Genomic DNA, 57,671 nt, shown 5'->3' on the forward strand with positions numbered 1-57,671 from the left:
GATGACAATGTGGAGTCAAATTGCTCCATGATTGAAAATATTCCTCCAAAAGGAGTGAGCTTCTCGGATTTTATTTGCATTTTTGCCATGCCTGATGAGGTTTTGTTTGATTATTTTTTTGCAACACTAAGTTAAGTGAATCCTCTGACATGGCAAAATCCTGAGCAACTTTTTGTTGCTCAGGTACTTAAAAAAAATATTTTATAATAGTGTTGCGGAATTAAGGTTCTTCTCTTTTCCCGATATATAATTTCTCGTTGAAATAAATAGCATCCACATTGCCTTGCAGCAACGTTTTGAATCTTTGTGTGGTCAGATCGAACTCTGCTACCCCGTCCGTACAGAGCAGGTATACCTTCCCGTTTTTGTTTCCGGTGATACGCAGCACTGTATTGCTGAACAAACTGTTCGGATCGTTTTTATTAAGTTTGAAACTTTTGATATCGTTACCGTTATACCGGTTCAGTCCTTCACGCGTGCCAATCCATATAATCCCCCGTTCATCAATATAAAGGCTATTGACAGAAAATTGGGAGAGTCCGTCGTCCGTGGTCAAGTGGCTAAAAGTGATGTTTTGACCTTGTGTGCGGACTCCAGCTACGCTTAAAAATAGCAGAAATAAAAGAATTACTTTTCTCACTAATTTATTTTTTAAGGTGTTTACATCTATGCAAATATATTGTTTTTATTCGATTTCAGTGAATCTTATTAGAAGAAAGTAACTATAAAACACCGGAAGAGAATTCTATTTAACAGAATTACTCTTCTGGTTTCTAACCTAACTAACCTCTTGTTATAGTGTTTGTGCCTGTTTCGTTTTTATCAGTTCAGATTATTACCACACTACATACTGATTGAAAAAACGAGTACTTTCAGCAATCCATGAGTCCATGTTCTCATAAGCTGCAAAGTGTCCTGATGTAGGGTAACATATCCAGCGTTTAGGTGTACGGATGTGATTGTATGCTGCAAAATTTGTATGTGGTGGTGTAATGTTGTCCTGAAGTCCGAATCCCATTAATACTGGGCATTTGATCCATCCGGTCAGATTCTTCAAGTCAAAGTAAGTTAGTAATGAGAATATTTTATCTTTGTCAATATTCTGCCGGGCAGCTCCTTCGAATACCAAGTTGGCAGGCCAGTGAACCAAACGGAAATAATCGGGATAGTCTGACAGAAAGGGTACGATAGGCGCAGCTGCGGAAATACGATGGTCGAGTGACGCTGCTGCTAGTGTGAGCGCTCCACCTTGCGAAATACCTGTAGCAAAAAGGTTTTGTCCGTCAAAGCATGGCTGAGCAAAAATAAAATCAATACTGCGGACTGTATCAGCAAAAGCACCTCTGTAATAGTAATGTTTGGGTGAATCCAGTCCGAAAGCAATCCACTCACCAAAGCGGTTATAAGGTTTGTTGAGGCCTTGTCCACGGGGTGGAATGACCAAGATACACCAACCGGGATAGTCGTCGGGACTGGGAATCCAGGTGACGGCATCATAACCTTGATAAACCACTACGGCCGGATGACTCTGACCATCTGTTGGGACTGCCCAATACCCCCGTAAGATTTCTCCTTCAAGCGAGCGCATTTCTACTTCGTAAACATCACGCTCTGGCTTCGAAGATTCAGGTAGACGTGTCATTTTATAGGCAGGGTGTACACGTTTAAGTTCGGTGATGGTTTTATTCCAAAATCTTTTTAAGTTAGGGGGACCATCCGGTTTGGATAAAATCTGTTCGGCTTCGTATCCAAAGAAGAAATGTTTCAGAGTGTCGGTGCCGGCAATGAAACAAACCTGGTAAAATCCGGGAGTGAGATTCGTGAGAGTGACTGATGCACGACTGCGAAAGCCTCCACCGGGAGCTATCGAATCTGTTCCGAAAGAGTAGGTTATAAAGGTAGACGATACAGCATTGCCGAAATCTGTTGCAATGTCCATGCGTATCCTATCCGAAAAACCTGACTGTGCAGATGTCAATTCCAGCATGAAGCGTACTGGATGTTCGTTATCGAACATCCAGTTTTGCTCAACAGGAATATTGAGATTTATGGTCTTCTGTGTATAACTTCTTATTGAGTATCCGGTCAGGAGTATAATGACGTATATCCACTTTTGCATCCTGTTAATCATTGTAATTACTCTTTGATATAAAACGTAATCAGCACTCCTTTATGATCGCTTGGCCACTGATTGTTTACGGGCGGAATGATTGGATCTTTGGTTTGTTCTTCTATTCTTTGTCCGCGTACAATAGAGCCTGTTGGACCTACTATCTGGGCACTTTTTATTTGTAGATTTTTATTTGGATAATAGTAAACGAAATCAATTCGTTCGCGTTCATCTGCCTCCGGTGCCCATGAGAGATTCTCTGGAATGACTGATTTATTGTCTGCTGGAAAAGTGAATCCTGGACATTTCACCGGATCGGGATGAATTACCCGGTAGGCATCTTTATATCCCCGTTGAACCAACAATTTGGAAGTTCCCCAATTGACGATACATCCGCGATGATCGAATAGATCTTTTGTATCGGCCTGCCAATCCAGATAAGAAGGCTCATTCAGATCTCCGGCAAAAAACACGAGTGCTCCTTGCTCTAGCTCTTTGGCAGCGTTGTTGATAAAAGCTTGGGCGGATTCTATACGGTCTGATTCTTCGCAGACAGCAAGTATCTTGTTTACATCAGTGATAGGAGCCGGAAGTTTATCCCAATTAACGCTACCGTCATTGTATCCCCGGGGATAGTAACAGGTGTAGTAACGATACTCTGAATGTGCCGGGTAAACGGCCACTCGTTTCCCATTGACATCCAGAATCGCTTTGAACATCCATTTGTTGATGCGTTCTGTCTCTTTGAACGGATATTTTGATATGACCGCTCTTCCGTCTATTCGTGCATCGTAATAGATGAGTCCCTTATCTTTAAGCCCTTGCATTAGTTTAGGCATCACGGGATCGTCTTGTGGACCTTTATATAATTCGCAAAATGTAGCAATGTCTGGCTGTAGGGTAGCAATCTGTTCTATCAGATATTCCGGAGCATGCTCCACCTTGGTACACTCCACCCATAAGTTGAGTTGAAGGAACTTAATCTCTGTTTTCTTTCCTGTTTCTTCTTCCGGTACAGATACTTCCGTATCGGTTTTAGAACATGCAGTGATAACAGGAAGTATGGCAATAATAATAGTTAATAACCACTTTTGCATAATCTGTATTTTTTAGATTTGATTACCAGCCCGGATTCTGACAGTTAGTTCCTGAAGCATTCTGTAACCGGATTGCTTCGTCACCCGGTATTGGATATAATAGGAATTTTTCACTATATGCTTTTCGGTTATTATCTACTACAAAACGGGAGTAACTTCCATCTGAGTTTGCTTTCATTCCGGTGATTACTTTATCTGTTTGATCCAGTATCTTCCAACGGCGTACATCAAAGAAGCGGTGTTCTTCAAAAGCAAGTTCTACGCGTCTTTCGTTCCTGATTCGCAGACGAAACTGATCACAGGATAATCCGTAAGGAATGCCTGGCATACCTACTCTGGAACGTACTGCATTGACTGCGTCTACCGCATCATTGGGTACAGTTCCGGTAGTGGATGCTTCATTAGCTGCCTCTGCATAATTCAAATATAATTCAGCCAGGCGGAACTCTTTGAAGTAGCCATCCAGATTGCCGGAACGTCCGGATTTATAATGCGAGAACTTACGTGTATAATAGCCGGTACAGGTGTAACGTGCATTACTGGGATCAAGTGCACAGTTTCCTCCTGTCTTGGTTGAGAGTAGTGCACCGGTTTCCAGGTTTAGTTTGGAACCATCATAATAAATAGAAGCTTTAAGACGCGGATCACGGTTCTCATACGGTTTGGCTTGATTGTAGAGACCTTGAACAGCCGAATTCAAGTTAGGCTGCAGATGATTGGCATCTAGATAAGGGCTCTCTAAATTGAGCAGAGGATAAGATTCTGTCATGTCACCGTTCACAACTTCATAGGCATCAAGTAGCTCTTGCGACGGACACGCACCGGCATCTGTCTGGCCGTCGGTAGTTGGCAGGCCAGCATAATTCCACATATACATTTGTCCAACTTCCATAATGGTTTCTTTGTCATTAACTACCGGCAAGTCAGTGCGCGAATAGAAATACACATCATAAGGAGAATAACCAGCTGTAGCATTCGGCTGTTTCTTATAAAGTTCATAATTGTTCGCCAGACAGTCATCCAGAGACTTTTTAGTAATTTCTGCGGCTTCTGTCCAAGTGATTGTTCCGTCATTGTACAGAGGACTGGCTGCATAGAGTGATATCTGTGAACGGATGGCTGCACAGATGGCTTTTGTCATAACGTGACGGTAGTTCTCCTTATCTAAGGAACGCCATCCCCATTCTTCAACAGTGGGAATATCAATAGCAGCCTGACAATCAGCTAATATTTGGCGGGCACACTCGCCAAATGTACCTCTTTTAACCTTGGTATAATCGTAGTCGGGAGTTGTTATGATGGGAACACCTCCATAACGTTTCACCAATTGAAGATAATAGAAAGCGCGTAATGTAAGTACCTGTGCCTTGAAACTGTTACGTATATCTTCCGAGTAGACACTGGCAGTAGGGATATTGGCAAGAAAGATGTTGCAGGCACGAATCCCTTGATAATAATAATTGTAGTTTTCCGGATTTCCTTCGATGCCCTCCAGCGGATTGCTGAAGGGAGATAATTGTCCTTCATTCCATTTGCGGGTAACTCCGTTCTGTAGTTCCCAGGAATCTTTGGCTTCATCCGTACAACCAGCTAGCATGGTATAGTTATAGTTCATTCCGTAATTCAGAATCCATCCATAACATTGATTCATATAAGTATACGTTTTACGGTTCGTGGTAAACAAATCGCTGTAATCCGTACGGCCGTCCGGATGATCTTCAATTTCAGTACATCCTATGAATGAGGATAATATGAGTAAGGAGAATACTCCTGATATGATTTTATTTATTTTCATAACTTCAGTCTTTAGAAATTCAGGTTAAGTCCTATGTTAAATGTTCTGTAAATGGGGTATACAGAGTAGGAATATTGTTCCGGGTCCAGATTATCGAACTTGAGAGATGAGGTGGTCAACAAATTGGCTCCGCTGATATAGAATCTCATTTTCTCCAGTTTCAGCTTACTGCTCCAACGTTTAGGAAGTGTATAACCTAATACTACATTCTTCAATCTCATATAGTTATTTTTGGAATAGAAGAATTCATTCGATTGGAGACTTGAAGAGCTTCCTGTGGTCAAAGCCGGATAGCTGATTTTTTCATTTGCCGCATAGCGATCTGCTGTCCAGGCATTACGGTGCAGGTCTGTGTACACTCCTTGGTAAGCATTATCGAAGATACCGCATCCACTGTAATAGGCTGCTGTACCTGATACACCTTGTAACTGAACATACAAGTCAAAGTTTTTGTATTCCAGTTGAATAGAACCACCATAAGAAAGTGTAGGTAGTGTCTGGGCTTTGTCCATCGGTGCCTGGTCACGCTCATCTATATTTCCGTCGTTATTTAAGTCTTTGTAAATGAAATCACCTGGGCGCGGAGAAGCACCAGAGAATCGCAGACCGCTTTTATCTATTTCCTCCTGGCTATTATAGTAGCCGTTTCCGTTGGAATAGTCAATCAGATATCCGAACTGTTGTCCTGCAGAATAGCCGGTTTTACGATATGGATAGTAATATCCGCTGGCGGTACGGTTCAACTCTTTTATGTCAGTTACTTCATTTTTATTGTATCCCATATTCCCTCTGATAGTCATTCTTAATCCACATTTCAGATTCTTGATATAAGATAGTTCAAGATCAAATCCTTTGTTGTTCATCTTACCCAGATTTTCAAATGGCAGATTTTCACTGGCGATACCTTGTGCAGAAGATACACTGTTATTTTGGATAGCCATTTGGGTCTGTTTCACGTTCCAATAATCAAATGTGATACCTAGTGAGTTGAATAAGGTAACATCTATTCCGTAATTTTGCTGGAAAGATTCTTCATAATGGATATACGGATTACCTTGCATACCTTCTACAGTATGAAAGCCATAGTAGTTGCTTAGTAAGTAACCTGCATCTTTATAACGTACATCTGTAGCATACAGGAAACGGGTGTCAGATATCTGGTCATTGCCCAGCCAGCCGGCAGATGCGCGTATTTTGAGGAAGGACAACCAATCTGTGTCTTTCAGGAAACTTTCGTTGGATACCACCCAAGCGGCAGATACTGTCGGGAAGAATTTAAAACGGTTACCCGGTTTGAACTGTTCTGTGCCATCATAGGTAAAGTCTCCCTGTATATAGTACCGTGAATCATAGCCGTATTTCACATGTCCCATTAATGACAAACGATCGTATGGGAGATCACCGTTTTTCATCATATTCTCATTGAAATAGCTGACAAATGCATCTACTTCATGTTTGCCTCCAAAAATACGATTATAGTTGATGAACCCTTGGAAGTTGATAAAGTAGCGCATATTAGCGGTCTTACTTAAACTTAGAGGAAGAGTGGTGTGAGTACCGAAAAGTCCGCTGCCATTGGCTGCATAACGTGCGTAGTCAGTAGAACCATAGATTGTTCCGTCATAGTTTGCTTCATAACCTACTATTCCTTTTACGCTCAATCCTTTAGTGAGGAATCCCAGATCCAGATTCATTCCATAAGCGACGTTCAGATTGATACCTGTTTGATGGCTATATCCGGAGCGGTTGATAAGTCCGTAAGTAGGATATTCATTGTATTCTGCAGTAATCACTTTTCCGTCTTCGGTGATAGGTCCAGGTACGGTGGGGGCCATCTGATAGATCGAATTCATGATATCTCCTGTCCCGTTGTATCCTTGATTTATCCGGTCGATAGTGACATTTGTGTTAAGGAAACAGTTTAGATAACGATGCAGAGTGACGTCCACATTAGCTAAAATGTTGAAGCGATGCAATTTGAGTGCAGGATTATAATTATCATTCTTCTCTGCATCAATCAGGCTGTTTTGGTGAAGATAACCGGCATTAACAAGGTATTTAACCCGGTTGTTACCTCCGCTGATATTTACGTTGTAACGTTGCATACTGGCTGCATCATTCATGAAAGTGTCATACCAGTCGTGTCCCGGCATAGTTCCATCTGTAAACCCGGCTATTTCATATAAAGAATAGAGTGGAGTGCCACCGTCATTGAGTAAGGCCTGGTTACGCATTTGTGCGTATTCACCGGTACTTACTATTTTAGGACGCTGGGTAGCCTGTTGTATGGAGAAGTCCATGTTCACATTTACTTTAGTACGTCCTATTTCGCCTCTTTTTGTAGTAATAAGAATTACTCCGGAAGAAGCTCGCGGACCATATAATGCTTTAGCTGCGGCATCTTTCAGAATACTGACAGATTCTACAGTGTTGGCATCGAGTGTATTCATATCGAATAATGGAGCCGGAATTCCATCGAGTACAACCAAAGGTGAATTACCGTTTATGGAATTCAGACCACGTATATACATCGTTGTTGCATCATCGGCTGGTGTGCTGGTGGATTGGATAGAAGTCAATCCTGCCAAGCGTCCGGTCAGCGTAGCTGAAAATCCGCTATTAGGTGTTTTAACTAACTCTTCTCCCTGAACGGTAGAGATTGCTCCTGTATAACCTCCTTTTCTCTCTTTCTGCAGCATGGCTACTTCGAGAGATGTATCCTGACCGGCGATGTCTGATATCAGACAAAACTCTACCGGTTTATTCAGAGTGAATTTCATTGTCTGGTTCCGATATCCCGGAATCTTACAAATGACCATACTGGCTCCCGACGGAATCTCCATGATGAATTTTCCGTCTTTATCACTGCTTGTGGTGTATTCGGGATTGTCCGGGACAGAAATGATTGCGCCGTCTAAAGGTTCGTTGCTCTCATTCCGCACCACACCGGATATAACTTCTTGCACTTGTGCCCGGCATACTTCATTGCCTGTGAACAGGCATACGATGCACAAAAGTGTGATTATTCTGTTTTTCATATACATTCTGTTTTATGATTACCATCCTGCATTTTGCCACGTCTGTCCTGTCGTGCCTTCCAATACGGCTGCTTCATTGGCAGGGATAGGATATACGTGCCATTTCTTTTCATAACTCATTTTGCTCGGTTTGCTGCCGTCTGTTCCTAGATTGATTCTTTCATAAGAGAATGAGTTTCCATTTTTGGTGATTCTCATACCTGTGGTAAACTTCTCATTTTCCATATTCTCATTGGCGGGTGTCCAACGGCGGATATCGAAATATCTGTCTTCTTCACAAGCCAGCTCTATCTGGCGTTCGTGGCGTACCAATAAACGAGCTTCGTTCTTGTCGTTTGTCGACAGATCAACCGAAGGATCAAAACCTGCGCGATGACGGATTTCATTGATCCATTCCAGGCCTTCGGTAAGGTGTCCGCTTTCAATAGCGGCTTCGGCGGCATTCAGATAAATTTTGCCTAATCGGTAAAAACGGAAACGGCCATCATATCCAGCCACTCCGGCTGCCTTACAGTTACCGTTTACCATTCTTTTTCTCCAATAATAACCGGTACGTGTATTCGTATTTCCACTTGTACGGATTTCGCTATTTCCTCCCACGTACGTTTCTACTACTGCCGGTTCCTTTCCTAACAGCACAGGACTGTTATTATAAAAAATTGTAGCCTGGAAACGAGGATCACGTCCCTTATAAGGGTTGGCTGGGTCATAACCGCTATTAGGGTTATAATTAGGTGACAGATGCTTCTCATCGTTATAAGGTTTCGATAAATCCAGTACAGGCTTTCCTGTTGCTAGCATATCATAGGCGTCTACTAATTCTTGGGAAGGAACAATAGTTAATTGAGCGTTTCCCAATACCGGAGCTCCGATAACGTCATACAAAGGATTGGTGTATGGGTCGGGCCAATAGCCTTCGGTACTTTGCCAGATTGTTTCTTTATCACTGGGATCTGTTCCGATATAGTTATTGAGCGTAAAGTACTCCATATAAGCATTGTTATAGTACTTTTCAGTATCCGCACATTTAGTATACAATTCATATCCATTGGCTTTCAGCTGTTCCAGACAGTCTTTGTTGATTGTGTAAGCCCATTCCCAAAGATCTTTGCCGCCATTGTTGTAAGTGCTGGCTGCGAATAGACATGCTTCGGAACGGATAGCCATTGCGATACCTTTGGTCATTCTGATCTTCTCGTTGAGTGTTGTCAGTCGCCAAGGGAGGTTGCTGGATTGCAAAGCTATTTCGCAATCATCTACAATGAATCGGGCACAGTCTTCGAAAGTAGGACGTGATAGAGTTGAATAATCATAGTCTAAACCGTATGGCTCTTTCTCAATAGGCACAGGACCATACCATTTCAGTAACTCCATATAGAAATAAGCACGGAGTACATGAGCCTCTGCTACCCAACGGTCACGGTCGCTTTCTCTTGGTATGGCGGCGGTGGCTGCCCGTTGGAGGAATGTGTTGATAATACGGATTTGCCCCCAGTATAACTGCCAGTATCCTCCTTCTGAGTAGGTGTCACCCATATCTCTGCGAACGTCGAGATAGAAGTCGGTGGTGGTACAGTTGCCGGATGCGGCATGTGCAAAGCCGGCACCGGAACCATCCGTGCAATCCCACGCTTCATCACTAAGTGCTACGGGATAGTTGCTCCAGAAATGATATCGTAAACTCTTTTTAGGCAGATAGTCAAAGCAAGTACTGAAATAAGCTTTAGTCAGATCGGGATCTTGGAATACTTCGTCCAGTGATAATCTTCCGTCGGGAGCTACATCCAACGCTTCATTACAAGAACTGAATGTGAGCAAGGAAGCAAACATGCATATATAAATCAATCTTTTTTTCATATCGGTTTTGTTTTAGCCGTTAAAATGTAATATTTAAACCTACATTGTACGTACGCATTGTTGGATAGGCTGCCGGACTGTTTTGTTCGGGATCGAAGCTGTCAGTCTTCAGGTGAGTCCATGTATACAAGTTGTTACCACTTAAATAGAAACGTACATTGGAAGCACCGATTTTCTTGCTGATGCTTTCCGGTAATGTATATCCTACTTCTGCATTTTTCAGACGTATATATGAGGCATCCATGATAAAGAAGTCGTTGGGCTGCAAGCTCGGGCCGCCACTGCTGGACAGACGAGGATACGTAATCTTTTCGTGATTATTATAGCGTTCTTCGCTCCAACGTTCCATGTGCATCTTGTAAAAGTTGCCGCTGCTTTCATAAATACCGGCTCCTGAATAAGTCTTGCTGTATTGGCCTACTCCCTGCAACATGATAGAAACATCGAATCCTTTCCAGTTGGCAGATAAAGAGAAACCGTAGTTGATGCGAGGCAATAGGGAGGAATAGCCAATGGGAGCCTTGTCACGGTCATTGATGACACCGTCTCCGTTGAGATCTTTATAAATAAAGTCTCCGGGTTCCGGTGTTCCTACACCTTCATAAGTCAGTCCGCTCTTGGCAATACTCTCGTCGCTATAGAAGAATCCTGTGCCGTCACGCCCTTTTTCAGGATCATAGCTGTGGTCGATGATATATCCCCAGTTTTGTCCTAATGAGAAGCCGGTGGTGCGGGTGCGATAAGCATAATCCTTACCTAATAGTGGCTCGTCATATTCCAATACTTTGTTTTTGGCATAACTGAAGTTTGCATTAGCAGAAACAGATAGCCCGTTTTTGAATTGTTTCTGATATCCGAGGACCATTTCGAATCCCTGATTCTTTACTTCACCATCGTTCATCAGTGGAAGAGCGGATGAGGGAAGACCTTGAATCATAGGAGTAGTCTGCGGGATAATCAGAATATTTTTTCTTTTTTCAACAAAGTAGTCAAATGAGAAGGAAAGATCATGATACAAGGATATGTCTATACCATAATTCTGTTTTTCAGCTGTTTCCCATGTGATGCTTTTGTTTCCTATGTAGTTTTCGGCTATCTTGTAACCTTGTCCCCAACCGGAACCATTGGAAGCATATCCCAAGCTTGGGGATAACCAATGATCTCCTTTACTGTCGGTGACTACGGAATATTGACTGATATTATCCAGATAAAGGAAACGGGCTGAACCGAAGGCGTCGTTACCAACTTTTCCCCAAGAAGCTCTTAACTTCAGATTGGTCAAAACCGGATTATCCTGAAGGAAGCCCTCATTAGTAATCAGCCAACCGAAAGAGGCAGCCGGGAAGAGACCAAATCGTTTGTCCGGTGAAAATTGTTCAGAGCCGTTATAACCTACGTTGACCTCTGCAAAATAACGTCTGTCATAGTCATAAGTTGCACGTCCGGCAATACCGATGACGTTGTAAGGAAGCAGTAGGTCACCGGATGTTTCTTTGGATTCTTTGATGTCCCGTTGAGCTAGAAACATAGCAGTGACATTATGCTTTCCGGCGAAGGTCTGGTTATAGTTGATTTGTCCCTGTAAGTTCATAACCCAATAAGATTCGGAAGACTTTGTGAGTTCAATCGGGCCGTCTTCGTCCTCCAGGCTAGGATGGCGATTGATAAACAAATGCTCTCCTGAAGCTAATGTCTGATACGTATACCAGGTATAGGAACGTTTTCCGATTGTTTTCCCAAATCCTTTGGAGTCGAAAGATACCTGGCCTTTGACAGAGAGCCCTTTAGTGATAAATCCCAAATCTATTTCTACTCCTCCGATAACATTGATTCCCGATCTGGTTTCCAGTTGATAGCCCGAACGGTTGATTAGCGGATATGCACTCAATGAATTGTTGGCGGGATCTTCTACGGATAATCCGGCACCAATAGGGAAAGTACGTATAGCATCAGTAGCGTATGCACCTTCCGGGGTGAGATACATGGAAGTAGGGCGTGAGGTCAAAGCGCTGTTGAATACACTTGACATACTTGCGGAAGTTCCGTTGATCCGTTCCAGATAAGAGGAAGCGTTTAAGTTAATCTTTACCGACTTATTGACTTTGTAGTCGATATTTGAGCGGAAGTTGTAGCGGTCTAATGAAGACTGGGCATTGTATCCCAACTTGGATTTAGGTTCTACGTTGAACATACCTCCCTGATGCAGATAGCCTGCACTTACAAAGTATTGAAGTTTGTCCGAACCTCCCGAAACGTTCATGTTGGCTCTGGTCATGGGAGCATAATCTCTGAACAAGATATCTTGCCAGTTATTATTCGGATAAAAATCCGGGTCTACAGGATTACCTGTTTTCCATGAGTCGAACTTATCAATGTCCGGCCCGAGGAATTCAGCGGAATTTCCGTCGTTCACGAGTGCTTCATTGCGAAGTCTGACCCAGTCCCATGAATCCAGACGTTCGGGCTTGAAAGCGATTTCCTGCATGCTGAATTCTACATTGGCACTGATACGGGCAGTTCCTTTTTCACCTCTACGAGTGGTAATCATTATCACTCCGTTGGCACCACGTACTCCGAATACTGCTGTTGCGGAAGCATCTTTCAATACGGAGATATTAGCAATCTCGTTCGGGTCGATAGATCGCATATCGTCTACAGCTACTCCATCTACCATAATTAATGGGTTTGTTCCGTTTGTAGTGGCAGCACCACGCAGGAACATGGTGACTTCGTCACGTCCCGGTTCACCGGAGGTCTGGATAGTTGTCAATCCTGGGAGTTTTCCGGATAAAGCGGAACTTAGGTTGGGCGATGAGGATTTCATCAAATCTTTTCGATCAATGGAAGCTACGGAACCGATGACAGAAACCTTTTTCTGGGTACCGTAAGCTACCACTACAACTTCCTCCAGGTTCGCTACGTCCGGATGCATGATGATACGCATGTCTTTTTTAGCAGGAATGTCCTGCTTTTGATAACCTACATAACTGATTTCCAGTATAGCGTTGGGGGCAACCGATAAAGAGAAACGACCGTCTATGTCTGTAATAGTACCATTCGTTGCTGCTCCTTTTTCTATGACGGAAGCTCCGATCAGGCTTTCACCGGACTCGTCTACGACGACTCCAGAGGCTGTTATTTTAGACTGTTGCTGTGTCAGGGTAGCATCTCCGATATCCGATGCATTTCCTGTAACGGGAATACAGATTCCCAACCCAAGCAACAGGCACATTTTGTATAGCCAATAACTTTTTTTCATAACTATAACGTTTAAGATTGTTTTCTGTCTAATTAAATGAACTCAACATTTTATCCTTGTCGTATCCTATGTATTCATAGCGTTCTATCCGGACACCTTGATTCTTTGCGGTAATACATGGGCTTGTGCCATTCCATGGGCTATCCATCCACCATTCTTCTACTAGTAGCTTCCTTTGAGTTGAAGAGCTGTCGGTAAATGAGAACTGAACTTTTGAGGCATCTACAGCTCCACCGGAATAACCTAGTACGGAATAAGTACCTGCCAGATTACGCAGATCAACATAAGTGAGCGGACAACCGGATGCATTTAGTGATGTGATGGATTTGCACCGGTTTATATCCAGATATGCTAATCCCGGATTGTTGCTCACATCTATAGAGGTTATCATATACTGATCGCCAGAAATGAATTTGGTTAATCCTGCATTCTTGGCACTGAAAGTCTGAATTCCTTTCTCATCTACCGGACCTGCCGTGTAGCTGGTACTGATTGCGTATTTACTAAGATCGATTTCTCCCAGATTATTTCCATCCAGAATGAGGTTTTTGTATCCGCAGAAGTATTGTAGTCCTTCCAGATTAGTGATTCCCTTATTGCTAAGATCAAGGGTCGTGTTATTCTTGAAGTATTCAGTATTCAGAGCAGCCACTGTCAGAACTTTATCTCCATCGAATACATCCGGAACCAATGCTTTGAGTGCGTTTCGTAGATTGATATCAGGAATTTCTCCATACTTTTTCATTGTCTTCTGATATTTTCCGTAACTGTAATAGTAGTTGTTGTTTCCATCGGGATAGTCGTGCATCCAGTCGTACCCTTCCACTGTCACTCCATTATTGATGGCATCTACGATAGAACCGCTATTGCTGTAGTATGAGTCCATCCACCAGGATTCCATTTTCAGGAGTCGTTCTTTACTTGCGTCATCGCTGAAAGTAAATTTGAAGTCTGTGCTGTTGTAGTTCAGACATCCGCCATAGATACTGTGGTAATTGCGTACATCCAGATATACCAGTTTACAGTTTAGAGCAGAGAACTTCTCAATGTTATAACAATAATACAGGTCGACAGATTCTAGTTTGGTACTTCCATCTATGTTGAGAGATACCAATGTCGTGTTCGGCTGTTCCGAAGTGGCTAGTTCCAGTTTGGTCAGACCAGTGTTTTGTGCAGTCAGTTCAGACAGTCTGGATAGTACTTCTGCAGGAATTTCACTGATATCATTATTGTTGCAGATCAGTTTCCGAATGTTGCTGAAATATTCGAGTCCCTCCAGAGAAGTGATATTTTTATCGCTGATATTTAGTGTGCCATCAGTGAAAGTGACATATTTAGCACTGGAAGATATCTTTTCTCCTTTAAATATATCAGGGAAAAGAGCAGACAAGGCATTACGCAGGTTTTCGTCGGGCATAACTCCAACAGTACTGTTGATGACGCCTAATGTTCGCATTTTGCTACCGCGTACCAATACAAGTCCATAAGAATCTTTGGTGGCCGTAGAGGGGTAAAGTACCGTGATATGATCGGATTGTACTTCTCTGGTTTCCATGTAGATGGGCTGTTCGGTTCCTCCTGAAAGGGGAGAAAGAGCCAGTACATCACAGTCGATAAAGCCATTTCCCTGAATGGTAATCTCTGTGCCCAGGGATTCTTCCGAAATATCCGGAAGCACTACATTGGTTACTCCTAGGTCTGTGCCTAACTTTTCGTCTTCACATCCCAAAAGGAATACCATTCCAAGCATTAATAAAATGTAGAAATGTGTTTTCATAAATACTATTTGTTTAATGAATAAATAGAGTACATAGTTATTCTTGTTTTAAGACGATCACAGAATGAGCCGGAAGTAAACATAGAATTTTATCGTTCACTTTGAGAGGCTGGGCGTCCGGAGCCAACATTTGGTCTGTGGTAGGTAAACCGTCTTTGATATAACGGTAAACCTGATAATTCCCTTTGGTTTGCGTATGTTGGTTGATGAGGCTTATTGCTTTCTCCTGGTCCATTCCATTGGCGAAAACATATACCCATTTGCCATTTGTGTTTCGAACAGCAGTTCCTGCATACCATTCTTCCGGTGTTGCTATCGGATAGATTTCAGCTCCCGGGCGTATGAAACGTGTCAACAGAGAATAGGCATAGTACTGTGGGCGTACCTCGTAATCACTTTTGATATCGTTGTAGTATGGTTCCGAAGCGTATGTTTTCTTTACATACTTCCATAAACCCAGTTGCTGCATTGCTCCGTAGTCTGCATCCTTACCATAGTATTGGTCTATCAGGCTCCAATAGCTAACACCGCTTGCTCCTGCATTGAGTAGATTGATGGCTATGCGTGTCATGAGTACTCCTCGTTCATACAAGTCGATATCTTTTTGTCTGGTGGCACCTACGCATTGATTACCTCCGAATTCACCGATGAAATGGGCTTTTCCAACTGAAGAGGCCAATTGAGAGTTTTGTTTTTCCCAATCCAGAATTGTGGAGTTCGGAGTTTCGTAGCCGAAGATATAGGTGTGGGAGTTGAATACGTCAGCAACGTTCGCCAGTCCTTTCGTGCAGGCTGCCAGATATTTATGCGTTCCTGTACCTCCGTCTGAATTGTCAGAAAGGCTGAAATGTACTTTATTTCTTATTCCATCCTCTTTGAAACGTCTGTCGAGTACTTTACACATTTCAATATAGTCGGCGGTGGGAGCAGCTTTACCTTTGATGATATATGACCAATCTGGTTCGTTGATCGGAGTAATCTCTTTGACGCACGTGTATTTTTTGTTGTTGAGCAGGTGTTGTACAAGTGCGGAAAAGTTCTCGCTCCATTCTTCATAGTTAGTCGGGGCTACTACCCAGTTACCATAATTCCCTTCGGCCAGGAAATGTCCCGGAGGGGCTCCCCAAAGTACAAGGGTGACTTCCATTTTCTGTTCTTGTGCCATATCCAATACTTTGTAGAGTGATTGCATTTCTACAGAGTTGAAAGTGAAATTATGCCAGTCGATTTTGGATGCATCCGGATTGTCATTCTTTGGCTCATACCATTGTGGCATCACCATCACCCGTAAGCTTTGCAGTCCCATTTCTTTGACACGTTTCACAACGATGCGATCCCAGTCTTCAGCTTTAGCTCCATCATTGCGGGTCACATTTTGTGAGAGAAAGTGGGGATCTAGTTCTGCACCTATAGCACGGAGCTTTACACCGGTTTTCTTTCCTACAGAAAGTTTCTGTATGGCAGTTGTTGAACTTTGGTATTTGATTATCAGACAACTTTGCGGGTTATCCAGTGTCAGCGTGAAGCCGTTAGCCAGTTCTTTACCGGTTTTCTTTATAGCTTCTCCTGTATCTTTATTGGTGAGTATATAAGTGTGGTCAGGGTGTAGCCCTGATAAATTGACAGTATAGCTCTTGTCCGGATTGTCTTTGCGGCGGAAAGCTACGATGTATCCGCTGTCATCCGACGGACGATAAAGTTGGTATGCTAGCCAGATATTTTCCGAAGTAATGTTGTTTATTCCACTCAACGGATAGTAATCTTCATAGAAATAGGGGCGGAGTTCTTTGAACTCTGCCTGGCGGTCGCGCATATCATAGATGGATTGTCCGGCTTCGGTTATTTTCCAGTTGTAGATAATAGAGGTTCCGAGGCTGGAACGGAAAGTGAATTTATCGGCACTCACAGTTCCTGTACCATGCAGGGGAAGGTATAAGTTCAATCCGTAAGTATGGCATTGATAGCCGATTGGTTCTCCATAACTGTAATCTGTTCTCCACATCGGTGCACTGCGTGAGATACTTTCGAGGTCAATACGGCGTCCGCCACTGGCACAATTATCAACCAGCAAGCCCGGAAAGCGGTTCAGCAGATATTCCCAGAAAGAATAAAGTCCTTCAATGTATCGGATTTCGCAGATACCTTGTCTGCCAGGTTCATCATTGGCAGCCCAGAAACCTTCCGGCTCTATATTGAAATCCTGGCGGTAGTAGTCTATGCCATTTTCTTCGAGGAAGTCTCCGATATATTTACTCATCCATCGACATGCCTCCGGATTTCCGAGATTGAATAGATAAGAGTCGTGCTCACCATCTTTTGTCCAGTCTTCCTGTTTGGCTTTTCCTCTGGCATCCAACATCCATTGAGGGTGTTGCAGTGCCCAAGCTGAGCCTTTCATAACACGCTCCGGTTCAAACCATACCATGAACTTGGAACCAACTCTATGCACTTCGTCGGCGATGGGGCGTAATCCTTCGGGGAAACGAATAGAGTCGACGGTCCAGTTTCCTACGGTGTTCGCCCAATTCTTATGATTGGCTACATCTGCAGAGTGATTGTACCATCCGGCATCCAGCCAGAATACTTCGGGTACTAATTTGAATTGTTCATACCGTTTCACCATAGCAATGGCATAATCTGTAGTCAGGCAGGTATATTCATTACAGGGAGTAGGATCACCGTAGTTGAAACTGGTCGATATTGGATATACGGTCGGTTTACCACCTACTTTCCAAGTGTGGTGGGCTTGCACGAAACGGCGGAACTGGTTGTGTCCTTTCATCCGGTCGGAACCGTTCCAGAATGACAGGCATACACTGGAAGTGCGGATGCTCTCTTCCGGATACAGATAGGTTTTCAAACGTTCAATTCCGGAGGTAAGCGCTACGCTTTGCTGGTCTGCACAGCGCACATCGGCAAACCAGGTTCCTGTCCATCCGATGGCTACGATAACTCCTTGATTAGCCGGAGATTCAATATTGAAGAATGGCATACGCATTTGTGAAGAGCGTCCACCTTCCGGTCTCATATAAAGATTATCACCCGGAGACAAGATTGTAAGTTGCTGGCTGAAATCTGATTTGGATGCATGGCTGCCTTCGGAATGATGAAGGTTGAATGCTCCCGGATGCTGGTAGCGGAATGTGATATCAGACACTTTTATGTTGGCAATCTCCGGCGTATTTTTCTTTCCCTGGTTGGTGAAACGGAGTACCCATTCCACCGTATTGAAGTCGGTAAAGCCTTTCACTTCACATTCGACTTTTAATCCTCCGGATGGTTCACGATAAGTATAAAGGTATTTCAGAACCTTGGGATCGTCACTTTTCTGACGCGTAGCCGTATAAGACCAGCTTTTGATAAATTCCTGTGAAGGTTTACCTCCATATTCGAAAGAGAAAGGAGGGACCACACCGCGGGCAAAGTGGGTGGTTATCCATTGGCTGGTGTTTACCGGGCGGTCGCTCATGCGGGCTACCGTCTGTCCTGTTCCATTATGAGGGAACAGAAGCAGAATGAATAGATAATATAGTATTCTTTTTTTCATTCTTTATTCGGTTTTTCGTTGGTAACTTTATATTTTAGTAATAAGGAACTATGTGGCTTTTCGAGGATCAGTGGCAACTGACTGGTCAGTTCTTTTCCCTGATAGATTTTGCTCTGTCGGCTATCCATGTCTGTCACTGTATAGTATTTTTCCGGATCCACTCCTGAAAGTCTGACGGTGATTTTTTTGTCTTTGGAGGCGGTTCTGCGGAAAGCAACGATAATACCACTGTCGTCCGACGGACGATGCATTTGATAGGCTAGCCAGATATTATCCCGCGTCATGTCTTCTGTACCCGTCAGTGGGTAATAATCTTCGTAATAGTAAGGTCTGATTTCGTGGAATTCTTTCAGACAACGTTGCATTTCGTAAACGGAGGCATTTTTATCGGTTATTTTCCAGTTATAAATCAAAGCTGTGCTGACGCTTGAGCGGAAAGAATACGGATCGGTCTGTAAACTACCTGTTCCATGTAAAGGTAGGAAGAAATTCAGGCCATACGTGTGACATTGGTAGCCGTCCGGATCGTCGTAATGATAATAATCACTCCTCCATAGTGGTGCGCTTCGGCCGATTGTTTCCCAGTCAATACGTCGTCCCCCACTGGCACAGTTGTCTATGAGCAGGTTCGGGAATCGGCTCAGCAGATAATCCCAGAAGTAGTATAGTCCTTCGATGTGTCGTATCTCTTTCATTCCTGTACGTCCGGGCTCATCGTTGGCTGCCCAGTAGATATCCGGCTGCATATTGAAATCCTGACGGTAATAGTCTATGCCGTTTTCTTCGAGCATATCGCCTATATATTTACTCATCCAGTGGCAGGCTTCCGGATTTCCCAGATCGAACAGTAGGTAGGTGTCATTGTTGTGTTCGGGAATGTCGAGCATCCAGTCGGGGTGTTCTACTGCCCATTGGGTACCACGGATGACACGCTCGGGTTCGAACCAGACCATGAATTTAGCTCCTACTTTGTGTATTTCGTCGGCTACAGGACGAAGTCCTTTGGGGAAGCGCAATGTATCTACAGTCCAGTTACCGGCTGTGTTGGCCCAGGTCTTGCCATGTTCGAAGTCTGCAGCATCGGTGTTCCATCCGGCATCCAGCCAGAATACTTCGGGTTTCAATCCGAACTGTATGTAACGTTTCACCATGGCAATGGCATAATCGGCTGTCAGGCATGAGTATTCCGTACAAGGTGCGGGGTCCCGATAGTTGAATCCGCTGGAAAGAGGATATTCGGCAAATTTTCCGTTGATTTTCCGTGACTTGTGTGCCAGGACAAAACGGCGGAATTTATTGTGTCCTGCCATCCGGTCGATATTTTCCCAAAACATCAGACTGATACTTGGGGTACGAATTGTTTCCTGTGGACGTAAGTATAATTTCATGGTTTTCATTCCCGAAGCCATGGATATTGTACGATTATCTTGTACGCATACATCTGCATACCAGGTGCCCGACCAGCCTACTCCTAATATGACTCCCTGTCCGGCAGGTGATTCAATGTTGAAGAAAGGAAGATAGTCCCCTTCTGAAGAGCGTCCTCCTTGTGGAGACATCTGTTTGGTTTCACCCGTTGCCAGAGTAACCGAACGTGGATGGAAATCATATTTGGAGATATGGTTTCCGTCTGCATAGTGTAACTTGAATTCTCCTTTAGAAGCGTATTGCATGGCAAGGTCCACTACTTTCACTTGTTCCAGAGTGGGAGAGTTGCTCGTACCTTTGTTGGTGAAGTTCAATACCCATTCGGCAGCCTGATAACTGGGATAGCCTTTTACGGTACATTCTACTTTCAGTCCGTTGGTAGGATTGTAGTAGGTAAAGAGATACTTTATCACATCCGCTTCTTCGGATTCTATCTTTTGCTGGGAATAGTCCCATTGGCGGATAAATTCTGCGGAAGGTTTCCCGTCACATATAAACGAGAACGGAGGTGTTTTTCCTTTAGCGAATTGTTTCTGAATCCATTTTTCGATTTCAGGAATGTGTTTGGAGATTTTAGCCGTCGTCTGACCCACGGCTATGATGCTCCACACACTCATAATCAGTAATGAGAACAGGAATTTCGATTCGATTTTCTTGAAATGTTTCATTAGAATATAGGTTTATGTGGTTTTTATTTTTCTCATTATTCCGATCAGATAGCACCATACAATGGCAAGTACTATGATTGCAGATAACTGACTGTGGAATGAATCGGTAATTACTCCTAAAATAGGCGGGAGGACGGCACCGCCAGATACACCGACGATAAGAAGTGCAGATACTTCGTTCGCTTTCTCGGGAACACGTTTCAAAGACAGAGAGAAGATGATGGAAAACAGATTGGCATATCCTATCCCGAAAACTGCTACACATCCGAGGATAAACCAGAGATTAGTGCTAATGGTCATCAGTATCAATCCTGCGAGAGCTATCCAGACGCTATAAATATAGAATTTACTTTCTGAATATTTCATCAGTAGGATACCACCCAAAAAGGCTCCTACAGTGCGGGCGAAGAAATACACACTATTTCCCATTCCTGCATCTGTCAGTGGTAGATCACAACGTTCCATCAGGAATTTAGGGAAAGTCATATTGATACCTACGTCTACACCTACCAGCACGAGAATACCGATAAAGAAAGCAAGAATGTATTTGTCTTTGAATAATTCAAGAGTGACTTTGAAAGAAATGTTCTTCCGTTCCTGTTGTTTTTCTTGTATAGGGGTAAGCCATAGCCATATCAAAGCGAGCAGTGACAGTCCGGCATAAACGGGGAATATCATTTTCCATCCGAAAAAACTACCAGTCACCCAAGCTGCCAGGATAGGACCCAGGAATGAACTGACTGCTTTGACAAATTGTCCTAGGGTTAATGTACCTGTCAACTTATCGTTTGCAACGACATCCGTTACTAATGGGTTGAGTGAAACTTGCAATAGAGTGTTACCGATACCTATCAAGGCAAATGCGATTAATATGGCGGTAAAGTCATATGCAACGAGTGGAAGGCACATAGCTAATACATGGAATGCGAAGCTAAGTAATACGGTTTTCTTGCGTCCGATGCGATTCATTAACATTCCGGTGGGAATAGAAAGCACCAGGAACCACAAGAAACAGGATAGAGAGATGAGATTAACCATCGTATCGGTGAGATGGCTGAAATCATTCTTCACATAGCTCGTGGTTATTCCGACAATGTCAACAAATCCCATAACGAAGAATCCGAACATGACGGAGAGCATTTTTACTATGGATATTTCTTTTTTCATTCGTGTACTTTTGATGATAAATTACTTGGTTGGTGGGCATATATATCCAGCACGGCGGATATATATGGCTAACATGGTGAATATATATGCCCAATACGGTGTATATATATCCCCACTAAATGGGGGGTATATACTTCTATTTTTGTACTAATACCCTGATTGATGAACGAGATAATTTAAGTTTTAGGTTATTCTCTTGCGTGTTGACCGTTTCTGTTGATTCTATAAGATTATCACCTTCCGGTAGGCGTCCTTCCATATATTTGTAGACATTGTATTCTCCATTGGCACCTTCTTTATCATTTTCCAACTGTATCATCTTGTCTTTGTCTGTAGCGTTGGAAAGTACATACGTCCATTTTCCCTCTGTGTTGAGAAAAGCACTTCCGGCTATCAACTCGTCGCCGAGATCCAATGGATATACTTCGTCGCCCTGGCGGACAAAACGTGTCAACAGACTATATGCATAGTATTGAGGACGTACCTCGTAGTCTTCCTTGATTTTGGAATATACATCTGGGTCTTCGGTATAAGCGGATTTTAGATATTTCCATAAACCGAGTTGCTGCATTTCCGAATAGGAGGCATTGCGGTTATAATATTGATCGATCAGACTCCAGTAGCTTACTCCGCAAGCACCGGCATTCAGATAGTTCAGAGCAACGCGGATTATCTGTACCCCTCGCGTATACGTGTCTATACCATATTGACGGGCACTTCCGTATCCAGGAAAACCGAATTCTCCAACAAAATGTCTTTTACCTCCTGCAGAAGCTATATTTTGACGTTCCCAATTTACGAGAGTCGAATTAGGGGTGTTGTAGTCAAACTTGTATACATGAGAGTTATACAGGTCGGCTTCATCGTTTGTGAAAGCGGAAACACAGGCAGCGATATATCCGGGTGTACCGTCTGTATTGTCAGAAAGGTTGAAGTGTACCTTACTGCGTATTCCATCTGCTTTAAACTTGGCATCCAGTGCTTTCACCATGGGGGCGTAGGTGTCCTGCCAACCCATGGTTTCAAAATCACCTTGCCACATGATGCGGCCGTAACCTGCTATATGACTGTCAGGTTCATTGAATGGAGTAATTTGATTGATACAGGTATAATGCTTTTCTTCAATCAGGTATTTCACCATTGTGGAGAAGTTTTCAGCAAATTCTTCATAGTTATCTATACCGGCAATCCAACCCGGATTAACGTTATAACTTCGTGCATCACACAAGAAATGCTTTTGACCATTGTTAATGCCTGATAGTAAGTCGATATTGGTTATGGCTCCCCATACGACTAATGTCACTCCGATATTATTCTCCTGGGCCAGATCCAATACTTTGTATACAGATTGCATTTCTTCCGAATCAAAAGTGAATTTGCTCATATCCGCGACATTAGGATCGTTGTTGTCATTGGAGGGTTCCCACCATTGTGGCTGCATCATGATTCGGAATTGTTGTACTTTCATTTTCTTTACCCGTTGTACAACTATATTTTCCCAATCTTCAGCCTTTGAACCATCATTGCGGGTGATGTTTTGTGAGAAGAAGTGTGGATCCATCTCGACACCGATAGCATGAACCGGAGTTCCTGTTGAATTCCCTACTGCAACAGGATAATAGTTGCAAGCCGGGCAATCGTCATATTTGTTATAATCATCCGAGCAGGCGGACATTCCCCAAAGTGTGCAAACAATACTCAATAGAGTTTTACTGATATGTGTCATTTTCATTGCCATATTGATTAAATTTAGTAGGTTATTATTCAAAGCCTAATTCTGCCTCAATTGCCTGAATCAGAATGTGGATAACTTTGATGTGAATTTCTTGTATTCTGTCGGAATGTGCTGCTCGTGGCGCGCAGACTGCAATGTCTGCCAGTCGTGACAGTTCATTCTCTCCTTTTGAAGTCAGCGCTATCACTTTCATTCCATTGTTGTGTGCTTGTACGGCAGCTTTCAGTATGTTCTCGGAATGTCCGCTTGTGCTGATGGCCAATAATACATCTCCCTTACATCCCATAGCTTCTACATAGCGGGAGAAGATCTCGTTGAACGAAAAATCATTTCCCACACAGGTCATGTAAGCCGGGTCATTGATTGCAATTGCCGGTAGCGGGATGCGGTTGTTGCGGTAACGTCCGGTTAGTTCTTCTGCAAAGTGGGTGGCGTCACATAAAGAACCTCCATTACCACAGCTGATAATCTTATTTCCGGCTTTTAATGCTTCGGCGCAGGTAGAGGCTGCCTGTGAAATAATCCCGACTGTTGTTGTTTCCTCAAGAAAGCTCTCCAACGTTTGCCGAGCCTCTTCCAGTGTTGTTTCAATAAGCTCTTTCATAATAGTTAATCGGTTAAGTTAGCGGCTACAGAAAGAGCTGCATAATCTCCTATCTGCTCTCCCAAGGCGGCTGGTTTCACTTTACATACTCTGTTTGCACAGGATAATGCTTCCTGATCGATTATCTTTTGCATGATGGGTTCCATCATATTTTTATTCCGGGTATAGATGCCACCTATCACAATGACTTCCGGATTCAAGATATCGATCACCATGGATAATCCTTTTCCCAGATAAATAGCAGACGTCTCATATATGCTTTGGGCTAATTTATCACCTTTGGCAGCTTCTTCAGCCACTTTTCGGGCAGTAAGCTGATCTAGTTCCTGTAAGGTACACCATTCAACTTTCTGTCCGGTCTGCAATTTCTCCATCACATACATTTTGGAGAGTTGAGCAATACCTCCACCGCTGGCAAATCCCTCAAAAGAGCCCTTTTTACCGTAACCTATCGGACCGAAATCCGACAGGCGGATATGTCCCAGTTCTCCGGCATTGTCATTGGTGCCCGTATACAGTTTGCCATTTAATATTAATCCTGCTCCCAGTCCCGTACCGAATGTGAGAAAGACCATATTCTTAGTTCCTTTTCCTGCTCCGAACTTCCATTCGGCTAAAGCACAGGCATTGGCATCATTGTGTAGATTGGTTTTAATGCCCGTCTTTTTTTCCACCATTGCCACAATGGGGATGTTGTCCCATCCCGGTAGGTTAGGGGGAGACATCACGATGCCTGTTTCACTGTTGAGAGGACCTCCGCAACAGATTCCAATCGCTTTTGTGTTAGTAGGGGTTAGCTGGTGGAGGTTCATCATCTTTTCGGTTTCACAGAGAATTCTGTCTATTGTTTCGTCGACTGTGGTCGTATCAAATTTCTTTTTGTCGATGATATGTAGCTCGTCGTTTTCTTTGATACCGTAGATGATGGCGCATTTGGTGCCTCCTACGTCAATTCCTAACAAGTTCTCTTTCATAACTATTATTTTTTAGCGTATAATCCGGTTTTTTGTAACAGCCGCTTGTATTCTTTCAAGTTGAAAGGTGCCTTGCCGTATAGGTAATGATTCATGAATTTCTGATTACCGATCTGGTATTGGATCAGATAGATTCCTTGACCGCTTTCTTCCGGTAGTGAGGCTATTCTGACCTTTTGATTGGCTGGAATACGGAAAGTGCTCTCATAGATTTTACGTCCCGAGGATGCATCTGTTACCGTTACATTACCACTTTGTACGTTGCGTGTGTCATTCGTTCCTATCAGTGGGTAATTTCCGCCTTCTGCATCATTGATTAGTACACAAACATCCTGTTGAACATTCTTGATGAAATAATATGCCATCTTCTTTGAATTGTAGTAGTCAACAATCGCATCAGAGATCACTGGCCATCCATCCCGCAGGTTCCACCAGACAATACCAGTCTTGTCGTCAAACTTCTTTCCACGCCACATTTCTATGAAATATTTCATAGCTTCTGCCTGTACGGATTGAGAAGCGAATATAAAATCATCCAGTTTGGAGGGAACTTCACCAAAAAGTAAACGTACCTGATTAATCATAAGATTATTGCGATCGAATGTCTTTCCCCATTCTGGGAATCTACGAACAGATTTGGTAACCCATTCATCATTCCATTCATGATTTTTTGTCCAGGGATATACGGCATCTTTTGTCATCATTTTCTGGAGACTTTCTAAATTAGGGCAGCCGTGATAGCCGATTTCACTGACAAAGCAGCAGGTAGCATCCGTATAGAATTTGTCTTTGTAATATCCTCTGGGACCCCATAAATGGTTTTCTGGTAAATATTGGTCAGCACTTCCTCTTTCATATACCGCTTGGCTGTAGTAAGGAGAGCTGGGAAGATAAGGGCGAGTAGGGTCAAACTCATAAATAACTGCCGGGAGGACCTTGCGGCTAACTACATCCTGATTTGGATTAATATTAAATGGTTGCAAAGACCAGCGCAGTGCACAATCGTCTTCATTATTTCCTGACCATAAAACGAGTGATGGATGATTGCGTAACTTGCATACAACGGAAATGGCCTCTTCTTCCAATGCTTGTGTAAATGAGCTGCGTTGAGGATAGAAAGTACATCCCATCGTAAAATCCTGCCATACCATAATGCCGTTTTCATCGCATAAATTAAAGAAATGATGATCTTCATACACGTTGCCACCCCAACAACGTATCATATTGCAGTTTAATTCTACAGCCATGCGGATAGATTCGTCTACGAAAGAATGATCCCGGCTATGGAGTGCATCCATGGGTACCCAATTGGTTCCGTGAATAAAAATAGGTTCTCCATTGACTATGAAACAGAATTTACCCGGATGATCCGGTGGGAGGTTGATGTCTGTAATGTCTAGTTGAATCGTGCGGAGGCCTACCCGTTTATTATCTGTTGATAAAATAGTGCCGTCAGAATCTACTAACTCTACTTTTGCATCATATAAAGCCGGTTCTCCATATCCTCTTGGCCACCATAAATCAGCATTCTTGATTTCCATTATATATCGGAATGCTGGGGAAACGACAACAGAGCTTCCTTTATATATTTCTTTCCCATGGCGACTTAATGTATATACGGCTTTCACTTTGTCGAACTTTTCGAAAGGTAGTTTTACTTGTACATCAGTATACAAACGTACATTTCTGGTAGCAGTGTCTACATTGGCGACCATATAGTGAACATCTGTGAGACGTGCCGGATTCAATACGCGTAATTCTACATCTCTCCACAAACCTGCACTGACTAATCGTGGCAGAATGTCCCATCCATAGGTGTGCGGAGCTTTTCTGATGAATACGGATTCTTCAGACGGGAAGTTTCCAATACTGAATGTCCCTAACAGATGTTTTTGTCCTTCAATAACAGATGAACGGAGTATCACTTGGAGTTGATTGCTTTCTCCTGCTTTTATTTCTTTAGTTACATTAAAAGCATGTTCAATCATCATATTTTCTGCTTTGCCAATGTGCTTTCCATTCAGCCATATATCGGCCAGACAGTCTATTCCGGCAAAGAAGAGTTGATATTGTTGTCCTGGTTTTAGTTGTGGCGCTACGAATGATTTGGAATAACACCATTGATAGCCTTCCCATTTGCGTAATTCATTTACATTACTGCCAATCATCGGATCTTTAATTAAGTTGGCAGCCATTAGGTCTAGTTCTACATTACCGGGGACTTGGGCTGATAGATGTTTCACTTCAGCTAGTTGCATGTCCTTGGGCGAAGTTATAGGTTCTTCAGGTTGCATCCAATAAGAGAGTTCCCATGTTCCATTTAAGGAGATGGAACTACCGGAATCGGCAAAAACACCACTTGTACAAGTGAGAAATATCAAAAATAGCAGTGTACTGATTTTATTCATTGTTAATAGATTTGATTGATGGTGTGACAAAGTAACTAGTGTTATATTTTTATAGTATTACATAACGGTCTCATTTTTGATTCTTTATATACCTCTATTAAACCTCCTTTCTTTTGTTTCAATTAAAATGTGAGTTGATGTTTTCCTGACCTTAAATCTATCTTTTTACCATTATATTCTACTGTTGCATTCGTATTGACTGGGATCGTGACTTTGAGAATCACTTGTTCTCCTTTACGTTCCCATTCAGAACGAATGATTCCGTTTACAGATTTATATTCTGCTTTTACCCAGTCAAGACCTTTTACGAAATGAGGTTGGATAAGAATATGTTTGAATCCGGGTTTCTGTTCATCATAATTAATGCCTGCCAATATATTGTACATCCATGCATTAATGTCTCCAAGAAACATGTGATTTACGGAGGCATCTCTAAATTCAGGTGAAAGTATCCATGTTTCTGCTAGTGTAGTGAAACCTTGTTTTATCCAATTGCCCCAAGATGGAGCTTCTTCTTGTGCGGCCATCTGATATGCCAAGTCAGCATATCCATATTTGGAAAGCATCCGCAGGACTGTTTTACTGCCTAAAACTCCAAAATCGAGCAGGTTTTTATTGGCTTTTATCATCGTAGAAAGATTATCTGCAACCTGCTGTTCGTATTCTTTAGGAACGATTCCAAGGTATAAGGCAACTCCTTGTGCTGCTTGCGAACCATTGGCATAAATAGCTTTGGATGTGTCGAAGTATTTGTGATTGATAAGCAATTTCAATTCTTCTGCTTTCTTAGCATAACTACTACCATCTTTTCCAATGAGTTCTGCAAATTTAGCCATATACAGATTGTCTAAATAATAATAGCAGGTAGTGGTGAATTCTGTAGGGGTTTGTGTTTTATGGAATACCCAGTCACCAATTCCGTAAGTTACGGTTCCTTCCGCGTCCTCGCGTCCTGCGAGGTAGGCAAGGTATTTGGTGCATACAGGCCATAGTTTTTCGATGCTTCTTGTATCTCCATAGTAGTGGTAAATTGCCATTGGCACGATAAACATGGCAGCATCCCATACAGGACCTATCCAGTCATCATAGCCCCATCCGGAACTAGGAATGATTCCCGATATACGTCCTTCTTCATTTTGATTATCAATCATATCATCCAGCCATTTTTCATAGAAAGTAATACCATCGAAGTTTAATAATCCTAAATCCATTGTTATGTGTGCATCGGCAGTCCATCCATTTTTCTCTCGTTGGGGACAGTCAGTCGGGATACTCATCAGATTTGATAAATATGATTGATTAGCAGCTTTCCATATTTTATTTAATAGTTCATTTGAACAACTGAATTTACCAACAGGAGGAACAGCCGTATGTATGAATTGAGCGGTTAAGCTCTCTTTAGTAAGTTTTACAGGACGATCTGAACGAACTTCTACATATTGAAATCCATGATATGTAAAATCTGGAGTGAATGTACCTTGTTTTCCGTCCAATATATAAGTGTCTGTTTGAAAAGCGAGGCCAGGTAATGGTTTGTAGTAAATATCTAAGTTGCGCATTTCCAAGCGTCCGTTATCTTTTAGCAATTCGCCGTGTTGCATACTGACTTTAGTGCCTTTCTTGCCATTGATAGAAAGAGTACAGACCCCTGACATATTAACTCCAAAATCGTATACATAGACTGTATCACCAAAAGAACGCATATTGATTGGAGTGATAAATTGTTCCGTTTCAATAGCAGGCATGTTTTGTGATACTAGTAGGGGAGAAGGGGCAGCCACCTGAATTGCATTTGTCCATTTAGAGTCATCAAAACCCGGTTTGTCCCATCCAGCAATTGCAAGACATGCATCATAGGTATCACCACTATAAATATTGTTTTGTATATAAGGACCGATACTCGTTTTCCAAGTAGAATCTGAATGGATGGTTTGCTTTTCTCCATTTTTATATAATATCTCCATTTCGCAGATCATTCTTGGGCGGTTACGCCAGCGGGCTTGCTCATAGCTCCATGTTGCTACAGGGGCCGATTCGTTGTAGAATCCGTTCCCAAGTATTGCAGATAGTACGTTCTCTCCTTTGAGCAGTTGTGAAGTGACGTCGTATGTGTTATACAGATTTCTTTTATTATAATGAGTAAAACCCGGATTGAGATGTGATGATGTTATTGATTTACCATTTAATGTCATTTTATAATATGCAGCGGCACTTACATATAATCTTGCTTGTTGTATATCATCTTGAGCGATAAACGACTTGCGCAACATGGGCGCTGGCGTATAATCTTTATCATGATTATCAGTAATCCATACTCCTGTCCAGTCACTTTGGTTGAGTTGAGCTGTTTCAAAACTGGATATAGGAGAGATAATCTTATGTTCCTTTGTTTTATCCCATGCTATTACTTGCCAGTAATAACGAGTTCTGGATTTCAATTTTTCTGATCCTTGATAGGTCGCATGAGGAGTATCAGAGTAAATAGTGTCAGATTGCCAGCTATTATCGGATGAGTTTCTCAAATCTTGTTCCCGGGTGGCGATATATAGCTGATAGCTGTCTTGAGAAAACTCTGTTGCATCTTCATTATTGGTTGTGTAATTCCAAGTAAAACGCGGTGCTGGTGAATCAATGCCAATTGGAGAAATTTGATATTCACATCGCATATTTTCAATATCAATGTTGTTACTGCTGCATGCCCATACTAGAAGTCCTAATAGAGCCAGCATGTATTTTTCATTTTTAATTTGGAACTTCATAATTCTGTATCTTTATGTTAATAATTAGAGGGCTATTTTCTTTATTGTTACATTTGTTAATTTGATATCATTATTTATTTTCACTAAACCGGTTAAGTGATTGAAGAAAAAATGTAAAATCATGACTAGGGTAATGAACATGGCAGGACAAGTGTTTCTACTTCTCTTTTTTCGGTCGAATTTTCCAAGCGATATTTGATATCGCCAAGTAGAATCCTTACGGCATTCTTACCGATCTCTTCTATTGGCATTCTTGCGATGTTCATATTAGGTGCTAAGACACGGAATGCTGATACTCCATGAATACAAGCCAATTCATATCCTTTATTTATATTGATTCCTTTTTCATAAAAGTAACGGAATGCTTCCAGAGCCAAAATATGGGTTGTGAAGAAGAACCCATCTACATCAGGTACTTTGCTGAATATTTGATCAAGAGTCTTGAAAACATTCTTCTCATAATCAACAAAGGTCACCTCTCCATATAGATCAGGATCAACGGGTAGGTTGGCTTCAATTAAAGCTCTTGCATACCCTTCTCGTCTCATATTCATTGTGCGGAGATGAGGATTCGTGGTAATAATAGCTATTTTAGATGATCCGTTATCGATCATTTTCTTTACTAACTCGTAGCTACTGCCTTCATTGTCAATAATGATGTAGTTTGTCTGCATCTCAGGAAAGTAGCGGTCAAATAAGACTAATGGATAGCCTTCTTTGACTAGATTCTGTATTTCAATTTTAGAAACTTTTGTGGGGGCTACTATAATTCCATCCACCTGTTTCGCTTTGAATAACCGGATCATTCTGTTTTCTCTTTCTATTTCAGATTCAGAGCTACAAATCATTAATGAATAGCCTTGTGTTTCCGCTTCCTTTTCTATAGAACGGGCAACTTTGGAGTAAAAAGAGTCTGTAATATCCGGTATGATTAATCCGATTGTGCCTGATATACCCGTATTTAGGCTTCTGGCTAATAAATTAGGCTGGTAATTCAACTGTTTGGCGCATTGAAAGACTTTTTCTTGTGTAGCAAGACTAATACCTTTTTCATCCCCCTTACCAGAAAGTACCCAAGAGATTGTTGTCTTGGATAATTTTAAGGTTTCTGCTATGTCTTTAAGGGATGTTTTCATAAACAGTATCTATTTAATCGGTTAAGTGATGGCAAATATATGAAAAAATATCTCATTATATAATAGTTGAGTAATATTTAACTAAATATTATTTTTTGATATAATAATTTGCAATTTAAAAATAACATAGAAATAAGGTGTAAACCAAAGAAAGTAACTATATTTGTATCATTCAAACGAAAGATATATGAAAGTAAAGAAAATTAGTGCGGCTAACGTGGAGGCTTGTTCGCTTCCTAAACTATTCGATGAAGAAAAAATAGATTTTCAGTCGATTCAGTGTGTCAATTGGGCTGAATATCCTTACAAACCTAAAGTGAATTTTCGAATTGCTCACACACAGAACTCGATTTTGCTACATTTTAAAGTGAAAGAGGAGAGTGTACGTGCCAAGTATGGAAAAGATAACGGTTCTGTATGGACTGACTCCTGCGTGGAATTCTTTTCCATACCTGCAGGCGACGGGATCTATTATAATATAGAATGCAATTGCATCGGAACTATTCTGGTGGGTGCCGGACCTGTGCGTAACAACCGCGAACATGCACCGAAAGAGGTGACTGCTCTTGTACAACGCTGGTCTAGTCTGGGTAATCAGCCTTTTGCTGAACGCATCGGTGAAACGGACTGGGAAGTGGCCCTTATTATTCCGTATTCTGTGTTCTTTAAGCACCAGATTGATTCGCTCGACGGAAAGGAGATAAAAGCTAATTTCTATAAATGTGGCGATGAATTGCAGACCCCTCATTTCCTTTCATGGAATCCGATACAGATTGAACAGCCGGATTTCCACCGCCCTGATTTCTTCGGAACGTTGGAGTTTGAATAGTGAATTGAATCTTTGAATTTGAATATAAAAAAGAAGGTTGATACTTGAAAAAGTATCAACCTTCTTTATATGGACTCACTTTGTTTATTTCACAATCCCTCTTTCCGAGTTCTTCACGAAATTTACAATATTCTCGATCTCCTCACTCATAGGAACCTGATCGATGATCTTCTGTACAGCATCCTGAACGCTAAAATTACCCTGATAAATCAAACGGTATGCATTAGCGATGTGACGAAGGATTCTTTCCGATGTATTGTGATGTTGAGAAAGAACTACGGCGTTTACACCGTGATATGCTACCGGATTTCCTGACATGATAACGTACGGAGGTACATCTTTAGATATACGGCATCCGCTCTGTATCAGTGTCCAGCTACCTATATGGCAATACTGGTGCAAGGTGACATTTCCACTTAGGATAACGCAATCATCCAACGTACATTCTCCTGCAATAGTGGTGCCGATACCTACCACACAGTTATTGTTGATTTGTACGTCATGGCAAAGATGTACTTTATCCATCAGGTAGTTTCCGTTTCCGATTTTGGTAGCATTGCCGGCAAATGTAGCGCGGCTGATTACTACATTCTCACGAATATCGTTATTATCTCCGATAATCAGGCTGCTTTCTTCTCCAGTATAGTGGAAATCTTGTGGTTCCGCTCCGAGGACAGCATTCTGATGTACCTTGTTTCCTTTTCCCATTTTAGTACCTTGCAGGATACTAGCGTAAGACATGATGACGCAATCATCCCCGATCTCTACATTCTTTTCAATGTAGGCAAAAGGCAGAACGGTTACATTCTTGCCCAGCTTTGCTTCGGGATCTACGTAAGCTAACGGACTAATCATAATAGTATAAGTTTAAAGTTATTCTTCTCTTCCACCACCCAGTGCCTGGTAAAGGCTTACTACAGCCTGCATCCGATCAAAGCAATCAGAAACCTGTGAAATTTGTGCGCTCAAGTAAGCCTGCTGTGCAGACAATACTTCCAGGTAGGTTGAAGTCCCTAAGTTAAACAATTCTTTTGTATCTTCCGAAGCTTTTTTGGCAGATTCTACTTGCATTTGACGAGATTCTACCTTTTCACTCGTCTTTTGGTATAAACTTAGCGCATTGCTGACTTCACTACCGGCATTCAACAAGGCCTGCTGGAAAGATAATTTCGCTTGTTCTTCCTGCGCTTTGGCAGCTTTCAGACGAGCAATGTTTTGTCCCCGGTAGAACAAAGGCTGTGTCAGCGAACCAATGGCAGAAGCCAACAACTTACCCGGATTTATAATCGCACTTCCGGCGCTGTTTGTCCATCCCGCAGAGCCGCTGAGCGTGATTTGCGGATAGAATGAAGCACGTGCCGAATTTGTATTGTAATAACAACTTGCCAATGACATTTCGGCTGCTTTCACGTCCGGGCGGTTGGATAGCAATTGAATAGGTATACCTGCGGAAAGTTCCGTTGGAAGTACTTGTGCTTCCAATACACCACGTTTGATGGCATGAGGAGCTTCTCCGAGGAAAGTGGACAGGGCATTTTCTGTCTCACGGATGCTTTGTTCAATGTCGGGAATAGTGGCAAGTACTTGCGCATAGGCAGCCTTGCTCTGTTCTACGCCTGCCGAATTGATATTGTACATAGCAGAGTTTTTCATTGCTTCCATTGTCTCGGCATTCTTTTTCAGAATTTCAGCCGTGGCTTTGGTTATTTCCAGTTGGCGGTCCAACATCATTAATGTATAATACATATTGGCGATGTTAGAGACAACTTGTGTTTGTACTGCCTGGCGGTAAGCTTTCATTTGCTTCAGTGTAACTTGCGCATTTCGTTTCGAGTTCAGCAACTGACCGAATAAATCGATTTGCCAACTGGCTGTGACAGGTAATGAATAAGTTTTTGTAGCTGCATTCTTGTCAAAGCTGCTGATCGTTCCTTGCGGAGACAATCCTAATGACGGGGCATAAGCCAGGCGTGCCGACATGAGGGACGCTTCTGCTGCTTTCACATTTTGAGCGGCGGACAAGAGGTCTGTATTTTGTTTCAGTCCCGTTTCGATGAGAGACTGGAGTTGCGGGTCGGTGAAGACTTCTCTCCACGGCAGATTACCGAAGTTGGCTGTATCCGAAACCAGTGTATCATTATCCGCTACCGGATCGCGATACAGGCCGGAAGTAGTGATGTCTTCGGGTCTGTCATACGACTTATAGATGTGGCAGCTGCTCAGGAGAGCAGTTGCGCACAACATATATAGAATCTGTTTCTTCATATCGAATTTCATTATTTAGCGTATTGTTCAATCTCTGTTACGGCATCTGTATTGTCGATATCTTCCCATTCCATCGGTTTAACCTTCTCTTGTAAGTACTGGAAGACTACAAACAGCGCAGGAACGATAAAAATCTGGCAAATCATACCGATTAACATACCACCGATAGAAGCTGTACCCAGTGTACGGTTACCGTGAGCACCTACACCGAAGGCAAACATCAACGGAAGCAAACCGACTACCATAGCCAATGATGTCATCAAAATCGGGCGGAGACGGGCACCGGCACCCAATACGGCTGCCCAAGTGATACTCATACCCATCTTACGACGGTCGAGGGCGAACTCTACAATCAAGATGGCATTCTTTGCCAACAGACCCATCAACATGATTAACGCGATCTGCATATAGATATTATTGGACATCGTACCCAGAATCATCTTCAATGCCGAAATATTACCGATAGCACTTACACCGTTCACAAACAGGAAGCTTCCTAACAGACCGAACGGAACGGATAACAATACAGCCAGCGGAAGAATGTAACTTTCGTACTGTGCACTCAACAATAAGTAAACGAATACGAAACAGAGCACAAAAATCAGTCCGGTAGCACTTCCGCTACTTTGAGCCTCTTCACGCGCCATACCTCCTAATTCATACGTATAACCGGTAGGCAGGTTTTCTTGGGCAACCTCGGCGAGGGCAGTCAATGCCTGACCGGATGTATAACCGCTTGCCGGAGCTACCATTACTTTCATAGAGGTATAAAGGTTGAAACGGCTGATAATATCCGGACCATATACTTTCTCCACAGAGATGAACTGGGCAATCGGGGCCATCTCACCTGCACTATTACGCACCTTGATATTCTTCAAAGATTCCAAGCTTTTGCGTGACAATGGATCTGACTGAATCATAACACGATACATCTTACCGAAACGGTTGAAGTTGGATGCGTACAAGCCTCCGTAATATCCTTGCATAGTAGTGAGGATATCGCTCGGGCTGATACCTGCCTTTTTACAAGCTGCTGCATCGATGTCGATCATGTATTGCGGGAAATTCGGGTTGAAGGAAGTCTTTGCCGAATTGATTTCCGGACGTGCTTCCAGTGCTGCCGTATAATCATTAACCACATCGAAGAATTTGTTCAGGTCACCACCGGTCTTATCTTGCATATTTACCTCAATATCCGTAGATGCCGAGTAACCCGGGATCATAGGAGGAGCGAAGAACAATACCTGTGCTTCTTTGATAATCTTTTGTGCACGCATATACAAGGAACCGACTACAACGTCTGAATTCTGTATCATGGAACGTTCGTCCCAGTCTTTCAGTTTGATGATGAAAGAACCATAGGAAGGTCCCTGGCCACCGATAAAGCTGAATCCGGAAATCATGGTACGTGACAATACCGCAGGATCGGAAGCGATCAGACTGTCTACACGTGCCAGGATTTTTTCAGAACGGTCTTGAGAAGTACCCGGAGGCAATGTTACTGCTCCCATCAGCGTTCCGGTATCTTCATTAGGCACCATACCTGTCGGAGTGGTGTTCATGAAGAATACAAGTATCGCAATGGAAGCGACAACTAATCCCATAGACAACCATTTCTTCTGGATAAAGAACAGTACTCGTTTCTTATAACGTTTCAGGATTGATTCGTATGTATCGTTGAATCTGTTTTTAAATTTCTTCGTACTCATTCCGATCAGTGCCAGAATACTAAGCACTACGAAAATTGCAGTAACTATCGGATTGATACTGAACAAACCAAAGATCATGCCGAGAATGGCAATAAGCGTGAAAGTAAGTGTAATTCCCGGATGCAACATCTTTCCGATAGCCTCGGTATATCTGTTGATCATGGTTGTATGGGCTGCCGTATAGGCTACTTTCATACGTTCTTTCAATGTGGAGTCTTCCGTTGTTCCGTCTTCTTTTTTGTGAGGTTTCAGAAGAACGGCACACAAAGCCGGACTCAAAGTCAATGCGTTCAATGCGGACAGACCGATAGCGATAGCCATAGTCATACCGAACTGACGATAGAATGTTCCTGCTGTACCTCCCATGAAACTTACCGGAACGAATACGGCCATCATGACCAGCGTAATAGATACGATAGCACCACCCAATTCATTCATAGCATCGATAGAAGCCAGACGGGCAGATGTATAACCTTGGTCAAGCTTGGCATGCACACCCTCGACGACCACAATCGCATCGTCGACCACAATCGCGATAGCAAGCACGAGCGCACATAACGTCAACAAGTTCAAACTGAATCCTACCAGGGACAGGATGAAGAAAGTACCGATCAGAGCTACCGGAATGGCGATAGTCGGAATCAATGTGGAACGTAAATCCTGCAAGAAGATATACACTACGATAAACACCAGGATAAATGCTTCGATCAACGTCTTCAACACTTCATGGATAGAAGCGAAAAGGAAGTCGTTGGCATTCATGGAGATGTTCAGTTTCAATCCGGTAGGCAACGTTTTTGATGCTTCATCCAACAATGCCTCAATATCACTGATAGTCTGTGTCGCGTTGGTTCCTGCCATCTGGTATACGATACAAGTCACAGACTTGTGTCCGTCTACCCGGTTGGTAAAGTTATATCCCAAGCGGTCCAGCTGAATTTCTGCTATATCTTTCAGACGGAGTACTTCACCGTCAGGAAGAGATTTGATAACGATATTTTCAAACTCTTCAGGCTGTTGCAAGCGTCCTTTATAACGGATGGTGTATTGGAAAGTCTGGTTACTGCGTTCACCGAACTGTCCTGGAGCAGCTTCGACATTCTGTTCTGCCAGAGCAGCGGAAACATCACCGGGAACGAGCTTGTATTGTGCCATGACGTCCGGTCGTAACCAGATACGCATAGAATAATCCTGACCCAAAACGTTGGCGTCACCCACACCCGGTACACGTTGAACTTGAGGAATCAGGTTGATCTTAGCATAGTTTTCAATAAACGATTCGCTATATGTATCTGTCTCGTCATAGAGAGAGAATACTACCAGCATGGAAGTCTGGCGTTTTTGAGTGGTTACACCGACTTTAGTTACTTCGGCTGGCAACAGACCTTGTGCCATAGAAACACGGTTTTGTACATTGACGGCGGCCATGTCCGGGTTTGTTCCTTGTTTGAAATATATGGATATCTCACCGGAACCCGTGTTTGACGCAGTTGAGGTCATATACATCATGTTTTCTACACCGTTGATTTGTTCCTCCAACGGAGCAATCACGGAATTCAATACGGTCGATGCACTGGCTCCCGTATAGGTGGCTCTTACCGAAACGGTAGGAGGCGCGATGTCCGGATACTGCGTGATAGGCAGTGTCGCCAATCCGATAGCCCCCAGGATGACTATCAGGATAGAAATAACGGTTGATAGTACCGGACGGTTAATAAATCTATCTAATTTCATAATGATTATCTGATTATTAGTTGAAGGCTGTGGCTAAATTACCGTCGTGTTGGTCTTTCAAATGTTGTTGATAGTTTGCTTCTTTTTGCGCCGGTGTGATAGGCTGAACCTTCTGACCGTCTTTCAGGTTTTGTACTCCTTCGATTACGATTTTATCTCCTGAATTCAAACCGGAAGTAACCAAGTACTCTTTTCCGTTATCCAGATTGAAGATTTTGATTTCTGTATATTTTACCGTGTTGTCCGGTTGCAAAACATAAACGAACTTCTTATCCTGGATTTCTACTGTTGCAGACTGCGGTATAGTGATTACATTCTCCATGGTATAAGGAATCAGGACGTTTGCAGTACCTCCACTACGCAATACATGTTCCTTATTCGGGAAGATAGCACGGATGCTTACCGAACCGGTAGATTGGTCGATAACACCTGTGATAGCATCTACTTTACCCTCTATATCGTATGTGGAACCATCAATTAATTGCAGTTTGATAGTCGGTATTTTGCTGATTTCTTCTTTGATGGTGCTACCGGACTTGGTCATTGCCAGCAATTCCTTTTCTGTCATTGAGAAGTATACATATACTTCGTCAATCTCGGAAACAGTAGTCATCGGTGTAGCGATAGAAGGACTTACCAATGCTCCTACACGATAAGGGATATTGTTGATAACGCCATCTGACGGACTTTTAACCTGTGTGAATGACAAGTTTTGTTGAGCAGTGGTCAGTTGCGCTTTTGCTTGTGCCAACTGGGCTTTGGTCTGTGCCAGGGAATTTTCTGCCATTGCCAGGTCATAGTCACTGATGATTTGCTTTTTGTTCAATTCTTTCTTATTGTCATACGTCATCTGTTGAGTACTCACTGCTGCTTCTGCTGTAGCCACTGCTGCTTTGGCAGTGCGTACAGCTGCTTCGTATTGAGTCGGATCAACAATGAACAACACTTGTCCTTTACGGACAGCTGCTCCTTCGTCTACACAGAGTTTCGTGATGAAGCCCGATACTTGGGGGCGGATTTCTACATCTTGTTTTCCTTTAATTGTAGCCGGATAGGCAGTTGTTAAATTAGCAGTCGTTTTTTGTAACTCTTGTACTGCATATTCAGGAACCTTTCCTGTGTCATTGCCCTTATTGCCACAACTAGACAAGAGGGCTACGCAAAATGCAAATAAAACAATTCTACTTTTCATACTTATAAATATCTGTTTTTTAATTTAATGCGTTTGTTGCCAGTGTGCTGTTCATCCATATAGATAAGGGGGTTAAGGAAGAAAAACCGGAAACTAAATTAAGGAATTTAGTTTCCGGTTGCAAAAGTACTTTAAATTCGGTATTCTTGTTCTCTGATACCGTGTTTTTTAACTATGTTTTTTACTTTATTTTATGATATACAGGAGTCATAATAAAACTTAACTCATAATCCTGATAAGGAAGACGATATTTTTCCAGTGCAATAGCTCCCCAACTGTTGACACAGGCAAGTCCGGTTTGTGCCTTGTCGATACAGAAGTTGGTGAAGTCTGCCTTTTCTACTTCCGGTGAGTGACGCTGGTCTTTGCCGTCGCCGTCATCCAATGACTCGATGGTGTAATTCAGGGCAGAAGCGGAGAAAGGAGCACTCGATACGAATTGCAGTCCGTTGCCACTGATGTTCAGAAGTCTCCACCAGCGGATATCCGTTTTTGTTCCGGTTTCCTGCGGGCGGATGTAAGGATAGAATTGTTCTTCCACTGTCTGGCGATATTTTCCTAACATTGCCGCGTGGTTGCGGTCGGCATAGTTTTCTCCCGGACCACGGCCGTAATATTCTATCTCGTTGAAGTTGACCGGCATACGCATTTGCATACCGAAACGGAACATGTCAGAAACTTTCTTGCTCTTGTCTGCCGCCATCTTTTGGGTAACTTTCACTGCTCCCTTGTTGTTAATGGTGTAAGTCAGCGATAATGTTCCGCCAATCGACTTCATGTCATATTCGGCACGAACCACTGCCTGATCGTTTTCAATAGCATGTTTCAGAGAAGTCAGTTTCAGTTCCGGATTCTTCCAGGCGGCATATTTGTGTTGCAGTCCGGCTCCGAAGTCATTGTCGGTCGGTGCACGCCAGAAGTTAGGAGTCAGTGCGCTGCCATCTTCCATCAGTTGCATGCCGTTGACGTCGTAACGGCAGAGATAACCATTGTGTTTGTTGAAATCCATAGAGAAGTTTTCACCTTTCACAATCAGGAAGTTGCGGTCGTTGTCCAAAATGGTGGGCACGATGACCGGAAGGTTAGATGCCTGTTGGTTTTCCAGTTTCAGTTCCGGTGCTTTGTAGTCACGGATGCTTAGTTGGTCGTAAGCGATGGTGGTTCCGGCCGGCAGCAGTGTTTCGGCGGCTTTCAGTTTGTAGCTCACGTTGAGCAGCAGTTCTTTGCAAGGACAGATGTTCTTTGTGTCAAATGGAATTTGCACTTTCACAGTTTGTTGGGGCGCTACTTTCAGGTCGGATACGATGCCTGTTTGCACTACTTCTCCGTTTGCCAGTAATTGCCATTCCATGTAATAAGCAGATAAGTCGCGGAAGAAATACTCGTTGAAGATGTTGATTTCGCCTTTGGCAAGATCAGCAGGAGTCGTCCATATATCCTGATAGAAATAAGCTACTTCGTATGCATGCGGATTGGGTACGCGGTCGGGGCTAATCAAACCGTTGTCGTTGAAGTTATTATCCGAAGCGTCGTATTTGTTGAAGTCGCCGCCATAGCCGTAGATGCTTACTCCGTCTTTGTTTTTCCAGTGGCAGGACTGGTCTACGAAGTCCCAGATAAATCCGCCCTGATATTTTGGATATTTGCGGATGATGTCCCAGTATTCTTTGAATCCGCCTTCGGAGTTACCCATAGCGTGCGCGTATTCACATTGGATTAACGGCTTTTGGATATTTCCTTCGCTATATTTGATACAAGCGTCGTAGTCATAGTACATCGGGCAGAAAATATCGGTGAATTCGCTGGTTCCTGCTTGTTCGTACTGTACGGCACGTGTCTTGTCTTCATTCTTAATCCAAGTGTAGCATTTCTCAAAGTTTGGTCCCATGCCGGCTTCATTACCCAATGACCAGAAGATGATGGACGGATGGTTGTAACCACGTTGTACGTTGCGTTGGTTACGTTCCATGTGGGCTTTGGCGTAGATTGGGTTCTTTGCCAGTGTCTGGTCGCCGTAGCCCATTCCGTGAGATTCTACGTTTGCCTCGGCTACTACATATAAGCCGTATTGGTCGCACAGGTCATACCAACGGTTGTCGTCCGGGTAATGGCAGGTACGCACGGCGTTGATATTGAGTTCTTTCATCACTTTGATATCTTGCAGCATACGTTCGGTAGAAACCACATAACCGCCGTCCGGGTCCATTTCGTGACGGTCGGCTCCTTTGAAGAGTACCGGTTGTCCGTTTACGAGTATCTGTCCGCCTTTCAATTCAATCTTGCGGAAACCTACTTTAACAGGGATTACTTCTACTACGTTGTTGCCGTTTTTCAGTGTAGCGGTCAGTGTGTAGAGATTAGGTGTTTCAGCAGTCCATTTTGCCGGATTGGAGACGGATAGAATCGTGTTTAATTTGCCCGAACCTTTCAGGTCGGCAGTCGCTACGCTGTTGCCTTGAACATCTGTCAAGTCCAAAGCTACTGTGCCGCTTCCTTTCAGGTCAACGGCTATATTCAATGTACCGTCTTTATATTGGCTGTCCAAATCGGGAGTGATGCGAATGTTCTGGATGTATTTCTTGTCGCGTGCGTAAAGATAACAGTCGCGTCCTACGCCGGAGTAGCGGAAGAAGTCCTGATCTTCCAGATAACTACCGTCGCACCAGCGGAAAACTTGAAAGGCGATGACGTTCTTACCCGGTTTCAGGTAGTTAGTCAGATTGAATTCAGCTTCCAGTTTGCTGTCTTCGCTATATCCTACGTAGCGTCCGTTCACCCAAAGGTACATATTGGACGTTACCGAGCCGAAATGTGCGAAAATTTCTTTGCCTTTCCAGTCGGCAGGAAGGATGATTTCTTTGCGGTAAGAGCCTACGTGGTTGTTTTCTGTCGGCACTAGCGGAGGGTTGTTTTTGAATTGGCTTCTCCAGGCATATCCTACGTTGACATAGATAGGGTCACCGTAGCCGTTCAACTCCCAAACGCCGGGAACTTGAAGGTCATCCCAACCTTTGTCGTTGAAATTAGTCTGATAAAAGTCAGTCGGGCGCGCGTCTGCGTGTCTTACCCAGTTGAATTTCCAAAGACCGTTCAGGGTCATGAAATTCGCGGAATTTTCTTTAATGCCGGCTTTAGCTTCATCAGCCGATGCGAAAGCAAAGTAATTAGTGTGCATAGCGGAGCGGTTTACGGAATTCACTTCCGGGTCTTTCCACTCGTTGAAGCTTTGCGCTTGAATTGCTGTCAGTCCCAATGCAGCCAAGCAGCAAGAGAGTAGTTGTTTCTTCATGGGTTTTTTGTATTAGGTTTGAATTTCTGGAGTCAAAGATAGGGAATATTTTATTCAGTGACGGTCAAAAAATCATTCAATTAAGGCTAGTTTTTAATAAATTAGCTAGAAAATAGAGTATTTTACTTACTCTAATCAGTAAAAACGTGAGATACAGCTTTCCTCCGCGGGGGAAAGGTATCTCACGTTAATAAAAATTGGCTGTTACATTAGTCAGCTCTTATACGCTGTTTGTACGTAGACTTGCGTATAGCTACTACATATATAGATATGATTCATACGTTATGCGGCAGGATCGGGAGCTTCACCGCTACCGCCTTCGTCCGGATTTTCCGGTTTATTTCCCCCTCCGTTTCCGGAAGAGGTGCCGCCGTTTCCTTCCGTTTTGTAAATACTCACATTATCCAGCATATCCTTAAATTTATATCCCGGCGTAAATACAATTTTCACTCGACGAACGGTATCGGCATCTACATCTTTTTCCTCTTTCTGGCTTTTGCAACTCATGCCCGGACGGAAACATCCGAAGTCACCTAATTGCACAGACAATCCTTTGTTTAGGTTCGTGTTCAACGCATCAATCAGTGCGTCAATCACGTGTTTCACTGCGCCTTCGGGAATCATACCGAACATGGATACTTCCTTGCATAAATCTCTGAAATTTACCGTATTGGTAATTACATTCTGTGCTACATACTTTTCAGTCTTTGTTTGGTCAAAGCCGAAAACTCTTTTCTTGACAACATACTTTAATGCCATAGTCTTTCTTTTTTAATAGTTAGTTAATCTGTTTTATTGTTGTTTTGTGATCACGATGCAAAGATATGGTTTCCGAAATTCATGACCAAGCTGAAAAAGAATTGTGCGTTAATAAATTAGTTAATAAGTAGAGTGTTGCTTTACTGGGGATTTTATGTAAAAAGATTTGGCGGAAAGATAGAAGAAGAGGATGCTGATTGAGATATTGGGGTATCAAGTGTGGGGAAGGCATCCTCTTCGAAGATAGAAAGAAAGGACTACTTGCACAAGCAATCTTTTTTTGCTGTGTTATATAATACTTTTGACTGAAATTTATCCCTTTTACCAATATAATGCTTACCTTTGCTAAAAACGTATTCTTATGGAACAGAAAGACAAATATATTCGTTTTGACTGGGCAATCAAGCGCCTTTTACGTAATAAGGCTAACTTTGGCGTGCTTGAAGGTTTCCTCACAGTATTATTAGGTGAGGAGATTCATATTCTTGAAATTTTAGAAAGTGAAGGTAATCAGCAACGGGAAGATGATAAATTTAATCGTGTTGATATTAAAGCCCGTAATAGTAAAGATGAAATAGTTCTTGTCGAAGTTCAAAATACTCGTGAACTCTATTATCTGGAACGAATCCTGTATGGAGTAGCTAAGACTATTACCGAACATATCGATTTGGGTGAAATCTACTCTAACGTAAAGAAAGTATATTCTATCAGTATTCTTTATTTTGACATTGGACAAGGAAGTGATTACCTTTATCATGGACAGAATACATTTTTAGGTGTACACACGGGCGATCATCTGAAAGTTACTACCAAAGAACAGGGAGCTATTGTTCGTAAGTTGCCTGCTGAAATCTTTCCAGAATATTTCCTTATCCGTGTGAATGAGTTTAATAAAGTAGCTGTTACTCCTCTGGAAGAATGGATCGAATATCTGAAGACAGGGTGCATACGTCCCGATACAAAGGCACCCGGACTTGAAGAGGCTCGTAAGAAACTGGTTTATTATAATATGGATAAGGCTGAAAAGCTGGCATACGATCGCCATATAGATGCGGTAATGATACAGAATGATGTGTTGAGTACTGCTAAATTAGAAGGGCATGAAGAAGGACACCAGCTTGGACTTGAAGAAGGACGACAACGAGGACTTGAGGAAGGCATTGAAAAAGGTATTGAGCAAGGTATTGAGCAAGGCATTGAGCGAGGTATAGAAAAAGGAATCGAAAAAGAAAAAACAATCACTGCCCGTAAGTTGAAATCTCTCAATATCTCTGTTGATACTATTATGCAGGTTACAGGATTCTCTGCTGAAGAAATAGAGAAACTCTAATTGTTTTTTGCTATTTTTTAATTTAGGAACTCCTCTTTCTATGAATATATTAAAAGAATTCTGCACTGAACAATTGTTTTTTGTCCAGTGCGGAATTTTTGGTCATTCCGCTAAATAATTCTAATTTATTCTTCAGCTTTCTTTGCGTAAACCACCAGTTTGCCTGCTCCATAACGGATCAATAATCCACGTTCGATAAAGATATTTAACTCATTGATCGCCCGTTGTTTGTCATGTCCTGTCATTCGGCAATAATCTGCACGGGTCAGGCAGGGAAATCGTTGGAGGTGTTCATTGATTAGCTTCAGACATTCTTCTTCATTGCGTCCTTTCCCGTGAGGGCGGGTGAACGATGCTCCGCGCTCCGGTCTCATTTGTTGGCCCACTTCTTTCTTGAACTGTTTGCCTGCCCTGAAATTGATATTTTTCAAGCTGATGGATTGTGCATGTACATCTTTCTTTTTCATTACGGGAGGTCCTTGTAGAGATACGGAAAAATATCCGATGTCACCCAGTTCTACAATCCATCCGTTTGCAAGCAAATCTCGCAATTCATTTTGGAAAGACTGCATGGCACCTACCAGTAGGCTACGGCTTATTCCGGTGAATTTGTGAACACGATCCAGAAATTCTTCCTGATCGATCGTCCCGTTGAAAACAACACGGGGATGAAGCGGTTGTTCTTCGCCTTTCTTCTGAATGTCGGGCGTGTCGTAAAGGTCGTAATGTATACTCATAATCAGAATTGTTTTATATCGGCACTTTTATCTATCCGATTGCCTGCGCGGATTTGTTTCATTCGTTATTCTTACTTCGTTTGACTATAGTTTCCCTTTCGTATGACTATAGTTATACGAAAGGGAGACTGTAGTTATCTTTGCGTATAACTATAGTTAAACGAAAAAAGATTAGGCAACAAAGGTAATCTCTTTAAGCAATAAAACTAATTATATTAGCAGGAAAAAAATAAAAACGTCGCAAATATTGTTTATTACCTTAAGTCACCCTTTCCTTTTTTAATAAATTAGCTAGAAAGTGTGGTGTTTATTGAATAAGAACGCTTATTTTTGCAGCATGTTACAATTTGAGAATCAAAAGATAAAACAAATAGTTCGCAAGGTGCTTCCGGTAGTAACGCTGGGGGCGATGTTATATTCCTGCGCCAGTATTGGACGTCCGGACGGTGGACCATACGATGAGACGCCGCCCCGTTTCATCGGTAGCACTCCGGAGGCGGGGGCTTTGAATAATAAAAGGACTAAAGTCTCTTTGATGTTCGACGAGTTTATTAAGCTGGAGAAAGCGACCGAGAAAGTCGTTGTTTCCCCTCCCCAGATACAGCAACCGGAAATCAAGGCTTCCGGCAAGAGAATACAAGTCAACCTGCTCGACTCTCTGAAACCTAACACGACCTACACGATTGACTTCTCGGATGCAATTGTCGACAATAATGAAGGTAATCCGTTGGGTAACTTTGCATTTACGTTCTCTACCGGTACGGAAATCGATACGATGGAAGTAGCAGGAACGATGCTCGATGCCTCTAACCTGGAGCCTATTAAAGGTATGCTTGTCGGACTACATTCCAACCTGAACGATTCGGCTTTCAACAAATTGCCTTTCGACCGTGTGGCACGTACAGACAGCCGTGGACGTTTCTCCATCCGTGGTGTAGCTCCCGGCAAATATCGCATCTATGGATTGATGGATGCCGACCAGAATTTTACCTTCAACCAGAAGAGTGAGATGATCGCTTTCCACGATTCGTTGATTATCCCCCGCATGGAAGAACGCATCCGCATGGATACGGCTTGGGTGGACTCATTGACTTACGACACGATTGTTGAGAAGAAATATATGCATTATTTGCCGGATGATGTCATTCTCCGTGCTTTTAAAGAGCTCAACTATTCGCAATATCTTATCAAGTCGGAAAGACTGGTTCCTCAAAAGTTCACTTTCTATTTTGCCGGTAAGGCGGACACTTTGCCTGTCTTGAAAGGTTTGAACTTCGATGAAAAGGATGCTTTTGTCATCGAAAAGAATCAGCGGAACGATACGATCCATTATTGGGTGAAAGATTCTCTGCTCTTCAAGCAGGATACGCTGGCCATGAGTCTGACTTATCTTTATACAGATACTTTGAATCAGCTAGTGCCCCGTACAGATACGCTGAACCTCGTTTCGAAACAGAAATATAAGAAAGAGGAGCCGGATAAGGACAAAAAGAAAAAGAAGAAAAAGAAAGGGGAAGAGGATGAACCCGAACCGACGAAATTCTTGCCGGTGAATGTCAATGCCCCTTCGTCAATGGATGTATATGGATCTATTTCTTTGAATTTTGAAGAACCGATAGCCAGTTATGACACTGCCGCCATACATCTGCGGCAAAAAGTAGATACGCTTTGGAAAGATATACCATTCGAATTTGAGCAGGATTCAGTGAATCTGAAGAAGTTTAATCTGTATTATGACTGGGAACCGACATTGGAATATGAATTCTCGGTAGACTCGACTGCCTTCCACGGAATATACGGATTATTTACCGATAAGATAAAACAAGGATTCAAGGTGCGTAGTGAAGATGAATATTTCACGCTTCATTTCAATGTGACGGGAGCGGATTCACTGGCCTTTGTCGAATTGCTTGACGCCCAGGACAAAGTGGTCCGTAAGCGGAGAGTGGAAGAGGACGGAATGGTCGATTTCTACTTCCTGAATCCGGGAAAATATGCAGCCCGACTAATCAATGACACAAATGGAAATGGTGAATGGGACACGGGAGACTTTGCTAAAGGCATCCAGCCGGAGGCTGTTTACTACTATCCGACGATATTGGAATATAAAGCGTTGTGGGATGTGACCCAACCGTGGGATATTCATGCGACTCCTGTGGATAAGCAGAAACCGGACGAACTTAAAAAACAAAAACCAGATGAAGACAAGAAAAAGAAAGATAGGGATCGAAATAATCAGAACCGCCGTCGTTGATGCTCGACGTAACCTTATTATTGGATTGGTGGCATTACTGACGGGAATCTTCGCCCTCCCTGCCAGTGCCCAATGTGAAGCGAAGAATGATGCGTTTCAATCCGGCGAACATGTAATGTATGATTTATACTTCAACTGGAAGTTTGTTTGGGTGAAAGCCGGACTCGCCAGTCTGACAACGAATGCGACTACTTATCATTCGCAACCAGCCTATCGGATCAACCTGCTTGCTTTAGGTAGCAAACGGGCAGACTTCTTTTTCAAGATGCGCGATACGCTGACTTGTGTGATCGGTGAAAAACTGGAACCGCGCTATTTCCGCAAAGGTGCCGAAGAGGGAAAACGTTACACGGTCGATGAGGCTTGGTTTTCTTATAAGGACGGTCTTTGCCTCGTAAATCAGAAACGTACTTACCGGGATGGGGCGTTTGATGAATCTGAAGCTAGCGATAGCCGTTGTATATACGATATGTTGAGCATTCTGGCACAGGCACGTTCTTACGACCCTGCAGATTATAAGGTGGGAGACAAAATTAAGTTCCCGATGGCTACGGGCCGTAAAGTGGAAGAGCAAACGCTTATCTACCGTGGGAAAGAAAATGTAAAAGCGGAGAATGGAGTTACTTACCGTTGCCTGATCTTCTCATTGGTAGAATATGATAAGAAAGGAAAAGAAAAGGAGGTGATTACTTTCTTTGTAACGGATGACTTGAACCATCTTCCTGTCCGCCTGGATTTATTCCTGAACTTCGGTTCGGCAAAAGCATTCCTGAATAATGTGACGGGTAACCGGCATCCGCTGACTTCTATCGTTAAATAGATATAGAGAAAAAACAGAGAGAGCTGAAGGAGGCACCTTTGCTGGTCGTTTTCAGCTCTCTCTGTTTTTTATTCCTGAATTTCAAATGGTACTTTCTGATCTTTCCGGAACACGCTAGATTCAAAAGTAGCAATCAACTCTTCGTTTTGGTTTGTTATATCTACCTGATAGTACCCTGTGCTTCGGCCGATATAGCGTTCACGTGCTTCGGCATAAAGAGTGTCTCCGGGCCCGCTGGCGCGTAGAAAAGTAATAGTGGACGAGAGAGAGAAAGCTAGCGTGCCGTGCGAGTTGGCTGCTGCGGCAAGCGCCAGATCTGCTAACGTGAAGATTGCTCCTCCTTGTGTGCGGGCACCTGCATTAAGATGTTCAGGTTTTATTTCTAATTTGGCTTTACTGTAACCTTTGCGTATTTCCAGTAATACTACACCTGTGTTTTCAGCAAATAGATCGTTCTTAAAAAACTCTTGTGCGGTCATGATATTTATTTTTGAAGATTCTTTAATCGTTTCTTATTTTTTTAATGAATAGACATATATCTTATCTTTCTCTATTGAGTAGCTAAATTTATTTGTTTCGGACATAATATCCAATATTTTCTCCAAGTTATTTGTTTCTATAATAAAACTTCCGTGGAAAATCAAATTTTTGAGCTGCTCTGATTCAAATGCGAATGTCACATCAAACTGGCGTTCCAACTCTTTAGAAATGATCGACATGGGAACCTCATCCCAAAAAACTCTGCAGTTGATCCACTGTTCTGCATAATCAGCGCTCTCGGTCAGTTTATAAGTTTGGTCAAGTTTGTTAACTATCATTGTTTGATTAGGTTTCATTATAAACTCTTTATTGATGCATGATAGGGCAATGGAACCCTCTAAGAGTGATACCTTTACATAATTTTCATCGCTGTAATTTTTTATGTCAAACTTGGTGCCCAGTACCTTGATCTGTGCAGAGTCTGTTTGTACAACAAATGGATGCTCTCCATGCTCTACTTCAAAATACCCTTCACCTTCCAGTCGGACATTGCGATTCTTCCGACCAAAACTCTCTGAGTAAGAAAGTCTGGAATCTGCGTTTAACCACACGGTAGAACCGTCAGGAAGCTTCATTTTTAATTTCGATTTTCTTGGAGCGTATACTTCGGAAATCAAAGAATCATCCGGTGTTGTAAAATTGTTAATTATAAGAGGGGTGGTAAACAGTAATATAATGATTGCCGCTGCGTAACCCGCATACCTCACAAATAAGTTTTTTCTTACCTTTCTTGTCCCGGCAATCTTATGTTTGCGGATTCGTTTCGCAAATCTGTTATAGGCTTGTTCTTCGTGTACAGATACATTTTTATACTCGGCAGACAGAAGCCAGATTCGTTTCTGCTGTTCAAAATATTTCTGATTCTCCGGATCGGAGTATATCCATTCGTTCAACTTATGTAAGTCCTCTTTAGCGATACTTCCCGAGAGGAAATCATATATCAGTTTATCAAATTCTTCTTTCATACCATCTTAAACTTAATATCTATTGAAAATCATATACCTGCGCTATCATCAGGACAGTTTGTCAATAGAAGAAGTATAGTGAATTACTTTGCTTTTTAATATTAATTAAATATATTCGTAATAAACATTACAATCAGGGCAAGATAAGATCTTGCTGCTTCCTTCAGTTTATCCAGTGCACTTCGCATGTGATATTTCACTGTATGAATAGTGATTCCCATGATTTCGGCAATTTCTTCTTGTCTTTTGTTCTCAAAACGACTCAATAAAAATACCTTCCGGGTTTCTGGAGATAAGCCGTCAATCGTCTTCTGGATAATAGAATGTAGCTCTTTACCCTCTAAATGCTCAACCGGATTTTCGCCCAAGGACCATAAATCGCTGTAAATGACCAGGTCTTCTGACGAGCAGGCCGTTTCCCTTCTCACATATTCAAGCTGAAGATAATTGATACACTTATTGGCTACACTTCTGAAAAGGTAGTTCTTCAATGAGGTGTTAATTGTTATTTTAGAGCGGTTTTCCCATAGACTATACACCAAATCTTCTACTATAGATTCTGATAGATAAGAGTCTGTCAAATACCCTCTCGCTATCCGGCAAAGATCTGTATAGTAAGTTTTATAGATGTATCGGAATGCCTCCTCTTTACCCGATTTCAGGGCCTCGATAATCTCTGTTTCCAGTTTTTTTTCCATTATGTCTTTCAGAAATCGTATATTTGATTTATTAGTTAATATATTAAGGTGAATACTCACAGGTTCTGTTTCTCCGATGGATAATTCGGGGGCAAGGTATTGAAAAAATGTAAGATGACCAAACTCACTAATAAAAAGATGAGTTGAAGGGCTGAACGAATAAAAAAATCATTTCTCACTATACTTTTTATTAATCTGGCTGTCATATTAATGAATAGGCCAATAAAGCATATTTTAACCTGAATCTCTATGAATGGTAAAAAGAAGGATTGTAAAAGAGCATAGCGCGACACTCTTTTTTAAGTTATAAGGTATACAAACAGCTGTTTTAGTTTAGTCATGCAGGATAAAGATTGTTTTCAGGAATAACAGAAAATAAGCTATTTCTTATTTAAATAATATTGTATGAAGAAACTACATTTTCTATTAAGCACATTCCTTGTGTTTATATTCACGTCATGCGGAGAAGATGAACTGAAAGGTGTTGTCTTATCCGAAGATCCGGGGTACGTAAAAGAACCATTGGTAGCCATACAGGCAGAAGATGGCACAGGGAACTGGATAAATGGTCTTATTGACCAGAACAGTAGGGTCATCGCCTTAGATTTTCGCATTTTGGACGACCAAAGTGCGGTGAATGTGAAACTCAAACTGGCGGATGAATGGGCAAAGCCCATTGATCCGCTCACTACTGATGCTGTACTGGACTTGAGCAGCGGTATCACCCGTATTAAAGTGAATGATGGAGCAGATGATATCGAATATACCATTTTCAGCACTTCTACTCAGCTACTTCGAGGCGTAACGGCTACTTGTAACACAGAGCAGGTTAGTGCTAACTTTATTAATGGCATCGCTTCGTTACGTTTCAAACAAAACACTGCATTTGCAAACGTAGTGTTGATGCCGACTTTGGCAGATAACGCAGAAATCATCTCTACGGATCCCGTCAGTCAAAAGGATGAAAACGGAAACCTGATTGTTGACCTAAGTAGCACACTTACTATTACTGTAAAAGACAATACGAACAACATGACTAAAAAATATCACTTGAGTGCTGTAAATGGAATTATTGACGCAGGGGTAAACTGGAAAAATATTACTGCTGATCTAAAAAGCCAACACAGTAGTATTTGTATTCCTGATTTCATGATTGTCTATGAAAATAAAAACTTGCATGGAAGGAGCGGTAATACGGGATGGTTGATAACTATTCCTGCCGGTAGAATAAATATGAAGGTTAGCTGGGATATGAATAAAGACAATGTAACATGGGCTGAACCCACTGCTCAACATCGTACAACAGCTATCATGAATGATAATATGGATTATTCATTGTTTGTTCCGGGATTGTCCGGGCAATTCTGGGTACCGATATTTTATAGCCTCGGGTGGAATGATAGTGGGCTGCTATCCGCACCGCGTCTCGGATATAACCTATCTACTTCTTTGAAGTATTGTCCGGGAACTCTGGGAATTACAGCTGATGGAAAAGCGGAGATTTCGTATGCAGAAGTGATAGATAATAACTTGTATAAGTTTACCAGCGGCGGAGCCGGCAAACAAGCTGCCAATGGAGTACAGTGGTCCCCAACCAGTGCTGTCAGTGGATATTCCTATCCGTTGCAAAAAGGGCAGATCATGATTGCCGGAGAAAATGCAGAACTTTACAAGACATTTGCCACTAATGAAGGAAGAAATACTTCGACCCGTAACAGAGGAATGGATGGAGCATTGTCAGGAAGTAATTCATGGGCTGCTAATCCGGTAAGCATTTGGACTTTTGATGGCAAGCCTGTAGGACGCCGGGCTGTCGGTATCACGGAAGAAGGAGACTTGGTCATTTTTGTAAGTAATCGTTTTACGAATTCTTATAACTCGGTAAAAGCAGCTTGGAATGTCTTTAGTGATGGCTCTTCTTTACGGGAAGTTGCTGTGGCATTGCAGGAAGTGGGTTGTACGGATGCCATTGTGTTTGGTGAGAACTATCATAGTCCTGTTGTTATTCGGGATGATAGTAGAGGGGTGCCTTTAGGAAAGGTAGCCGGTAGATACGACTGGGAAACGAACGGCAATGTTAAAAATGCGGATAATGAGGCTAGTTCGCAATCCTGGATAATGTTTAAATAAGAATATTGTAAAATAATGAGTTAGTAACAAAAGATATACACATAAAAACTTAAATCAATGAGTAAAATCATCAAATGCATGTTCTTCGTGCTATTAACTGCAGTTCTTCCACTGTCGGTTCATGCACAACAGGTGACCTTACATTTGCAGGACGTAACGGTGCGCAAAGCGTTCCGGGAGTTGGAGGTCAAAGGAAATGTATCCTTAGTATATGAGAAAAATGATGTGGACCTGACCCGTAAGGTAACTGTAAAGGTAGATAATCAACCGATAAGCAAGGCACTGGATCAGATTCTGAAAGGGCAGGAGTTGATTTATAAAATAAAAGATAATCATATTATTATCACCCGGCCTGTCGTTCAGAAATCGGATAAGAAACGGCGTATCAATGGTGTCATCAGCGATGTCAATGATGAATTGTTAATTGGAGTATCGGTATCAATTCCCGGTACTAATATTGGCACGGTGAGTAATATGGAAGGGAAATTTGAACTGGAAATACCGGAGGACGCTAAGAAATTGCAAGTGTCTTATATCGGTTTTGACACGCAGGAAATTTCATTGTCGCCCGGCAAGACGACATTCAACATTGTAATGGGAGAGAATGTGAAAATGCTTTCAGAAGTAGTAGTGGTTGGTTATGGCACGCAAAAGAAGGTGAACCTGACCGGTTCGGTTGCTACGGTAAATTTGGAAAAGGAATCACTTTCCCGTCCTTTGGTCAGTGCTTCGCAGGCGTTGAGCGGTATGACAGCCGGTTTGCAGGTGATGCAAAGCTCCGGGACTCCATATAATGAAGGCTTTTCTTTCAATATTCGGGGAGTAGGTACCCTGAACAGTTCTTCACCACTCGTGTTGGTGGATGGGATGGAACAAAGTCTGAATAATGTAGATCCCAACGATATTGCTTCTATTTCCATCCTGAAAGATGCGGCCTCGTGTGCTATTTATGGTAACCGAGGGGCAAATGGGGTTATTCTGGTTACTACCAAAACCGGACAAACAGGAAAGGTCAGCGTGTCCTACAATGCTACTTTTTCACTGAATCAACCTACCAAACTGATAAAAACGGTATCTAACTACGCCAAGTATATGGAATTGATGAACGAAGCTGCTACTAATATAGGAGAATCTGCTCCTTTCAGCGACATTACCATCAATCAATGGCGTGAGGCAGAAAAAGATCCGAATGGCATTTCGGCTTCCGGCTATCCTAATTATGTAGCTTATCCTAATACAGATTGGTACGATGAGATATATAGTAACGACTGGATGATGAAACATTCGCTTTCCGTCACTGGACAGGAGGGACGTACCGGATATAATCTTTCTATATCTTATACTGACAATCCGGGATTAATCAAGGATACCGGATACCAACGCTATTTTTTGCGTGCCAATGTTTATTCGGATATTACTAAGTGGTTACGTATTGGTACTCGCGTATGGGGGTATCACACTGACCAGAAGAAAAGCGATACCGGTTCACTCACCAATATTAATACTCAAAAGATGATACCGGGCGTATATCCATATTATGACGGAAAATATGGTGCGCCAGAAGCGAACGAGGAAGATCCGCAATCTCACAATCCTCTGTGGGACATGGCGCAATCGGAAGGGCATATCAAGAACACGCAGTTCTTCACTACTTTCTATGCCAACGTGAAGTTTCTGAAACACTTCTCATACGATGTTAATCTGAACTATAAGGATTATCGTTATGAATCGATGTCCGTAAATACGGATTATGGGAAATATAGTTTTAGTACAGATCAGTGGATAGCTGCCCCCAAAGATCCTGCCGATTTGTATACCCGTATGGCGTATGTCCGTGAGAACCACTGGAAATTAACGCACTTGCTCAATTATAACCAGACTTTTTATAAGCATGATATTGGTATGTTATTGGGCTTTGAAGAAGAACGTTTTGTCAAACGGACTACCGACACTGCCAAACTTGGATTAATAGATTCGTCTGTGGGTGATCCAAGTTCTGCTACTACTCCTTCTTCCATAGGTGGTACAGGTGAGGAATTTACATCCCGTTCTTACTTCGGTCGTATTAACTATGCTTTCGACAGCCGTTATTTATTCGAGGTTAATATGCGTTATGACGGTTCCTCCCGTTTTGCTCCGGATAATCGCTGGGGGCTTTTTCCATCTTTCTCTGCCGGGTGGAGAATCAGTGAAGAGAGATTTATGAAAGGACTTCCTATCGACAATCTGAAATTACGTGCTTCGTGGGGTAAGTTAGGGAACAATGCGATTGGTAACTACGAATGGCAGGCTGTATACAACTCGGCAAAGTACGCGTTTGGAGGTAGCCTTAATAATGGTTTGGCAATTACTTCTATTTCCAACAACCTGTTGGAGTGGGAAAGTACTGCCATTACGAATATTGGTATCGACTTTGCAACTTTAAGAAACCGTCTGACGTTTGAGGCTGAATTTTATAATAAAGTAACGGATGGAATCTTATATCGCCCTGATATGTATATGTCTCTCGGGACAGCCAGTGGCCCTCGTCAGAACATTGCGGAAGTGACTAACCGCGGTATTGAAATGACCCTGAATTGGCAAGACCGTATCGGTAAAGTAGAATATCGTGTATCCGGTAACTTTGCCTATAACCAGAACAAGGTCAGTAAATACAAAGGAGAGTTGCAGCGTGGCTGGGTGACAGATGAAAACGGGAACCGTATTTATCAAACCAATATCGGTGATGTCTCTACCGGAGGATCTACCCGTGTAATAGAAGGTAAAATGATTAATGAATACTATATGTTGCAACCATATAAAGGTAATGGAAACGGCTTTAACGCAGATGGAACAGTCAATATCAACGGTGGTCCGAGAGACGGAATGATCCGCACAGTAGACGACATGAAATGGCTGAATGCCATGGTAGGGGCAGGGTATAAGTTTTATCCGCGTCAGAACGTCAGTAAGAGTGGCATTTGGTATGGTGATTACATCTATGCAGACTTAAATGGCGACGGTGTATATGGTAATGACGCTGATAATGAGTTTCAGGGATGTTCCAATGTGCCCAAGTATAACTTCGGTCTGCAGGCAAGCGCTAATTGGAAAGGCTTCGATTTCTCCATGAACTGGTCCGGTGCGGCAGGTTTCAAGATTTACTACTATCGTTTGGCATTGAACAGCAGTGCTACCATCAAAGGATATGCTATCGGGGAAGCAATAGCAAACGATCACTATTTCTTTGATCCCAAAAATCCCAATGATCCGCGCACGAACTTGAGTTCAAAGAATCCTCGTTTGACAAATAACTCCGGTAACGACCAAAGTGGTATGACACAGTCATCAGTACATTTGCAAAAAGGGGATTATATTAAACTGAAGAACCTGACTATCGGATATACATTGCCTGCTGTCCTGTCGAAAAAAGTATATGCACAGAATATCCGTTTCTTTGCTTCCGGTGAAAATTTATTTACCATTACCGGGTATGAAGGAATGGACCCGGAAATGCGTACCGCAGTGGGATATTCTACTATGAGACAATATGCATTCGGTGTAAATATCACTTTCTAAACTTACTCTAAAACGATTTTATGATGAAAAACAAAATAAAAATATTTCGGAAATTAGTAAGATGTGCATCTATTGCCTTGCTGTCTTTCTCTATGGCTGGATGCGGTGCGGACTTTTTAGATACTACTCCTACCAATAACATAAGCGGTAGTAGTATCTGGACGAAAGCAACTTTGGCCGAACAGGCTGTTATCGGCGTATATAATGTCTTTCTGGATCAATATTGTCCTAACTCCGGCATTTTGGATTCGCACCGGATTCCATGGGATGCTTATTCTTCTGTGATGGATACAGACAAGAACTGGATTAAGCGAATGCCTAATTGTACAGGAGCAGCTACTCCCTCAAGTGGCCTGTTCAGTGATATTTATAAACGTTTTTATACTTTTATCTATCGTGCTAATGATGTGATAGATAATATTGGTCAGGTTCCTGATATGTCGACCGGAGAGAAGCAACGGGCTATCGCCGAATGTAAATTCTTGCGTGCATTTGCTTATATGCGCTTGAATATCTTGTATAAAGGAGTGCCGTTATATATGAATGCAATCACGAGTCCTGAAAACGGTAACAAAGCCCGTTCTTCAGAAGCGGATGTTTGGGCGGCTATACTCCAGGATCTGACAGATTGTGTGAATGAACCCAATCTACCGGGTAAATATAATTCGGGTGACTCTAACTATGGACGGGTAACCAAAGGAGCTGCTTATGCATTACGCGGACAAGTATATATGTGGCAGAAGAATTGGGAGGCGGCGGTTGATGATTTTAATTCTGTGGCTGACTGTGGCTTCGGGTTATATACTAAGGCCGGTGCTACCAGTTATAAGCAGTTGTTGAAAATAGCAAATGAACAATGTGAAGAAATGATATTCTCTGTGCAATGCATCAAGCAATATGGCTACTCCAATACAAGGAACATCACTTACGGCAACCGTTGTACAGCAGGTTCTATGTGGAATAACTATTTGCCTAATCCGCATTTTGTAGAATCTTTTGAGACGGCGACCGGAGAAAAGTTTAATTGGGATAACTACTTGCCGGGCTATAGTGCGATGAAAGAAAAAGAACGTGTGGTGTTTTTTCTACGCGATGGACTGTCTGCGGCGGAAAAGGAACGTATGGCTGCCTATGGGGCCGATATGAGCAAATATCTGGATAGTGGCAATGAAGCACGTATCAAAAAAGCTTACGAGAGCCGTGATCCACGTCTGCAAATGGCTGTCATTACCCCTTACGCACAATACAATGGTGCTTCTTCTGGAATAGCTCATACTTATACATTGCGTTGGCCTTATCGTGGCTCGGACAGTGCAGAGCCTTTTGATATCCGTACTGATACAAACGATAAGTTTTACTATCTATGGAGAAAGTTTGTACCTGAAGGTCTGGAACAGACAGAACGTGATACTTATGGATTGGATATTCCATTAATACGCTATGCGGAAGTATTGCTCCTGAAAGCAGAAGCGCTAAATGAATGGGGAAGTACCCATGAAAGCG

Annotated in this window: 33 protein-coding genes and 1 pseudogene (1 of these 34 running past the window's edge); 7 read left to right on the top strand and 27 right to left on the bottom strand. The window is 42.5% G+C overall.

Going from position 1 to position 57,671, the window contains the following annotated elements:
* Positions 1-226 precede the first annotated feature (226 nt).
* The 17 genes and pseudogenes from HMPREF9009_RS04600 to HMPREF9009_RS04680 all read right to left on the bottom strand — a co-directional run.
* Positions 227-640 (bottom strand): annotated as a pseudogene (locus tag HMPREF9009_RS04600) (two-component regulator propeller domain-containing protein); the annotation flags it as partial.
* Between the two features lie 195 nt (positions 641-835).
* Positions 836-2,131, bottom strand: coding sequence for an acetylxylan esterase (locus HMPREF9009_RS04605; protein WP_004310359.1), 1,296 nt, complete (start codon positions 2,129-2,131; stop codon positions 836-838).
* A gap of 5 nt (positions 2,132-2,136) precedes the next feature.
* Positions 2,137-3,207 (bottom strand): endonuclease/exonuclease/phosphatase family protein, encoded by a 1,071-nt coding sequence (locus HMPREF9009_RS04610; protein ID WP_008776113.1) that lies wholly within the window; start codon positions 3,205-3,207, stop codon positions 2,137-2,139.
* Between the two features lie 22 nt (positions 3,208-3,229).
* Positions 3,230-5,002 (bottom strand): RagB/SusD family nutrient uptake outer membrane protein, encoded by a 1,773-nt coding sequence (locus HMPREF9009_RS04615; RefSeq protein ID WP_008776112.1) that lies wholly within the window; start codon positions 5,000-5,002, stop codon positions 3,230-3,232.
* An 11-nt stretch (positions 5,003-5,013) separates the two neighbouring features.
* Positions 5,014-8,046 (bottom strand): SusC/RagA family TonB-linked outer membrane protein, encoded by a 3,033-nt coding sequence (locus HMPREF9009_RS04620; RefSeq protein ID WP_009039092.1) that lies wholly within the window; start codon positions 8,044-8,046, stop codon positions 5,014-5,016.
* A gap of 12 nt (positions 8,047-8,058) precedes the next feature.
* Positions 8,059-9,897 (bottom strand): RagB/SusD family nutrient uptake outer membrane protein, encoded by a 1,839-nt coding sequence (locus HMPREF9009_RS04625; protein ID WP_004310363.1) that lies wholly within the window; start codon positions 9,895-9,897, stop codon positions 8,059-8,061.
* Between the two features lie 19 nt (positions 9,898-9,916).
* A complete protein-coding gene (locus HMPREF9009_RS04630) occupies positions 9,917-13,156 on the bottom strand; it encodes a SusC/RagA family TonB-linked outer membrane protein (RefSeq protein ID WP_008641742.1) in 3,240 nt (1,079 codons plus the stop codon).
* 28 nt (positions 13,157-13,184) lie between these two features.
* Entirely contained in the window at positions 13,185-14,933 is a 1,749-nt protein-coding gene (locus HMPREF9009_RS04635; protein WP_049701572.1) for a leucine-rich repeat domain-containing protein, read from the bottom strand.
* A 37-nt stretch (positions 14,934-14,970) separates the two neighbouring features.
* Positions 14,971-18,480, bottom strand: a complete 3,510-nt coding sequence (locus tag HMPREF9009_RS04640) for an alpha-galactosidase (RefSeq protein WP_049701573.1) — start codon at positions 18,478-18,480, stop codon at positions 14,971-14,973.
* A complete protein-coding gene (locus HMPREF9009_RS04645) occupies positions 18,477-20,576 on the bottom strand; it encodes a glycoside hydrolase family 36 protein (protein ID WP_049701574.1) in 2,100 nt (699 codons plus the stop codon). Before HMPREF9009_RS04645 ends, HMPREF9009_RS04640 begins: the two co-directional genes overlap by 4 nt.
* 12 nt (positions 20,577-20,588) lie before the next feature.
* Entirely contained in the window at positions 20,589-21,743 is a 1,155-nt protein-coding gene (locus HMPREF9009_RS04650; RefSeq protein ID WP_008649023.1) for an MFS transporter, read from the bottom strand.
* Between the two features lie 136 nt (positions 21,744-21,879).
* The gene (locus HMPREF9009_RS04655) at positions 21,880-23,481 is read right to left on the bottom strand and encodes a glycoside hydrolase (protein ID WP_008641751.1); all 1,602 of its coding nucleotides are present in this window, start codon (positions 23,479-23,481) and stop codon (positions 21,880-21,882) included.
* Positions 23,482-23,503: 22 nt separating this feature from the next.
* Positions 23,504-24,082 carry an SIS domain-containing protein gene (locus HMPREF9009_RS04660; protein WP_004310374.1) on the bottom strand — a complete coding sequence of 193 codons (579 nt, stop codon included), beginning with the start codon at positions 24,080-24,082 and terminating at the stop codon, positions 23,504-23,506.
* Positions 24,083-24,087: 5 nt separating this feature from the next.
* On the bottom strand, positions 24,088-25,056 hold the full coding sequence (locus HMPREF9009_RS04665) for an ROK family protein (protein WP_004310376.1): 969 nt from the start codon (positions 25,054-25,056) through the stop codon (positions 24,088-24,090).
* Between the two features lie 5 nt (positions 25,057-25,061).
* Complete coding sequence (locus HMPREF9009_RS04670; protein ID WP_009039096.1) at positions 25,062-27,464, bottom strand: glycoside hydrolase family 2 protein; 2,403 nt, start codon at positions 27,462-27,464, stop codon at positions 25,062-25,064.
* 122 nt (positions 27,465-27,586) lie between these two features.
* Positions 27,587-30,223 (bottom strand): family 78 glycoside hydrolase catalytic domain, encoded by a 2,637-nt coding sequence (locus HMPREF9009_RS04675; RefSeq protein WP_032849531.1) that lies wholly within the window; start codon positions 30,221-30,223, stop codon positions 27,587-27,589.
* A gap of 125 nt (positions 30,224-30,348) precedes the next feature.
* A complete protein-coding gene (locus tag HMPREF9009_RS04680; RefSeq protein WP_008023950.1) occupies positions 30,349-31,359 on the bottom strand; it encodes a LacI family DNA-binding transcriptional regulator in 1,011 nt (336 codons plus the stop codon).
* A gap of 187 nt (positions 31,360-31,546) precedes the next feature.
* Here HMPREF9009_RS04680 and HMPREF9009_RS04685 point away from each other — a divergent pair, with 187 nt between their 5' ends.
* On the top strand, positions 31,547-32,188 hold the full coding sequence (locus HMPREF9009_RS04685) for a carbohydrate-binding family 9-like protein (protein ID WP_004310385.1): 642 nt from the start codon (positions 31,547-31,549) through the stop codon (positions 32,186-32,188).
* 84 nt (positions 32,189-32,272) lie between these two features.
* On the opposite strand, the gene lpxA is transcribed toward HMPREF9009_RS04685, so the two are convergent.
* From lpxA to HMPREF9009_RS04715, 6 genes are all read right to left on the bottom strand, one after another.
* Positions 32,273-33,043: an acyl-ACP--UDP-N-acetylglucosamine O-acyltransferase gene (gene lpxA, locus HMPREF9009_RS04690; protein ID WP_008023953.1), complete on the bottom strand. Its 771-nt coding sequence runs from the start codon at positions 33,041-33,043 to the stop codon at positions 32,273-32,275.
* An 18-nt stretch (positions 33,044-33,061) separates the two neighbouring features.
* Positions 33,062-34,453: an efflux transporter outer membrane subunit gene (locus HMPREF9009_RS04695; RefSeq protein ID WP_049702253.1), complete on the bottom strand. Its 1,392-nt coding sequence runs from the start codon at positions 34,451-34,453 to the stop codon at positions 33,062-33,064.
* An 11-nt stretch (positions 34,454-34,464) separates the two neighbouring features.
* A complete protein-coding gene (locus tag HMPREF9009_RS04700; RefSeq protein WP_049701575.1) occupies positions 34,465-37,896 on the bottom strand; it encodes an efflux RND transporter permease subunit in 3,432 nt (1,143 codons plus the stop codon).
* A 16-nt stretch (positions 37,897-37,912) separates the two neighbouring features.
* On the bottom strand, positions 37,913-39,088 hold the full coding sequence (locus HMPREF9009_RS04705; RefSeq protein ID WP_004316811.1) for an efflux RND transporter periplasmic adaptor subunit: 1,176 nt from the start codon (positions 39,086-39,088) through the stop codon (positions 37,913-37,915).
* A gap of 181 nt (positions 39,089-39,269) precedes the next feature.
* Positions 39,270-42,377 (bottom strand): glycoside hydrolase family 2 TIM barrel-domain containing protein, encoded by a 3,108-nt coding sequence (locus HMPREF9009_RS04710; RefSeq protein WP_049701576.1) that lies wholly within the window; start codon positions 42,375-42,377, stop codon positions 39,270-39,272.
* A gap of 282 nt (positions 42,378-42,659) precedes the next feature.
* The gene (locus tag HMPREF9009_RS04715; protein WP_049701577.1) at positions 42,660-43,136 is read right to left on the bottom strand and encodes an HU family DNA-binding protein; all 477 of its coding nucleotides are present in this window, start codon (positions 43,134-43,136) and stop codon (positions 42,660-42,662) included.
* Positions 43,137-43,497: 361 nt separating this feature from the next.
* Here HMPREF9009_RS04715 and HMPREF9009_RS04720 point away from each other — a divergent pair, with 361 nt between their 5' ends.
* Positions 43,498-44,466 carry an Rpn family recombination-promoting nuclease/putative transposase gene (locus HMPREF9009_RS04720; RefSeq protein WP_049701578.1) on the top strand — a complete coding sequence of 323 codons (969 nt, stop codon included), beginning with the start codon at positions 43,498-43,500 and terminating at the stop codon, positions 44,464-44,466.
* Positions 44,467-44,591: 125 nt separating this feature from the next.
* Here HMPREF9009_RS04720 and HMPREF9009_RS04725 read toward each other — a convergent pair whose 3' ends face one another.
* Entirely contained in the window at positions 44,592-45,203 is a 612-nt protein-coding gene (locus HMPREF9009_RS04725) for an HU family DNA-binding protein (protein ID WP_049701579.1), read from the bottom strand.
* Positions 45,204-45,540: 337 nt separating this feature from the next.
* On the opposite strand from HMPREF9009_RS04725, the gene HMPREF9009_RS04730 reads away from it, so the two are divergent.
* Positions 45,541-47,457, top strand: a complete 1,917-nt coding sequence (locus tag HMPREF9009_RS04730) for an Ig-like domain-containing protein (protein ID WP_049701580.1) — start codon at positions 45,541-45,543, stop codon at positions 47,455-47,457.
* Positions 47,402-48,277 carry a DUF3108 domain-containing protein gene (locus HMPREF9009_RS04735; RefSeq protein ID WP_008770449.1) on the top strand — a complete coding sequence of 292 codons (876 nt, stop codon included), beginning with the start codon at positions 47,402-47,404 and terminating at the stop codon, positions 48,275-48,277. The genes HMPREF9009_RS04730 and HMPREF9009_RS04735 overlap by 56 nt, the downstream gene beginning before the upstream one ends.
* A gap of 68 nt (positions 48,278-48,345) precedes the next feature.
* Here the strand turns inward: HMPREF9009_RS04735 and HMPREF9009_RS04740 are convergent, their stop codons facing one another.
* The 3 genes from HMPREF9009_RS04740 to HMPREF9009_RS04750 all read right to left on the bottom strand — a co-directional run bounded on the left by HMPREF9009_RS04740 (position 48,346) and on the right by HMPREF9009_RS04750 (position 50,480).
* A complete protein-coding gene (locus tag HMPREF9009_RS04740; RefSeq protein WP_008023972.1) occupies positions 48,346-48,756 on the bottom strand; it encodes a PaaI family thioesterase in 411 nt (136 codons plus the stop codon).
* A gap of 33 nt (positions 48,757-48,789) precedes the next feature.
* Positions 48,790-49,782, bottom strand: coding sequence for a FecR family protein (locus HMPREF9009_RS04745; protein ID WP_008023974.1), 993 nt, complete (start codon positions 49,780-49,782; stop codon positions 48,790-48,792).
* A gap of 101 nt (positions 49,783-49,883) precedes the next feature.
* Positions 49,884-50,480, bottom strand: coding sequence for an RNA polymerase sigma-70 factor (locus HMPREF9009_RS04750; RefSeq protein ID WP_049701581.1), 597 nt, complete (start codon positions 50,478-50,480; stop codon positions 49,884-49,886).
* A 405-nt stretch (positions 50,481-50,885) separates the two neighbouring features.
* Here HMPREF9009_RS04750 and HMPREF9009_RS04755 point away from each other — a divergent pair, with 405 nt between their 5' ends.
* The 3 genes in view from HMPREF9009_RS04755 to HMPREF9009_RS04765 are tightly spaced (at most 57 nt apart) and all read left to right on the top strand, a layout consistent with a single transcriptional unit that may run on beyond the window.
* Positions 50,886-52,610 (top strand): hypothetical protein, encoded by a 1,725-nt coding sequence (locus tag HMPREF9009_RS04755; RefSeq protein ID WP_004310928.1) that lies wholly within the window; start codon positions 50,886-50,888, stop codon positions 52,608-52,610.
* 57 nt (positions 52,611-52,667) lie between these two features.
* On the top strand, positions 52,668-56,168 hold the full coding sequence (locus HMPREF9009_RS04760) for a TonB-dependent receptor (RefSeq protein ID WP_049701582.1): 3,501 nt from the start codon (positions 52,668-52,670) through the stop codon (positions 56,166-56,168).
* A 20-nt stretch (positions 56,169-56,188) separates the two neighbouring features.
* Positions 56,189-57,671 carry the 5' portion of a RagB/SusD family nutrient uptake outer membrane protein gene (locus HMPREF9009_RS04765; RefSeq protein ID WP_369798421.1) on the top strand. The gene runs 350 nt beyond the window's last position, so only the first 1,483 of its 1,833 coding nucleotides appear in the window; it begins with the start codon at positions 56,189-56,191; its stop codon lies beyond the right edge, outside the window.

The organism is Bacteroides sp. 3_1_13, from assembly GCF_001185845.1.
Classification (GTDB): Bacteria; Bacteroidota; Bacteroidia; order Bacteroidales; family Bacteroidaceae; genus Bacteroides; species Bacteroides xylanisolvens.

Coding starts and splice junctions, on each gene's coding strand:
- HMPREF9009_RS04605 (WP_004310359.1), bottom strand. CDS start 2,131: ATGATTAACAGGATGCAAAAGTGGATATACGTCATTATACTCCTGACC.
- HMPREF9009_RS04610 (WP_008776113.1), bottom strand. CDS start 3,207: ATGCAAAAGTGGTTATTAACTATTATTATTGCCATACTTCCTGTTATC.
- HMPREF9009_RS04615 (WP_008776112.1), bottom strand. CDS start 5,002: ATGAAAATAAATAAAATCATATCAGGAGTATTCTCCTTACTCATATTA.
- HMPREF9009_RS04620 (WP_009039092.1), bottom strand. CDS start 8,046: ATGTATATGAAAAACAGAATAATCACACTTTTGTGCATCGTATGCCTG.
- HMPREF9009_RS04625 (WP_004310363.1), bottom strand. CDS start 9,897: ATGAAAAAAAGATTGATTTATATATGCATGTTTGCTTCCTTGCTCACA.
- HMPREF9009_RS04630 (WP_008641742.1), bottom strand. CDS start 13,156: ATGAAAAAAAGTTATTGGCTATACAAAATGTGCCTGTTGCTTGGGTTG.
- HMPREF9009_RS04635 (WP_049701572.1), bottom strand. CDS start 14,933: ATGAAAACACATTTCTACATTTTATTAATGCTTGGAATGGTATTCCTT.
- HMPREF9009_RS04640 (WP_049701573.1), bottom strand. CDS start 18,480: ATGAAAAAAAGAATACTATATTATCTATTCATTCTGCTTCTGTTCCCT.
- HMPREF9009_RS04645 (WP_049701574.1), bottom strand. CDS start 20,576: ATGAAACATTTCAAGAAAATCGAATCGAAATTCCTGTTCTCATTACTG.
- HMPREF9009_RS04650 (WP_008649023.1), bottom strand. CDS start 21,743: ATGAAAAAAGAAATATCCATAGTAAAAATGCTCTCCGTCATGTTCGGA.
- HMPREF9009_RS04655 (WP_008641751.1), bottom strand. CDS start 23,481: ATGGCAATGAAAATGACACATATCAGTAAAACTCTATTGAGTATTGTT.
- HMPREF9009_RS04660 (WP_004310374.1), bottom strand. CDS start 24,082: ATGAAAGAGCTTATTGAAACAACACTGGAAGAGGCTCGGCAAACGTTG.
- HMPREF9009_RS04665 (WP_004310376.1), bottom strand. CDS start 25,056: ATGAAAGAGAACTTGTTAGGAATTGACGTAGGAGGCACCAAATGCGCC.
- HMPREF9009_RS04670 (WP_009039096.1), bottom strand. CDS start 27,464: ATGAATAAAATCAGTACACTGCTATTTTTGATATTTCTCACTTGTACA.
- HMPREF9009_RS04675 (WP_032849531.1), bottom strand. CDS start 30,223: ATGAAGTTCCAAATTAAAAATGAAAAATACATGCTGGCTCTATTAGGA.
- HMPREF9009_RS04680 (WP_008023950.1), bottom strand. CDS start 31,359: ATGAAAACATCCCTTAAAGACATAGCAGAAACCTTAAAATTATCCAAG.
- HMPREF9009_RS04685 (WP_004310385.1), top strand. CDS start 31,547: ATGAAAGTAAAGAAAATTAGTGCGGCTAACGTGGAGGCTTGTTCGCTT.
- lpxA (WP_008023953.1), bottom strand. CDS start 33,043: ATGATTAGTCCGTTAGCTTACGTAGATCCCGAAGCAAAGCTGGGCAAG.
- HMPREF9009_RS04695 (WP_049702253.1), bottom strand. CDS start 34,453: ATGAAGAAACAGATTCTATATATGTTGTGCGCAACTGCTCTCCTGAGC.
- HMPREF9009_RS04700 (WP_049701575.1), bottom strand. CDS start 37,896: ATGAAATTAGATAGATTTATTAACCGTCCGGTACTATCAACCGTTATT.
- HMPREF9009_RS04705 (WP_004316811.1), bottom strand. CDS start 39,088: ATGAAAAGTAGAATTGTTTTATTTGCATTTTGCGTAGCCCTCTTGTCT.
- HMPREF9009_RS04710 (WP_049701576.1), bottom strand. CDS start 42,377: ATGAAGAAACAACTACTCTCTTGCTGCTTGGCTGCATTGGGACTGACA.
- HMPREF9009_RS04715 (WP_049701577.1), bottom strand. CDS start 43,136: ATGGCATTAAAGTATGTTGTCAAGAAAAGAGTTTTCGGCTTTGACCAA.
- HMPREF9009_RS04720 (WP_049701578.1), top strand. CDS start 43,498: ATGGAACAGAAAGACAAATATATTCGTTTTGACTGGGCAATCAAGCGC.
- HMPREF9009_RS04725 (WP_049701579.1), bottom strand. CDS start 45,203: ATGAGTATACATTACGACCTTTACGACACGCCCGACATTCAGAAGAAA.
- HMPREF9009_RS04730 (WP_049701580.1), top strand. CDS start 45,541: ATGTTACAATTTGAGAATCAAAAGATAAAACAAATAGTTCGCAAGGTG.
- HMPREF9009_RS04735 (WP_008770449.1), top strand. CDS start 47,402: ATGAAGACAAGAAAAAGAAAGATAGGGATCGAAATAATCAGAACCGCC.
- HMPREF9009_RS04740 (WP_008023972.1), bottom strand. CDS start 48,756: ATGACCGCACAAGAGTTTTTTAAGAACGATCTATTTGCTGAAAACACA.
- HMPREF9009_RS04745 (WP_008023974.1), bottom strand. CDS start 49,782: ATGAAAGAAGAATTTGATAAACTGATATATGATTTCCTCTCGGGAAGT.
- HMPREF9009_RS04750 (WP_049701581.1), bottom strand. CDS start 50,480: ATGGAAAAAAAACTGGAAACAGAGATTATCGAGGCCCTGAAATCGGGT.
- HMPREF9009_RS04755 (WP_004310928.1), top strand. CDS start 50,886: ATGAAGAAACTACATTTTCTATTAAGCACATTCCTTGTGTTTATATTC.
- HMPREF9009_RS04760 (WP_049701582.1), top strand. CDS start 52,668: ATGAGTAAAATCATCAAATGCATGTTCTTCGTGCTATTAACTGCAGTT.